The following is a 57,671-nucleotide window of genomic DNA, read 5'->3' as shown; positions in this document are numbered from 1 at the left end:
GGGCACGGCACGCTGGAGCTGCGCGGCGTGGCCGTGAGCCGCGACGGCCGCACCGTCCTCGCCGGGGTGGATCTGACGATCCCCGGCGGCACGTCCGTGGCGGTGGTCGGCCGCTCGGGCGCGGGCAAGTCCACGCTGGCAGCGGTGGCCGGGCGGCTGGCGGAGCCGGACGAGGGGGCCGTCCTGCTGGACGGCGTCCCGCTCGGCGCGGTCCGGCGGGACGAGCTGCGCCGCGAGGTCGGCCACGCCTTCGAGCGCCCCGTCCTCTTCGGCGCCACGCTGGGCGAGGCGCTGGCGGGCGGCGCGCCGTTGCCGGCGGAACGGATCCGGGCGGCGGCCCGCGCGGCGAGCGCGGACGCGTTCGTACGGCTGCTGCCGCAGGGCTACGCGACCCCGCCGCACGCCGCGCCGCTCTCCGGAGGGGAGTTCCAACGTCTGGGCCTGGCAAGGGCGTTCGCGCGGGCCGGACGGCTGCTGGTGCTCGACGACGCGACCTCCAGTCTCGACACCGTGACGGAGCGTCAGGTGGAGCGCGCCCTGGCGCGCGACGTCCGCCGGGGCACCCGGCTGATCGTCGCCCACCGGCTCTCCTCGGCGGCCCGCTGCGACCTGGTGATCTGGCTGGAGGAGGGCCGGGTGCGGGCGACCGGCCCGCACGGGGAGCTGTGGCGCTCCCCCGCGTACCGCGCCCTGTTCGCGTCCGCGGAATCCGCGTCGCCGGCGGCGGCGGACTCGTACGCGCACCGTGCGCCCGCCCCGGCGCGCCCCGTACCGCGCTCCCATGGGCCCGCGCCCGCCCCTGGCCCCACCCCCGCCGAGCGGGCCGACCGGTGAGCGCCGCCGCGAAGACTCCGGGTGCCGGGACGTCCCCCGGCCGGGGGATGCTGCGCCGGAACCTGCCGCCCGCGCGGCGGTTTCTGCGGGGCCGCAGGCGGGTCCTCGTACGGCTCGGCGGGTGGTCGCTGCTGGAGTCCGCGCAGACGTTCCTCGGCGGGTACTGCCTCGCCCAGGCCCTCGACCGCGGATTTCTCGCCGGGCGGACCGGGACCGGTCTGCTCTGGCTCGCCGTCGCCGCCGTGTCGATCCTCGGCGCCGGACCTCCCGTACGCGGCGTCTTCGCCCAACTCGCCGAGCTGACGGAGCCGTTGCGGGACGCGCTCGTACGGCGCGCGGTCCGGCAGGCGCTGCGCCGGGCGGTCACCGACCCGGCCCGCACCGACGACCGCTCGGACACCGGCGCCGTCTCGCGGCTCACCCATCAGACCGAGATCGTCCGTGACAGCTTCGCCGGACTCGTCCTGACCGTAAGGGCGTTCGTCTTCAACGCGGTCGGCGCGCTGATCGGCCTGCTGGCCCTGGCCCCCGAACTGCTCCTCGTCGTGCTGCCCCCGCTCGTCCTGGGCATCGGGCTCTTCCTCGCCACACTGCTTCCAATGGCCTCGGCCCAGCGCGCGTTCCTGGACGCGGACGAGGCCGTGGCCGAAGGTGTGGGCTCGGTGTCCGCCGGCCATCGTGACCTCGTGGCGTGCGGCGCGCAGGCGGACGCGGTGCGGCGCACGGGCCGGCTCTTCGACACCGCGGAGCGGACGTCCCGCGTGCTCGCGCGCTGGGCCGCGCTACGTACGGTGGCGCTCGGCGTCGCCGGCCAACTCCCGGTGCTGCTGCTGCTCGTCACCACCCCGTGGCTGCTGCGGCAGGGGGTGACGACCGGCGCGCTGGCGGGGGCGCTCACGTACCTGCTCCAGGCGCTGCTTCCCGCGCTGCACAGCATGATGACCGCGCTGGGCGCGGCGGGGACCCGGCTGCTGGTGGTGGTGGACCGCTTCCAGGACGCGACGGCCGTTCCCGAGCCGCCGACGCCCCCGGACGCGACGGCCGCCACCGCGGGCCCCGTGCGCCCCGCGCGTTCCCCGCGCCGCCGCCCCGTGCCCGCGGTCGAGGTCCACGCGGTCACTCACGCCTACGGCCCCGACTCACCCCCCGTGCTGGACCGCCTCGACCTCACCGTCCGGCGCGGCGAGCACATCGCCGTCGTGGGCCCGAGCGGCATCGGCAAGTCGACGCTCGCGGGCGTCGTCTCGGGCCTCGTCGCACCCGATCGCGGAGTGGTGCTGCTCGGCGGGGAGCCGGTGGCCGGCAGGTCAGCCCGTGATCTCGCGGACCGCCGTGTGCTGATCCCGCAGCAGGCGTACGTGTTCACCGGGAGTGTCCGTGACAACCTCCGGCACTTGCGGCCGGACGCCACGAGCGCCGAACTGGCCCGTGCGGTAGGAACGTTGGGCGCCGGCCCCCTCGTCCGCCGGCTCGGCGGCCCGGACGCCGTGCTCGATCCCCGGGTCCTGTCCCACGGCGAGCGCCAACTCCTGGCGCTGTGCCGCGCCTACCTCTCCCCCGCGCCGCTCGTCCTCCTCGACGAGGCCACCTGCCATCTGGACCCGGTCGCGGAGGCGCGCGCCGAACACGCCTTCGCCAAGCGGGCGTTCACCGACGGGACGCGCGACCGCGACGGCGCCCTGATCGTCGTGGCCCACCGGCTGTCGTCGGCCCGCCGGGCGGACCGGGTGCTCGTCCTGGACGGCACCGCACCGCGGTTCGGCACCCACGAGGAGCTGCTGGCAGGCTCGGCGCTCTACCGCGACCTGATCGGCCACTGGCAGCAGACGCCGCCGCCCGCGGACCGCTGAACTGCCGCCGTACGAACCTGGTGCCGTGACCGGCAATGTTTGCCGCGCGACGGGGCAGAGCTTGCCGGGAGGGGCACTCTAGGGCGTGTTGCGAAAGTGGCGCCGTCCGCCCGAAGGGCGGGGCCGACGGCGTCCGGTGCGTGCGATCGCAAGGCGGAGGATCGTGGTCGTACTGGACGTACTCGGATGCCTTCGAAAACGCTGTCAACGAAGCGAGGTGCCGTGCCAGGCGTCGTCGGCCAGGCGGGACTTTCGCAACACGCCCTAGAGCCACCCGGCGTCCTGGGAGATGCGTATGGCGTCCATGCGGTTGCGCGCGCCGACCTTGCGTATCGCGGAGGCCAGGTAGTTGCGTATCGTCCCGCTCGACAGATGCAGCGAGGTCGCGATGTCGCTGATCGGCGACCCCTGCGCCGCGAGCGCCAGAACACTCAACTCCCTTGGCGTCAGGGGCAGTTTCGTCGCCTGGAGAAAGTCACAGGCCAGGGAGTCGTCGACATACCGCTCACCGCGCGCCACCCGGTGAATTCCCTCGATCAACCGGCTGGATTCACCGTCCTTGTTGACATATCCCAGCGCCCCCGCCTCGAATGCCTTCATCAGCACTCCCGGCTTTCTGGCCGAGGTCAGCACCAATAACGCCCCCATACCGCCCTGCCCGTTACCGGGTCCGGGTCTTCCCGTGCGCGCCGGGTCATCGAGACAGTCGATATCGGCCACCCATACATGCGGCGATGGACCGTGTGCCTCGTGTTGCGCCGGTCGTCTGGAGGACGCCGACACATCGAGCGTCTCCTCGCAGCGCAATAGCGCCACGAGAGCCGAACGGAACAATCCGACCCTGTGTACCACATGAACATGAATCATTTGTGTCCCCTTCTAGCTGATCGGTCACCGGCCGGTATCACATCCACTGCCCGCCATACAGCCACAGGAACTCGGCGCCGACCGGAGACCGAGGCACTTTCCAGACCGTCGTGAGCCCCAGGCGCGCGCTCGTGCTCCCCAGTACGCCCCCCATATTTCATCCGGGGCACATCTCCCCCCGGAAAAGCTGTCACACCAACTCCACAGAAGGAAAGGAAAAGAGACATCCGGTCAATCGGCGATTGAATCAAGTCGAAATTTCGAGGATGACCAATCCCCACCGGCGAGCCGCATATGCCTGCGGCCTCTGTCCGCTCCACGGGGACGTTTACTCCGACGCGTCCGCCTCGTCGCGTACCCGTAAACCCGCGCGCCAGGCTTCACGATCACGCCCGCCTCTTCGATACTGAGTGCGCCGGCAACCACCCGAGGAGGACCCGTTGAGAATGCTCATCAATGTTCCGGAGACCGTCGTCGCCGACGCGCTGCGCGGGATGGCCGCCGCGCATCCCGAGCTGTCCGTCGATGTGGACAACCGTGTCGTCGTACGCCGGGACGCGCCCGTCGAGGGAAAGGTGGGGCTCGTCTCGGGCGGAGGTTCGGGGCATGAGCCGCTGCACGGGGGGTTCGTGGGACCCGGGATGCTCTCCGCCGCCTGTCCGGGTGAGGTCTTCACCAGCCCCGTGCCCGACCAGATGGTACGGGCGGCCACCGCGGTCGACAGCGGCGCGGGGGTGCTGTTCATCGTGAAGAACTACACCGGGGACGTCCTCAACTTCGACATGGCGGCCGAGCTGGCCGAGGACGAGGGCATCCGGGTCGGCAAGGTGCTGGTCAACGACGACGTCGCCGTGACCGACAGCCTGTTCACGGCGGGCCGGCGCGGTACGGGTGCCACGCTCTTCGTCGAGAAGATCGCCGGCGCCGCCGCCGAGGAGGGCGCGCCGCTGGAGCGGGTCGAGGCGATCGGGCGGCAGGTGAACGAGAGCGCGCGCAGCTTCGGTGTGGCCCTCAGCGCCGTGACGACCCCGGCCAAGGGCAGCCCGACCTTCGACCTGCCGGACGGCGAGCTGGAGCTGGGCATCGGTATCCACGGGGAGCCGGGGCGCGAGCGGCGCGCCATGATGACGTCGCGCGAGATCGCGGACTTCACCGTGGACGCGGTGTTGGCGGACCTGCGCCCGTCGGGCCCGGTGATCGCGCTCGTCAACGGCATGGGGGCGACCCCGCTGCTGGAGCTGTACGGCTTCAACGCCGAGGTGCAGCGGGTGCTTGCCGAGCGGGGCGTCGCGGTGGCCCGTACGCTCGTCGGGAACTATGTGACCTCGCTCGACATGGCCGGGTGTTCGGTGACGCTCTGCCAGGTCGACGAGGATCTGCTGCGGCTGTGGGACGCGCCGGTGCGGACGCCCGCACTGCGCTGGGGCCGCTGACCCTTGGCAGGTACGGCCGACACGTACACCCGACGCTCTTCGAGGAGACCTTGTGTCCGACCAGGATTCCGAGCCGGTGCTCGACGTCGATTTCTTCCGCCGCTGGCTCACGGCGATGGCCGCCTCCGTGGAACGGGAGGCGGACCGTCTCACCGAACTCGACTCGGCGATCGGTGACGCCGACCACGGCAGCAATCTCCAGCGCGGCTTCCGGGCCGTGACCGCGGTGCTGGAGTCGGAGCCGCCGGCCACGCCCGGCGGCGCGCTGATCCTCGCGGGGCGGCAGTTGATCTCCACCGTGGGCGGCGCTTCGGGGCCGCTGTACGGGACGCTGCTGCGGCGTACGGGCAAGGCGCTCGGCGACTCCGCCGAGGTCACGGCCGCGCAGCTGGCCGAGGCCCTGGGCGCCGGGGTCGCCGCCGTGGCGCAGTTGGGCGGCGCGAAGGCCGGGGACAAGACGATGATCGACGCCCTGGAGCCGGCGGTGGCGGCGCTCGGCACGTCGTTCGCGGCGGCGGCGACCGCCGCGAACGAGGGAGCGGTGGCGACCGTGCCGCTCCAGGCCCGCAAGGGGCGGGCCAGCTATCTCGGTGAGCGCAGCATCGGGCATCAGGATCCGGGCGCCACATCGTCCGCGCTGCTGATCGCGGCCCTGGCCGAGACGGCGGGCGCATGAGTACCGACAAGCCGGTCGGCGTCGTGCTCGTGTCGCACAGCCGGGCGGTCGCGGAGGCGGTCGCCGAACTGGCCGTCGGGCTCGCGGGTGGTGGTACGACCGCTCCGGTGGCCGCCGCCGGCGGCACGCCGGACGGCGGGCTCGGCACCAGCTCCGAGCTGATCGCGGCGGCTGCCGGCGAGGTGGACCGGGGCGCGGGCGTCGCGCTCCTGGTCGATCTGGGCAGTGCCGTGCTGACGGTCAAGTCGCTGCTGGCGGAGGGCGACGAACTGCCGCAGGGCGCACGGCTGGTGGACGCGCCCTTCGTGGAAGGCGCGGTCGCGGCCGTGGTCACGGCGTCGGCGGGCGCGGACCTGGACGCGGTGGAGGCGGCGGCCTCGGAGGCCTACGCCTACCGCAAGGTCTGACGCCGGCGGGCGTCGCGGGCCACGCTCTGTGCAACTGGACGGTGTGCCGGCCGGGCCGCCACTGACGTGCTCCCGTCGCGAGACGGGAGCCTCCCATGGCTTCGCCCGCATGGCTGCCTTCCACGCCGCCCGCGCCCGTGCCCGGTCGTCGGCCTGATGGTGGACGGCGGCATCGCGCCCGACGACCGGGGGGCAGCCGTACGGCCACAGCCGCCGAGAACGGTCCACCAGATCCAGCGCGAGGCGGGGAAGGCCGGCGCCGGGGAGTCACCACGATCGGGACTGCGTCTGACGGTCGACGGCTCGTCGACCGCCACCGCCCTGCCGGTGGACCGTCGTCCCGTGCGCCGGTCCACCGGAGCCACGGCGCGAGCTGCACGACGCGCCTACGACGCGCTGCCGCGCGGCCGTCGCCGCCGAGCTCGACGCCGAGTGCGCCGTCGGCCAGGGGACCCGGCTGGGCCGTGTTGGGGAAGTCCCGCCTGCCCCGCGACGCCCGGCACGCGCACTCGCCGCCACGATCCGGCCGGCGGCCGTACTTTTAGGATGCGCTCATGTCCCTCCCCCACGCCATTCTCACCGCCCTCCTCGAAAGACCCTCCTCGGGCCTGGAACTCACCCGCCGCTTCGACCGGTCGATCGGCTACTTCTGGTCGGCGACGCATCAGCAGATCTACCGGGAGCTGGGCCGGCTGGAGGAGTCGGGATACATCCGCGCCCTCGTGTCGGCGCAGCCGGCCCGTGGCCGTAAGAAGGAGTACGAGGTGCTGCCGCCCGGCCGCGCCGCACTGACCGGGTGGGTGGCCGGCCGGGAGGATCCCAGACCCGTCCGGGACCCCCTGTTGCTCAGGATGCGCGCGGCGGCGGTGGTCGGAGCGGACGGGCTCCCCGCCGAGCTGCGCCGTCATCTCGTGCTGCACGAGCGGCAGTTGGCCCACTACTCGGACATCGAGACGCGGGACTTCGCACCGGCGCGGGAGCCGAAGGCGACGGAGGCGGAGGCGGAGGAATCGGCGGAGGCCTGGGAGACGACGGAGGCGGACCGGCTGCGGCATCTGGTGCTGCGTGCCGGAATCGACCTGGAGCGCATGTGGGTCGACTGGCTCACCGAGGCGCTCCGCGAGTCGGACACCGCACCGGCCGGCCCCGACGGCGGGTAGGCCGCGTCCGGCGGTGCGGCCCACGCGCGTGGGCCGGCCGCGCGGGGCGCGTCCGCCGCGGCCGAACGCCGTCCGCGACGTGAGCCGACTCCGACATACTGGACGCTCACGAGCAACTGCCGCACGGAACCGGAGACATGGGCATGGACGACGACCTGAACGGCCGGGCGGCCGGCACCGGGCAGCTGACCCCTCCCTACCGGCACACGGGCCGGCGGGAGCGGCACGCGGTGGTGATCGGCGGCGGCATCGCGGGCCTGCTCGCGGCGCAGGTGCTCGCCGCCCACGCCGACCGGGTGACGATCGTCGAGCGTGACCGGCTCCCGGACGGGGCGAAGCCGCGGTCCGGTGTCCCGCAGGGCAGCCATATCCATGTGCTGCTCGCCGGGGGCCAGTTGGCGCTGGAGACCCTGCTCCCCGGCATTGTCGGCGAGTTGCGGGAGCACGGCGCGCCCGAGGTCGGGATGCCGAGCGACATGGTGCAGTGGCAGTCGGGCACCTGGTACCGCCGCACGCCCGCCACCGCTCATCTGCTCACCGGCTCCCGTCCGCTCCTCGAATGGCTCGTACGCCGGAGGGTGTTGGCGGATCCGCGGATCCGGACCGTGGAGGGTACGGAGGTGGTGGGCCTGCTCGGTGACGCGGTCCGTACGACCGGCGTACTGCTCCGGGATCGCGGAACCGGGGAGAAGGCCGCGGCCCGGGCCACGGCCCGCGCCGGCGTCGTCACCCGCGCGCTGACCGCCGATCTGGTCGTGGACGCCTCCGGCCGCGGGTCCCGCGCGCCCCACTGGCTCGCGGCCGTCGGCGCCGAGCCGCCGCGCGAGGAGACGCTCGACAGCGGACTCTCCTACGCCACCCGCGTCTACCGTCCCGGCGAGGACGACGACACCACCGACACCATCGGCTACTTCGTCGTCCCCGATCCCGCCCAGGTGTGCGGCGCCTTCGCTCTGCCGATGGAGGACGGGCGCTATCTCGTCACCCTCTCGGGGGCGCGCGGGAACGAACCTCCCTCGGACGAGGAGGAGTTCGCCGAGTTCGCCGCGCGACTCCCGCACCCGTTCCTGCACGAGTGGCTGAGGCGGGCCGAACCGGACTCCCCCGTACGGTCGTTCCGCAACATGGGCAACGTCCGCCGCCGGTACGACCGTCCGGGCCGCCGCCCGGCCGGCTTCCTCGCGACCGGGGACGCGCTGTGCACCGTCAACCCGGTCTACGGGCAGGGCATGAGCGTCGCCGCGCTCAACGCCGTCGCGCTGCGCGAGGCGCTGACGGACCGGCGCCGTACGCCCACGACCCGGCGGGTGCAGCGGGCGCTCCTCACCTCCGCACGGCAGGCGTGGGACATCTCGGCCGGTGCGGACAGGAAGATGCCGGGCGCCGTCGGTGACGCGGCGCGGTACAGCCCGGCCGACCGGCCGGCGACCTGGTATCTGGCGCGGGTACATCGGCGGGCGGGCGGAAACGCTGTCGTCGGTACGCCGTTCCGTGCCGCGCTGCACCTCGCCTCGCCGCTGAACGTGCTGTTCGCGCCGCGTGTCGTACGCGCCGTGCTGTTCGATCCCGTACCGCGCACCCCCGCCGAGCCGCCGATGTGGCGAGAGGCCGCCGGTCCCACCCCGGAGACCTGATAACTTCTACATGACTGTAGAAACAAGCTGTCCGCGCCTCTTCCCTCCCGGTACGGGCAGCCCGAGACATACGGAGCACTCATGGCCCTGTGGGATCGCATCAAGGAATCCGCCCAGACGATGCAGACCCAGCTGGACGCGAAGAAGAACGACCTGAAGAGCGGCTCCTTCCGGGACGCGAGCATGGCGATGTGCGCCCTGGTCTCGGCGGCCGACGGTTCCATCGACCCGGCGGAGCGTCAGCGCGTCACACAGCTGATCACGAGTAACGACGTGCTGCGGAACTTCCCGCCCGCCGATCTGCAGAAGCGCTTCGACGACTACCTGAACCAGCTCCTCGCCGACATGGCGCTCGGCAAGGTCAACGTGCTCCAGGAAGTCGCCAAGGCGAAGAAGAAGCCGGACGAGGCGCGTGCCGTCATCCAGATCGGCATCGTCATCGGCGGCGCCGACGGCAACTTCGACGCGCAGGAGCGGGCCGTCGTACGCGAGGCGTGCTTCGCGCTCGACCTCCAGCCGCAGGAGTTCGACGTCTGAGAAGACGTGTCAGGACCGCCGCGGACCGCGTTCACCGGGTCCGCCCGGCGGGCGGGTTCGACCTCGATCGCCGGACGGGCCGCACAGGCGCCCCGTCCGGCGTTCTCGTTCACAGCGGGCCGGCCGCCTTCAGTACGAGGAACAGCGTGACCGTCGCGTTCGCCGAGGAGAGCGCCGATCCGAGCGTCCCGGCCGCCGCCGCCCAGGCCGCCAGGCCCACCGCGGTGAAGACCGGCGGCCAGCTGACCGCCGACGGCGCGGGCTCCAGCAGCGCGGCCACCCGGCGCGGCACCGGTCCCGGCGCGGCGAAGCCGGCCAGCGTCGGGGTGGGCGTACCACGCGAGACGAGAGCCGCCTTGCCGATGGCCCGCGCCACCACCCGCCGCTCGCCCGTCACCCGGGCCGCCTCCTCGTCCGCCCACCGCTCGGCCGAGTAGGCCACGGCCGAACGCAACGGCATCAGCAGCGGGTTGGCCCGCGCGGCGAAGCGGACGGCGAGCAGATAGCGGTGGTGGTGCCCGGCGAGATGCGCCCGTTCATGGGCGACGAGTGCCGCACGTTCGCCGGCGTCCAGACACGCGAGCATGGCCGTGGAGACGACGATCCGGCCCCCGGCGATCCCGGCGCCGCCCGCGCCGTGCCGCTGGCCCGGCAGGGCGTACGCGTACGCGGCCTCGTCGGTCAGTACGGCCAGTTCGCCGCCCGGCACCCCGGCCAGCGCGTGTTCGGCCCGGCGTCGCACACGGCGGTGCCGGCGGGCCGAGGTCGACCAGGACACGGCCACGGCGAGCAGCGCGACGACGGCGCCCTTGCCCGCGGCCTCCTCGTACGGCGCGGTGGTACGGGCCTCCTGGTCGGCCCAGGCGTCGGGCAGTGGATGGCCGGGCAGCTGCACCGTACCGACGACCACCAGCAGCCCGAGGCACACCGTGCTGCACACGGCCAGGACGGCGGCCAGCGCCGACAACAGCCTTGTGGCGACCCGGGGATGGAGATGCCGCTCGGCCAGGCGCGCGATCGGCAGCGCGGTCAGCGGCAGCAGTAAGGGCAGCAGGACGAACACTCCCATCCGGTCAGTCCTCCGTCCCGTCCTCGGGAAGGCCGAGGAGGTCGCGCAGCAGCCGCTCGTCGTCCGGCGAGAGCGTGGTGACGAACCGGGCCAGTACGGCCTCGCGGTCCGACTCCGCGTCCAGTACGCGGCGCATCCGCAGGGCGGCGAGCCCCGCCTCGTCCGAGGTCGCGCACCACTCGAAGAACCGGCCCACCCGCTCGCGGGTGACCGCCCGTTTGGCCTGGAGCCTGGTCAGGATGGTCATGACCGTCGTGTACGCCAGATCCCCGCCGAGCCGGTCGAGCACCCAGCCCGCGTTGACCGGCCCGGGCGCCTGCCGCAGCACGGCGAGCACCTGGGCCTCCAGCTCGCCCTGGCCGCGCCGCCGCGGTCGCTCGTCCACGCCGTCCACGCCGTCCGCGCCCGCCTGTTCCCTCACACCCGTCTCCCTCCGCGCACCGTGCGGCCGGGGGCCATCCGGCGCAGCCCCGGCGTGGCTGCTCCACCGCTCCGCACGCACTTCTACAGTGTTGTAGATTTTGATTACGGTCACCAGCTCAACTCAGGAGGAGCAGCGTGGGAGTTTCCCTGTCCAAAGGCGGCAATGTCTCGCTCACCAAGGAGGCGCCGGGGCTGACAGCCGTCCTGGTCGGTCTCGGGTGGGACGTCCGCACGACGACCGGTACCGACTACGACCTGGACGCCAGCGCCCTGCTGGTCAACGAGGCCGGGAAGGTCGGCACCGACCAGAACTTCGTGTTCTACAACAACCTCAAGAGCCCCGACGGTTCGGTCGAGCACACCGGCGACAACCTCACCGGTGAGGGCGAGGGGGACGACGAGGTCGTCAAGGTGAACCTGGCGGCCGTTCCCGCCGAGATCACCAAGATCGTCTTCCCGGTGTCGATCCACGACGCCGAGAGCCGTGGCCACAGCTTCGGCCAGGTCCGCAACGCCTTCATCCGGGTGGTGAACCAGGACGGCGGCGCCGAGCTGGCGCGCTACGACCTCAGTGAGGACGCGGCGACCGAGACGGCCATGGTCTTCGGCGAGCTGTACCGCAACGGCGCCGAGTGGAAGTTCCGCGCCGTCGGCCAGGGTTACGCGAGTGGCCTGTCGGGCATCGCCGCCGACTTCGGTGTCGGCGTCTGAGCCGTGACGGCCCGCCCCTGACGGCGGACGAAGGGGCGCGGGGCGCGTGATGCGCGCTCCGCGCCCCTTCGGCGCGTCCGGGCTTCGGCCGGCCCCGGCCGCCGGCCGCTCAGCCGTGCGAGTGGGCCGTGTCGGTCGGGCCCGGAGCGGCGGTCGCCTCCGTGGCCGGCGCCTCGGTGCCGGACCCCTCGGTGCCCGGCCCCTCCGCGAGGGACTTCTCGGCGGCCGGCGGCGTCTTCGGCGGAGACTTCCGTGTGAGGCGCCGGGCCAGCGGTTCGGTCCAACGGGCGGCCAGCGGCCCGAGGATGACCAGGATCAGCACGTACGCGGTGGCCAGTGGCCCGATACGGGGCTCCACACCGACGGCCAGCCCCGCGATGACGATGGAGAACTCCCCGCGTGCGACGAGGGTGCCGCCCGTCCGCCAGCGGCCCGCCGTTTTGACGCCCGCTCTGCGTGCCGCGTACCAGCCCGTGGCGATCTTCGTCAGCATGGTGACGACGGCCAGGATCAGGGCGGGCACGAGCACCGGTGGAATGGCGGCGGGATCGGTGTTCAGACCGAAGAAGACGAAGAACACGGCGGCGAAGAGGTCGCGCAGCGGCGCGAGCAGGTTGTGGGCGCCCTCGGCCACTTCCCCGGACAGCGCGATGCCGACGAGGAACGCGCCGACGGCGGCCGAGACCTGGAGTTCCTGGGCGACGCCCGCGACCAGCACGGTGAGCCCGAGGACGACCAGCAGCAGCATCTCCGGGTTGTCGGAGGAGACCGCGCGGCTGATCAGCCGGCCGTGGCGCAGCGCGACGTACAGCACAAGGCCCACACTACCGAGCGAGATGAGCAGGGTGAGGCTGCCGCCCGCGAGGCTCAGTCCGGCCAACAGCGCGGTGAGCAGCGGCAGATAGACGGCCATGGCGAGGTCTTCGATGACCAGGACGCCGAGGATGACGGGGGTTTCGCGGTTGCCGAGCCTGCCGAGGTCGCCAAGTACCTTGGCGATGACGCCGGACGACGAGATCCAGGTGACGCCGGCGAGCGCGACGGCGGCGACGGGACCCCAGCCGAGCAGGAGCGCGGCGACGGCGCCGGGAGTGGCGTTCAGTACGAAGTCGACGATGCCGGAGGGGTACTGCGTCTTGAGGTTGGTGACGAGTTCGGAGGCGCTGTACTCGAGCCCGAGCAGCAGCAGGAGCAGGATGACACCGATCTCGGCGCCCGTGGCGATGAACTCCTCACTGGCGGCCATGGGGATGAGGCCGCCGTGGCCGAAGGCGAGTCCCGCCAGCAGATAGAGCGGGATGGGCGAGAAGCCCACCCGCCCCGCGAGCCGGCCGAGCAGGCCCAGGCCGAGGATGACGGCCCCGAGTTCGATGAGCAGCGCGGTCGTGTCGTGCACGGGCGATTATCCTCCGGTGATCAATTCGGCGACGGCGTCCACGCCTTCCCTGGTGCCGACGACGACGAGCGTGTCCCCCAGTGCGAAGCGGAAGTCCGGGGTGGGAGAGGGGACGGCGTCGGTGCGGCGCAGGACGGCGACGATGGACGCGCCGGTGCGGGCACGGGCCTGGGTGGAGCCGAGCGTGCGTCCTGCGAAGGGGGAGCGTTTGGTGATCGGGATGTGCTCGGTGACGAGGTCGATCTCCAGGTGCTGGTGCAGGTGTCCGACCGGGTCCGGCATCAGGAGTTTGGACAGGGCCGTCGCCTCGTACGGCGCCAGCGGGGTGGAGTCCTTGCAGTTGTCGTCGTCCTCGGGGTCGTGGAAGCCGACGATGCGGCGCCCGTCCTGGTGCACGACGACCGAGATATGACGGCCCGAGTCGGTGTTCAGGTCGTAGCGGGTACCGACCCCGGGCAGGGCGGTTTTGCTGACGTGAGCGGTGTGCTCCATAGGAAGGCGCTCCATGCGGGCATGCGGGCATGCGTTGGCGTGTGCGGGCGCGAGGCCCCTGGCGGGGGAATTCTCCACCATGCGGCGCGGCGGGGCCCGTCAGTCGCCGACGGCCGGCCGCGGCCCTAGGGCGTGTTGCGAAAGTCCCGCCTGGCCGACGACGCCTGGCACGCGCACTCGCCGCGTTGTCGGAATCATCCAAGTACGTCCAGTACGAGAACGATCCTCCGCCTTGCGATCGCACGCACCAGACGCCGTCGGCCCCGCCCTTCGGGCGGACGGCGCTACTTTCGCGACACGCCCTAAGGCGGTACGGGTGCGCTCGTCCATGAGCCGCCCCTCCACCTCGACCACCGATCGGCAATGAGCAGCCCAACGCTCAACCGAGCGGGGCCAACTCGCGATCCATTTTAACGTAAAATAAAATGGGCCTTTTACGGTTGTTGGTGGTGGTACAGACACGTCTACGCCCTCCGTACGGAGGGCGTACAGAGGGCGTTACGGAGGCCGGGCGGCCCCGTCAGGACGGCGGCGCGGTGCCGCGCCGAATGTGCTCCCGGTTCGGGTCGAAGAGATACCCGGCCGCCCCGGCGACCACGAGCCCGCCCGCGAGTAGGAGCCCGTGTCCCAGCACGATGCCCACCCCGAGCAGACCGAGCCCGACGGCGAGCGTCAGCCACGCGGCGCGGCGCCGGTACTCCCGGGGGCGGCAGGGCAGGCCCTGTTCGAACGCGGCGGCGAAACGGGGATCGTCGTGCCGCAGCCGGTCGGCGAGATCGTCGAGAAGGCGGTCTTCGTCGGGGGCGTGCATGGGACCTCCTCCCCAGGTCGACGCGGAGTCTCGTACGGCACCGCGTGGCGTCCTGGCCATCGGGGTCGAGGGCTCCACGTGGAGCGTGGTGTGCGGGACGAAGCCGGCCCGGCACGTCCGTGTCCACGATCACCCGCCGCACAGGACCGGAGCCATCGGTGCGGGCACCCATATCCGGGGGTGTGGGACATGTATCCGGGGGTGGTGGGACACCCGGATCGCCCGGGAGTGGCGGGGGCGGGACGTCGCAATGGCTCGTCCGGCGGCGCGTACGGGCGATAGTGGGGAGGTCCACCCCGAGGAGGCCGTACTCCGTGTCCCTGTTCTGGCGCATCTTCCTGCTCAACGCCGCCGTGCTGTTCGCGGCGACCGCGCTGCTGCTGCTCGGCCCCGTCACGGTGTCCACGCCGGTCCTGCTCACCGAGGCTGCGGTCATGGCCGCCGGTCTGGTCGCGATGCTGATCGCCAACGCCGCGCTGCTACGGATCGGGCTCGGGCCCCTGCAACGACTCACCCGCGCGATGACCACCACCGATCTGCTGCGGCCGGGCCCCCGGCCGATCGTGTCGGGGCACGGCGAGATCGCCGAACTGATCCGGACGTTCAACACGATGCTCGACCGGCTGGAGACCGAACGCGCGGCCAGCAGCGCGCTCGCGCTCTCCGCGCAGGAGGCCGAACGCCGCAGGATCGCCCAGGAGTTGCACGACGAGATCGGCCAGACCCTGACCGCCGTGCTGCTCGAACTGCGGCGCGTCGCCGACCGGGCGCCCGAGCCGCTGCGGGACGAACTGCTCCAGGTGCAGGAGACCACCAGGGACAGCCTGGACGAGATCCGCCGGATCGCCCGCAGGCTGCGCCCGGGCGTGCTGGAGGAACTGGGGCTGATCAGCGCGCTCAAGGCGCTGGCGAACGAGACCACCACCCACACCGGACTGACCGTCAGGCGCAGCTTCGACAGCGACCTCCCCGCGCTGGACCAGGAGGTCGAACTGGTCCTCTACCGGGTCGCCCAGGAAGGGCTCACCAACATCATCCGGCACGCCCGCGCCCAGCGGGTCGACCTGGCACTGCACCACGGCGCGCTCGGACTCGAACTGCTGGTCAGGGACGACGGGCACGGCATCGGTACGGCCGCGGAGGGCGCGGGCATCCGGGGCATGCGCGAGCGCGCGCTGCTGATCGGCGCCGAGGTGTCGGTGGGCGACGCGACGGGCGGCGGTACGGAGGTACGGCTGCACGTCCCCGCCGGGCACATCGGAGCGGCCACGCGCGCCGGACCGGCCGCGCATCTGACGAACGGGAGCCACGGACAGCCATGACCCATCTCACTTCCGGACCCGGACCCCGCTCCGGTCCCGACTCCGGACGCGCCGTTGAGCCCGCGCGGACGCGCATCCTGCTCGCCGACGACCACGCCCTCGTACGGCGCGGAGTGCGGCTGATCCTCGACGGCGAGCCGGACCTGACCGTTGTCGCGGAGGCGGGGGACGGCGCCGAGGCCATCGAGCTGGCCCGCGAGCACCGCCCCGACCTGGCCATCCTCGATATCGCGATGCCCAGGATGACCGGCCTCCAGGCGGCCCGCGAACTGTCCAGGCTGCTGCCGGACACCCGCATCCTGATCCTGACGATGTACGACAACGAGCAATATTTCTTCGAGGCGTTGAAGTCCGGCGCGAGCGGCTACGTACTCAAGTCGGTCGCGGACCGCGACCTGTTGGAGGCGTGCCGGGCGGCGATGCGCGACGAACCGTTTCTCTATCCCGGTGCCGTCACCGCCCTCATCCGCAACTACCTGGACCAGGTGCGCCGGGGCGAGAGCGTCCCGGACAAGGCGGTGACCGCGCGGGAGGAGGAGATCCTGAAACTCGTCGCCGAGGGCCACTCGTCGAAGAAGATCGCCGACCTGCTCGTCATCAGCGCCAAGACGGTCGAGCGCCACCGAGCCAATCTGCTCCAGAAGTTGGGGCTCAAGGACCGGGTGGAACTGACCCGGTACGCGATCAGGGCCGGCCTCATCGAGCCCTGACCGGCGTACGGTTGGACTTCCGGCGCCGTCCGCCGGGCAGGGTCACACTCACCCACCGCACGACGAGAGCGGAATGAGGCGACGCCATGTCCCCGCACACCGTCTGGGAGTTCACGGACGATCGCGAACAACTGGCCGTCGCACCCCGCGCCCCGGTCCGGGTGGTCGCCTACATACAGGCGGGCGCGACCCTGTGGGACCACGGCCTGCGGCCCATGGGCGTCTTCGGGTCCCACCACGACGGTGACTCCCCCGACCCCGCGAAGGCCGGCGGGCTGCCGCTCGCCGACACCCGGTACTTCGGCGCGGGTGGGTCGCTCGACCCGGACGCCGTCCTCGCCGCCGAACCGGACCTGCTGGTCGCCGTCAGCTACGGCGGCGGCCAGATCTACGGCATCGATCCGGAGGCGGCCAAGCATCTGGCGCAGCGGCTGCCCGTGGTCGTCGTCGAGGTGGGCAAGGACCGTCCGCTGGACGGGATCAGGGACCGGTTCGGCGCGCTCGCCCGCTCGCTCGGCGGGCCGCGCGAACCCGACACGCAGGACCTGGAGTGGGCGGAGGCCCGGCTCCGTACGCTCACCGCGCGGCCCGGCGCGGCCCGGGTGCTGGCCCTGTCGGCGGCCGGGCCCGGCACCGTACATCTCGCGCGGCCCGGCACCTGGCCCGACCTGCGGGCGCTGACGGCGCTCGGCGTCGATCTGCTCGACCCCGGCCGGGGGGCGGGCGGCAACTGGCTGACCACCGACTGGGCACAGGCACTCGCGCTCGATCCGGACGTCGTGCTCGGCGACGCACGGGCGAACGCGGCCACGCCCGCCGCGCTGGGCGGCGACGGCCACTGGCGCGCGCTCCAGGGGCGGGTGCGTACCGTCGCGTGGAATCCGGAGGCGCCGTGCAGCCACCGGGGCCACGCGCGCTTCGTGCACGCGGTGGCCGGGGCGCTGTAGGCGGGCGCCTCACGGCCGTACAGGCGGCGTGTACGGGCGTGTCGCGGCGCCTCGCGGCCGTGTAGGCGGCGTGTCGGTGGCGTGTCGGTGGCGTGTCGGTGGCGGCTGCGACCGTTCCGGCATGACACGTCACTCAGACACAACCGCCGGGCACCCCGCCGCTCCGGGCCTGCCGGTACGGACCGTCGAGGTCTCGGCGGTACAGCGGCTCTCGCCGCACATGGTCCGCGTCACCTTCGGCGGTCCGGCACTGGCCGATTTCTCGTACGACGCCCCCGACCAGCAGGTGAAGCTCTACTTCCCCAAGCCGGGCCAGACCGCTCCCCGGCTCCCCGCGCCCGGCGCCGACGGGGACGTGATGCGCTGGTACGGCGCGTTCCAGGCCATCCCGGAGGACGAGCGGCCCTGGATGCGCGGCTACACGATCCGCGCGTACGACCCGGCGCGGGGCACCATCGACATCGACTTCGTCCTGCACGACGGTGCGCGCGGGAACGGGAACGGGAACGGAAGCGAGGGCGGGGCTGCGGACGAGGGTCCCGCGACCCGGTGGGCGCGGTCGGCCGGGCCCGGGGATGTGCTCGGCATGTTCGGCCCGTCCGCGTACTTCGCGGAGCCCGTACCGCTCGGGACCACCGACTGGATGCTGCTGGCCGGTGACGAGTCGGCGCTGCCGGCGATCGGCACGATCATCGAGGCGCTGCCCGCCGGGACGCGTGCGGTGGCGTACGTGGAGGTGTGGGACGCCGCCGAGGAGCAGCGGTTCGCGTCGGCGGGGGACGTGACGGTGCACTGGCTGCACCGCCGTGCCGCGGCGGCGGGTGACGGCCCGCCGCTGGTGGCGGCGGTGCGCGCGGCGGAGTTCCCCACGGGGTCGGTGTTCGCCTGGCTGGGCGGCGAGGCGGGCGCGGTACGGGCGCTGCGCCGTCATCTGGTCGGCGAACGCGGGCTCGACAAGCGTGCGGTCCAGTTCTCGGGCTACTGGCGCGGCGGTCTCACGCAGGACGACGCGCCGACGCGGGCGGATCTCGCGGAGGCGCGGGAGCGGTCGGCCGACCGCTCCTGAGCAGGGCCAGGGGCGTCAGATGAGGGCGGCGGCCTCCTTCACGGAGAGGCCGCCGCCCTCTCCGTACGCGCGTGCCCAGGTCGCGTCGTCGAGCGCGGCCCGCACCTCGGCCTCGGCCCGGCGGCCGATCTCCCGCTCGTAACCGGCCGGGTAGGGGTGGAAGAGAAACTTCTCGGCGAGCCCGGCGTGCCGTCCGTACGCCCCCAACAGCCGTGCTCCGTCGGCCGCTTCGCCGGTACCGGTCTTCGCCCAGGCGGCACAGAGGAACTGACTGACGATCAGCTGGGGCGCCACGAGGTGGGCCAGGCTGTTCAACAGACGTACAGCAGCGCGCAGATGGCCCAGCGCCGGCCCGTACGCGGTGTCGAGGCAGTCGAGCCAGCCGTGCAGCCCCTCGGCCAGGCCCAGTTGGAGGACATGCTCGCGAAAGCCCGGTTCCTCTTCCAGGGTGGTGAGCTGGTCCCGCGCGAGGGTGGTGCGGCCGGTCCTGCCGTAGCGGCCGGCGAGCAGCAGTCGGGCCGTGCCGCCGGTGCGTCCCGCGTGTCCTCGGGACTCCTCGACCGCTTCTCGCAGCAGCCGTTCGGCGTCCTCCTGGGCCGCCGGACCGGTGGCGGCCTCCAGCCGTACGGAGGCCAACCGCGCCTTGAACAGCGAGGCTTGGGTGGCCATGGCGATCCGCGCGCAGCTCTCCATGGCCCGCTCGAAGTCCGCCGCGGCCTCCTCGTACCGGCCCCGCCGCTCGTACGACTCGCCCCGGGCGGACAGGGATTCGGCGAGGATCACCAGATCGCCGGCCTGTTCGAACAGTGACACCGCCTCGTCGGCGTCGCGCGCCGCCCGGCCCTCGTTGTCGGGGCCGGTACCGAGCAGTTTCCCGCGCAGTGTCAGCGCGAGACCGAGGTCCCAGCCCCGGCCGGGCCGTTCGCGGCAGGCGTCCACCAGGGCGTCCAGTGTCTCGCCCATGCTCCGCCACTCGCCGACCAGCAGCCCGGCGAAGAACCACATGACGCCGGGCTGGCGGCAGACCTGGGGCAGGTCCCGGCGGTAGGCGGCGACAATCCGGGTGAGGTGGTCGCGGGTGGCGGCGCTTCCCCCGACGTTCCCGTCCCCGACGTTCCCGCCCGCGCCGTTCCCGCCCGTGACACTCCCGCCCACGACGCTCCCGTCCGCTTCCGCGCCGGCGGCGAAACTCACCAGCCGCACACCGCGCCTGGCCTCCCACACCTGGTCGTCGGACCAGGGCGGCGGGAGGTCGACGCACGGGTCGGCGAGCGGTACGGCGGGACGGACGGGCGGCGCGAACGGGTCGGGACCCAGGGCCGCGACGGCGGTGGACCAGTCGCGGGCGTCGCGCTGATGGCCGCGCAACTGCCAGAACCAGCTCATGGAGAGCACGAGACACAGCGCGTCCTGTTCGCGCGGCTGCCCGTCCGCGCCGTGGAGCGCGGTGCGCAGCGCGGCCCGTACGTTGTCGTGCTCGCGCTCGAACTGCCCCAGCCGGTAGGCCTGTCGGGGGCCGCGCAGCTCGGGTTCGCCGACACGTACCAGTTCGCGGTAGGCGCGCAGATGCCGCAGCTCGACGGCTGCCCGCTCACCCGACTCGTCCAGTCGCCCGGCCGCGTACTCGGCGACGGTCTCCAGCAGCCGGTAGCGCATACCGTCCGGGCCGCCTGGCACGGCCACGACGAGCGACTTGTCGACAAGAGAGGCGAGTGCGTCGAAGACCGGCAGGTCACCACCGGCGCAGACCTCCTCGGCCTCGCCCGGCGCGCAGCCGCCCGCGAAGACGGAGAGCCTGCGCAGCACGGCCCGTTCGGTCTCCGTCAGCAACTCCCACGACCAGTCCACGACGGCGCGCAGGGTCTGCTGCCTCGGCAGCACGGTCCGGCTGCCGCTGCCCGCGCCGAGCAGCCGGAAGCGGTCGTCCAGCCGGTCGGCGAGCTGGCGCGGGGCGAGCAACCGCAGTCTGGCGGCGGCCAGTTCGACGGCGAGCGGCAGACCGTCGAGCCGGCGGCAGATCTCCTCGCAGGCCGGGGTGTCGTCGTCCGTACGGAAGCCGGGCCGGGCCGCCGCGCCGCGTTCACCGAGCAGCCGCAGCGCCGCGGTCCGCGCCAGCGGTCCGACTCCGTACAGGAACTCGCCGCGCACGCCCAGCGGTTCGCGGCTGGTGGCCAGGACGGTCACGTGGGGGCAGCGGGTGAGAAGGGTCTCGGCGAGTTCGGCCGCGGCGCCGATCACCTGCTCGCAGTTGTCGAGAACGATCAGCAGGCGGCGGGGGCGGCAGTGTTCGACGAGCCCCGCGAGCGGTCCGGTCGCGGCGCCGGGCCGCCCGTGCACCGCCGTTTCACGTGCCCCGAGCGCGGTCAGTACGGCCTCGGGCACGGCGCCCGGCTCTCGTACGGAGGCGAGTTCCGCGACCCACACCCCGTCCGGCCAGCCACCACTGGCACCGGCCGCGCGCTCGGCCGCCTCGAAGGCCAGCCGGGTCTTCCCGGCGCCTCCGGGCCCGGTGAGCGTCGTCAGCCGATGCGCACCCAACTCCCCTACGAGCAAGGCCAGTTCTTCCTCTCGCCCGACGAAGGAGGTGAGCCGGGCGGGCAGATTGCCGGGGAGCACGGACCGCCCGGCACCGGCCTCGACGCCCTGCGCGACGCCGCCCCGGCCGGCCGCCGCCTCGGGAGAGCGCCGTACCCCGGTCCCGCCCCCGAAGCGCCCCGCGCCACCCGCGCCACCCGCGTCGGCCTCGTCCGTCTCGTCGTCCGCCAGCAGTCGCGCGTGCAGGGCCCGCAGCTCCTTGTCCGGGCCGGTGCCTAGGCGGTCCGCCAGCAAGGCGCGTACCTCGTCGTACGCCCGGAGGGCTTCGGCGCGCCGTCCCGCCGAGCGCAGGGCCCCGATCCGGGCCGCCTGCAACGGCTCGTCCAGTGGTGACTCGGCCACCAGCGCGGCGAGTCCGGGCAGGGCGCGCTCGGGGTGGCCGAGGCCGATGTCGGCCATCAGGCGGGCGCGGCGGGCCTCGGTGCGGCGCTGCCACGCGCGTACGGCCGGCGGTTCGGTGTCCCCGCCCGGCAGATCCGCGAGGGCGGGACCGCGCCACAGCGACAGGGCCTCGTCCAGCAGGGCCGCCGCACGGGCGGCGTCCCCGCCGTCGAGCGCCGACGCCCCTTCCGCCGCGAGCCGTTCGAAGCGGAACAGGTCGATGTCGTCACGCGCCACCACCAGCCGGTAGCCGCCGGGTGCCGACGCGATCGCGGCGCCACCCAGTGCCCTGCGCAGCCGCCCGATCAGGGCCTGGAGCGCGGCCGGCTCGTCGGCGGGCGGCTGCCGCGCGTCGTCCCACACCCGCGCAGTCAGTTGGCCGGCCGGGACCGTACGGCCGCCCGCGGCGGCGAGCGCGGTCAGCAGCGCGCGCACCTTCGACCCGCTGATCGGCACCTCCGCGCCGTCCGGCCCAAAGGCCTGGGTGGCGCCGAGCACGTGGTAGCGGTAGCGGTGGGTCACCGTCCCATTGTCCCCGCTGCTCAGGCGGCCCGGGCCCCTGTCGTCGAAGTCCCGCCCGGCCCGCGGGCGGACGGCGCTACTTCGAAGGCAGGGCCTGGGTTCGCGGTGGCGTGAACTCGCACCACACGGCCTTGCCGTCGCCGCGCGGCTCCACCCCCCAGCGCGTCGCCACCGCGTCGACCAGCAGCAGTCCGCGCCCCGACGTCGCGGACTCGCCCGGCGGGCGCCGGCGCGGCCAGGCGCTGGAGCGGTCCTTCACCCAGAGCCGTACCCGCCGCACCGGTTCGGGCACGACCTCCAGCGTGAGGACGGCGCCCGACTCGGTGTGCAGCAGCACGTTCACCAGCAGCTCTCCGGCGGCCAGTTGCACATCGTCCACGAGGGCCGCCATGTTCCAGTCCTCCAGCGCCTGGCGCAGCACGGCGCGGGTCTCGGTCAGGCCCTCCGCGTCGGCCTGGTGGATGTACTGGTGGACGCGGGGCGCCTGGCGGGTGCCGGGGTCGGGTGCCCGGTGCAGGACGAGGAGCGCGACGTCGTCGCGCGTCCCCCAGCGCTGCCACAGCCGGTCGGCGAGATGGTCGGCGAGCGCGCCCGCCCGGCCGGGCCCGGTGCGTACGACGTGGGCGAGCTCCGCCATGCCGTCCGCGATGTCGAGTCCGGACTCCTCCACGAGACCGTCCGTGCACAGCCGGGCGGGCCGCGGTTCTTCAGGGTCGAGCGCGAGTGGCGCGACGGCGACCGGGTGACACTGCGGCTGCCGCAGCACACCACCGTGAGGACGTGGGACGACAACCACGGCTCCGTCAGCGTGGACCACGGACCGCTCGCGTACTCCCTGAAGATCGGCGAGCGGTACGAACGGTTCGCGGGCACCGAGGACTTCCCCGAACTCTCGGTGCACCCCACCACCCCGTGGAACGTCGGCCTCGCGCCGGACCCGCTCAGAGGGCTGCGGTTCACGGCCGACCGCGGACCGCTGGCCGCGAACCCCTTCACCCACGAGGGCTCGCCGGTCCGGATCACCACATCGGCCCGCCGCATCGCGGAATGGGTGGCCGACGAGCAGCGTGTCGTCGCTCCCCTCCAGGACAGTCCGGCCCGCAGCACGGCGCCGCCCGAACCGGTGACGCTCATCCCGATGGGCGCGGCCCGGTTGCGGATCACCGCCTTCCCGACCGCGTCGCCCGGCGGGCGGGCCTGGACGGCGGAGCCGCCGTACCGCCGGGTACGGAACAAGCACAGCGGCAAGGTGCTCGGCGTGGACGGGATGTCCCTGGCCGCGGGCGGGTCGTGCAGTTCGACAACACGGGGACGGCCGACCACGCCTGGCAACTGGCCCCGGCGGGCGGCGGCTGGTTCCTGATCCGCAACGGCAACAGCGGGAAGACCATCGGGGCCGAGGGCAGGTCGACGGCGAACAGCGCGCGCATCGTGCAGTTCGAGGACGACGGAAGCGGCGACCATCTCTGGCAGCTGGTCGACCGGGGCGAGGGCTGGTCGCTGATACTCAACCGGCACAGCGGGAAGGTGCTGGGCGTGGACGGGATGTCGACGGCCAACAGCGCGCAGGTGGTGCAGTTCGAGGACAACGGTACGGACGACCATCTCTGGCAGCTGGTCTGACCCACCCGCCGTGCCCTGGTGACCGCCGACGCCCCAACTCGTCGGCGGTCACTTGTTGTTCACGGCGGAACCCGTGACGGTCCATCTGTTCACAACTCTTGACGTGTACGAAACACCGGAGCAGCATCAGCCGTGCACTCGGAGAGCGCTCTCTGAAGGATTCCCGGAGGGCTCTTCGCAGGTTCCCCCCACCGTTCACGACCCAGGAGAGATGCCCGTGCACGCTCCCCCCCATCGACTCTCCGGCGCTCCGCGGCGCCTCGCCGCCGTCCCGCCGCGGACTGGCCGCGACGCTCGCCGCCACCCTGGCCGCGACCCTGCTGGCCTTCGTCCCGAGCAGCCCCGCGCACGCCGACCCGATCGAGGGCGGCGGCGATCTCGGCCCCAACGTGATCGTGTTCGACCCTTCGACGCCCAATATCCAGGGCAAGCTCGACGAGGTCTTCAAGCAGCAGGAGTCGCCCCAATTCGGTTCCGGCCGCTACCAGTTCCTCTTCAAGCCGGGGACGCACAACGGCTTGAACGCCCAACTCGGCTTCTACACCTCGGTGTCGGATCTCGGGCTGTCGCCCGACGACGTGAACATCAACGGTGACGTGACCGTGGACGCCGGCTGGTTCAACGGCAACGCCACCCAGAACTTCTGGCGTTCGGCCGAGAACCTGTCGCTCAACCCGGTGAACGGGACGAACCGCTGGGCCGTCTCACGGGCCGCCCCGTTCCGCCGTATGCACGTCAAGAGCGGGCTGAACCCGGCTCCCGACGGATACGGCTGGGCCAGCGGCGGCTACATCGCCGACAGCAAGATCGACGGCACCGTGGGACCGTACTCCCAGCAGCAGTGGTACACCCGCGACAGCTCGGTCGGCGGCTGGCAGAACGCCGTGTGGAACATGACGTTCTCGGGTGTGGAGGGCGCGCCCGCGCAGAGCTTCCCCGACCCGCCGTACACCACGCTGGAGACCACCCCGGCCTCCCGCGAGAAGCCGTTCCTCCACCTGGACGGCGACACCTACAAGGTGTTCGTGCCCGAGAAGCGCACGAACGCGCGTGGGGTGACCTGGGACAGCGGCGCGCCCGCAGGCCCGTCGATCGACCTGGACCAGTTCTACGTGGTCAAGCCGGGCGCGACGGCGCAGACCATCAACGCCGCGCTCGACCAGGGCCTCAACCTGCTGTTCACGCCCGGCGTTCACCACGTGGACGAGACAATCGAAGTCGACCGGGCGAACACGGTCGTCCTGGGGCTCGGTCTCGCCACGGTCGTCCCCGACAACGGGGTGACGGCGATGAAGGTCGCCGACGTGGACGGGGTGAAGCTGGCCGGCTTCCTGATCGACGCCGGTCCCGTCAACTCCGAGACGCTGCTGGAGGTCGGCCCCGAGGGATCGTCCGCCGACCACGCGGCCAATCCGACCACGGTCATCGTCCGCCGACCACGCGGCCAATCCGACTACGGTCCAGGACGTCTTCATCCGGATCGGCGGTGCCGGCCCCGGCAAGGCGACCACCAGCATGGTCGTCAACAGCGACGACACGATCATCGACCACACCTGGGTGTGGCGGGCGGACCACGGTGAGGGGGTCGGCTGGGAGACCAACAGGGCCGACTTCGGTGTACGGGTGAACGGCGACGACGTCCTGGCCACCGGCCTGTTCGTCGAACACTTCAACAAATACGACGTCGAGTGGTACGGCGAACGCGGCCGGACGATCTTCTTCCAGAACGAGAAGGCGTACGACGCGCCCAACCGGGCGGCGATCCAGAACGGCGACACCAAGGGCTACGCCGCCTACCGGGTCGACGATTCGGTCGAACAGCACGAGGGCTGGGGGATGGGCAGTTACTGCTACTACAACGTCGATCCCACGATCCAGCGGCACAACGGTTTCCAGGCACCGGTCAGACCGGGCGTCAAGTTCCACCATCTGCTGGTCGTCTCGCTCGGCGGGGCGGGTCAGTACGAGCGGGTGATCAACGACACCGGCGAACCCACGTCCGGGACGTCGACCATCCCCTCGGTGGTGGTTCAGTTCCCCTGACGCGGCAGTCGTTCCGAGGCGCCGTACCCGGAACAGACGCCGCAGGCAGGGCCCGGCCTCGTCATGCGTCATGAGGCCGGGCCCTGCCCTGGGCGGGTGCCCTCCGCGGTCGCTACCGGGTCAGCGCCTGCCGCCACGCAGCTTGCCGAACAGGCGGCGGGCCTGCTCGCGCTTCCGCGGGTCCGACGAGGCCGCGCGTACCTGACCGATCACGCGCCGCCCCTGCGGACTACGGGTGAATGCCTTGATGCGGTCGATGATTCCGGGCATGCCGTCTCCTGCGCTTCGATGACACCGACGGCCCCGCTGAAGGGCCTCGGACTACGTCTACCCTCCTAACGCTTCGAGACTCCCATGACGTTCCCATTACTTCCCCTTTACCTTCAGGGTGCCCTCGAAGCGGCCCGGACGGGGCCTGGCTGCCCCGCATGCGCTCCCCCGATGGCGACCCCGCGCGACCCCCCACAGACTGACGTGATGTCAGGGAAGCGAAGTGCGGGACTCCTCCTGTACCGGGTCACGGACGCGGGCGCCGAAGTGCTCATCGGGCACATGGGCGGCCCGTTCTGGGCGGGGCGCACCAGGGCCGCGTGGTCGATCCCCAAGGGTGAGTACGGCCCCGACGAGACGCCCGAGGACGCGGCCGACCGGGAGTTCGAGGAGGAGGTGGGGCACCCTCCGCCGGCCGGGCGCCGGGAGCCGCTGGGCGAGACGCGCCAGTCGGGCGGCAAGACCGTCACCGTGTGGGCCGTCGAGGCGGACTTCGATCCCGCCCTCGCCGTACCAGGCACGTTCACCATGGAGTGGCCGCGCGGGTCGGGGGTGGAGCGGGAGTTCCCGGAGCTCGACCGGCTCGGCTGGTTTCCCCTGGAGGACGCCGTGGAGCTGCTGGTGACGGGGCAGCGGATCTTCCTCGGCCGGCTGGCTCTGGCCATGGAGAGCCGTGCGGGCGACGAGGGCGTCTTCGGGACGTAGCGCCACCGTGCCCGGGGCGGGGCAGGGGTCGGGCGGGGCAGGGGTCGGGCGGGGCGGGAACAGGGGCGGGAAGTCCAGAAGTCCAGCAGCTGTGAAGTCCGTCCGGAAAGGGAATCGCCTCCGTGCACCACCGATCGCACCTCTACGCCGCCGTCGGCGCGGTACTGCTAGCCGCTTCGGCGCTGCCCGCCACCGCGCTCGACACGACGCATCTGCCGCCACCGCCGGCGCCCCGCGCCGGGGCGCCCGGCCCGCCGGCCGCCGCTGGTTCGTTCCGGCTGGAGGGCCCGGTCACCGCGGCCGCCCTTCGGGCGAAGGTGCGGGGCTGCGCACGCGTCTCGAAGGGCCTGTACCGGACCGACCAGGGCAAGTCCGCCGACATCCCGGTGTGCGGCAAGAAGGGCGCGGTGTTCTGGAAGGCCGACCTGGACATCGACTGCGACGGCCAGGTCACCGCGCGCTGCAACAAGAAGACCGACCGCTGGTTCCAGGGGGACACGGCCTTCCACCAGTCCGACGGCAAGCCGCTGAACGCGGAGAGGCTGCCGTTCGTCGTGGTGCCCGGGCCGAGCCGGATCTGGGACTACACCACGTCCGGCATCCGGGGCGGCGGTGTCGCGGCGGTGATCTACCAGGACCGGGTGGAGTACGCGGTGGTGGGCGACACCGGACCGGTCGGGCTCGTCGGGGAGGCGTCGTACGCCGCCGCGCGCTCGCTCGGGATCGATCCCCATCCCGCGCGGGGCGGCGTCCCTTCGGGGGTGACGTACATCCTGTTCAAGAACTCCAAGGTCAAGCCGATCGAGAGCCGGACCTCTGCGGTGCGGCTGGGCAGCGAGCTGGCCAGGAAGTTCCTCCGGGAGAACTGAGCCGAACCGGGAGGCGGAAAAGGCGCGTCCTCGGTACGGAGGCGGAGTCGGCGTCGCCTCCGTACCGAGGACGCGGTGACGCGCGTCGTCCTACACGATCCCCTCGGAGATCTCCGACTGCTCGCGGGCACTTCCGTACGACTGCGGAGTGCTGTACGAGCCCCGCGCCGCGTACCACCAGGCCGTGGCCAGGGCCAGTACGACGGCCAGCGCGATCACGGCGTAGTTCATGGTGTCCGCGGTGACCGGGCTCTTCTGCGGCAGGCAGAAGAGCACGGTGACGACCGCGACCCATACGACGGCGATCCAGCCGATCGGCTTGCTCCAGCGGCCCAGCGTCCAGGGACCGGGCTGGAAGCGGTCGCCGGCCCGCAGCTTCAGATAGATCGGGATCGCGTAGGCGGGCGTGATGCCGATGACGTTGATCGCCGTCACGGCGCCGTACGCGGTCGGCGAGTACAGCGACGGCACGGCGAGCAGGCACGCGAAGCCGACCGACAGCCACACGGCGGGCACCGGGGTCTGCGTACGGCTGCTGACGCGCCGCCACAGGGCCGACCCGGGCAGGGCGTTGTCCCGGCTGAAGGCGAACACCATGCGGCTGGCGGCGGCCACCTCCGCGTTGCCGCAGAAGAGTTGCGCCATGATCACGACAAGCAGAAGTGCGCTGGCGCCGTTGGTTCCCAGGACGTCGATGAAGATCTGCGCGGGTGGCACGGCGGCGCCGCTGGTGGCCGCGTAGTCCTGGATGGCGAAGGTCAGACCGGCGAGGAGGGCGAAGCCTGCGATCCAGGAGACCCAGATGGCGCGCACGATGCCGCGTGCGGCGGAGACGGACGCGTTGGAGGTCTCCTCGGAGAGATGGGCCGACGCGTCGTAGCCGGAGAAGGTGTACTGGGCGAGCAGCAGACCGATCGCGGCCACATAGATCGGGTTCTCCCAGCCGGTCCCGTTGACGAATTCCGTGAAGACGAATTCGGGCGACTGGTGGTTCTTGGGGACGACCGCGAGAATGCCGACGATCAGCGCGACACCGCCGAGGTGCCACCAGACGCTGATCGAGTTGAGAACGCTGACGAGGCGGACGCCGAACAGGTTCAGCGTCGCGTGCAGCAGCAGGATGCACATGAAGATGACCATGGTCCAGCCCGGCGTGGGGTCGAATCCCCACTGGAGGTTGAGGAACGCGCCGGTGAACAGGGCCGCGCCGTAGTCGATTCCGGCGATCGCGCCCAGCAGTCCGAGCAGGTTCAGCCAGCCGGTGTACCAGCCCCACTTGCGTCCGCCGAGCCGGTCGGCCATGTAGTAGAGGGCGCCCGATGTGGGATACGCGCTGGTCACCTCCGCCAGCGCCATGCCTATACAGAGCACGAAGACACCGACACCCACCCAGCCCCAGAGCATCACGGCGGGACCGCCGGTGATGAGCCCGAAGCCGTACAGGGTCATACATCCCGAGAGGATCGAGATCACCGAGAAGCTGATGGCGAAATTGCCGAAACCGCCCATCCTGCGGGCGAGTACCGGCTGATAGCCGAGTTCCCTCAGCCGTTCTTCTTCATCCTGCTGCGGAACAGAGTCCGGCTTCGACCAGACCGGTGGGGAAACGGACATGGAAGTACCTCCGGGTACGGAGAAATAGAGGAGAGACGGGGGAACGTACGGTGGGCCCATGGCCTTTCAAGGCGGAACGGGCCGGGAAGGCGCCGATTGTGGGAGCCGGACAGAATCTAGGTGTCCGACTTCCGCTCACGACCGGCGGAGAGGCAACGGGCGCGGGCGCGGGCGAACACCTCCTCGACCTGTGCGGTGTCGTCGGGACTGCGGGCCCGATGGGCCCACGGCAAAGGGGTGTAGTACGGCCCCAGAGCCTCGAACACCCTTGCGGCATCGGCCAGTTGGAGCGAACCCCACAGGGCGTGCGCCAGATAGTTGAGGTCCAGCAGCGAGGTCTCGGCGGGCACGGACCGGTCGAACCAGATACGCAGGGCCCGCAGCGCGTCCCTGGTGGCGTCCTCGGTGACCCAGTGCAGGTCCAGCGCCTTCTCGTTGCCGCCCTCCCTGCGGTACCGCTCGACCCGCACGAAGAGCGGAAGCGCCTGGAGCGCCGACCCCTCGGACGCGGACGAGGCCGCCCACTGCACGAAGTTGACCGCCTCCGACAGCGAGCCGTCGGACCTGCGGGCGTACACGAACTGGAGCATCCGGTGGTACGCCTCACGGTTGCCCGGATCGCGCTTGTCGGCCTCGGCGAGCAGGGCCCACGGGCCGGGGAAGAGCATCGGCCCCGGCGGCGCCAGCCGGTTCTCCTCCATCCGCTGCCTGCCGTCGAGTTGGGCGAGTGCGAGCAGACAGACCCAGGGGACGGGGTCGGCCGGCACCAGCCGCGCGGTGGCGCCGCACGCCTCCCACGCCCGCCGCCACAGATCAGTCGTCCGCGAATGGCCCTCGCGGTGCGCGCGCAGGGCGCGCTCCACCGTCACCCGCGTCTGCATAACGGCGGCGTCGGCGCTGCCGGGCTCCTCGGTCAGCCAGGTGTGCACGGTGTCCGAGCCCGCGGCGACGGCGGCGAGCACCTGCGTGCGCCGGGTCCACAGCGCCCAGCCCCGCGTGCCGGCGAGTACATCACGCATCGACAGCCAGCGGCCGGTCCGCAACTCCTGTACGGCCGCGCGGAGTTCACTGTCATGGCCTGCTGGGTGATAGAGCGGACGAAAGCGATCACTCACCGACTGTCCGCCCGATTCTCGCGCAACTCCGCCTCATTCCGGTGTAGTTCACATCCCGGCACCCGAGAATCACACTACTCAGTGACACCCCGCTGTCACTCGGCGATCAGTGTAGAGGGAGGTGCGACGACCTTGGAACACTTTGCTGACCTTAGGCAACCCTGAGTGCGTGTCGTGACCTTGACGTCGCACGCGAGCTGCACCACCCTTGCGCCCAGTGATCAAAGGATCACCGGCCTCCGAACCGAAGAACGTGACATGCCGCCTGCTCAGCACTCCCCCGGCACCGCCGTGGACCCGGCCTCGCGGCCGGTGCTCGCCGTCGATCAGGGCACCTCCGCCACCAAGGCCCTGGTGATCTGCCCGGAACGCGGGGTGATCGGCAGCGGTTCGGCACCGGCGCCGCCCCGCTACGGCGCCGGCGGACTGGTTGAGGCCGACCCCGCCCTGCTGCTCTCCTCGGTCGTCGACGCGGGACGCCGGGCGCTCGCCGACGCCGGCGAACCCGTCGCGGCGGTCGGGCTGGCCAACCAGGGTGAGACCGTCCTCGCCTGGGACCCGGACACCGGCGCGCCGCTGACCGACGCGGTCGTGTGGCAGGACCGGCGGGCCGCGTCGGTGTGCGCCGAACTCGCCCCGCACGCACAGATGTTGAGGGAGCTGACCGGGCTTCCGCTGGAACCGTACTTCGCCGCGCCCAAGATGGCGTGGATCCGGCGGAACCTCACCCGCGAAGGCGTCGTCACGACCTCCGACTCCTGGCTCGTCCACCAGCTGACCGGCGCGTTCGTCACCGACGCGGCGACCGCCGGGCGCACCCAACTGCTGGACCTCGACACCGCCGAGTGGTCCCCCGCCGCCCTGGACGTCTTCGGGATGGGCGACGAGCGGCTGCCCCAAGTCGTGGACGCGGCAGGGCGGTTCGGTGTCACGACGGCCTTCGGCGACCCGATTCCGCTGACGGGGCTGCTGGTCGACCAGCAGGCCGCGCTGCTCGCCCAGAACGTGACCGAGCCGGGGACGGCCAAGTGCACCTACGGCACCGGGGCGTTCCTCCTCGCGCAGACCGGCGCGCGTCCGCTGCGCAGCGGGACCGGCCTGGTCGGCTGTGTCGCCTGGCGGCTCGACGGCCGCGCCAGCTACTGCCTCGACGGGCAGGTGTACACGGCGGCGTCCGCCGTGCGGTGGCTGAGCGATCTCGGCGTGATCTCCGGTGCCGGGGACCTCGACCGGGTGGGCTCGTCCGTCACCGACAGCGGGGGCGTCACCTTCGTACCGTCGCTCGCCGGACTCGCCGCGCCGTGGTGGCGCGGCGACGCGAAGGGGTCGCTGACCGGGCTCAGCCTGGAGACCGGCCCCGGACATCTGGTGCGGGCGCTGTGCGAGGGCATCGCGGCGCAGGTCGTCGCTCTGGCGGACGCCGTGGCCGAGGACATCGGCACGCCCCTGTCGGCGCTGCGCGTCGACGGCGGACTGACCGGATCGCGCCTGCTGATGCAGACCCAGGCGGATCTGCTCCAACTGCCCGTGGAAGTCTCCCCGTTGCCCGACGCCACCGCGCTGGGGGTGGGCGCCGTCGCGCGGCTCGGTCTCGACCCCGGTATGACGGTGGAGCGGGCCGCGCCCCGGTGGCGGCCCAAGAAGGTCTTCGAGCCGATGATCGGGGCGGCCGAGGCGGCCGACCGGCTGGGCGTCTTCCGTACGGAGGTGGCGTCGCTCGTCGGCCGTACGCCACTGCCCGGACAGACCGGCGCGGGCGCAGGGGCGGCATGAGCGTCACCGTCTCGGGGCCGCTGCCCGACGAGATGTACGACGTGGTGGTCGTCGGCGCCGGCGTGGTCGGCGCGGCGATCGCCCGCGAACTGGCCCGGTACCCGCTGCGCACCGCCCTGGTCGAGGCGTCCGGCGATGTCGGCGACGGCACGTCGAAGGCCAACACGGCCATCCTGCACACCGGTTTCGACGCGGTGCCCGGCTCGCTCGAAGCCCGGCTCGTGCGCGAGGGCCGGGACAGGCTCGCCGTGTACGCGGAGGAGTGCGGCATCCCGGTCGAGCCGATCGGCGCCCTGCTCGTCGCCTGGGACGACGAACAGCTCGCCACCCTGCCGGCGCTCGCCCGCAAGGCGGCGCGCAACGGATACCGGCGTACCCGGACGGTCTGCGCCGACGAGCTGCGCCGACGCGAACCGCATCTGGGACCGGGCGCGGTGGCCGCGCTCGAAGTCCCCGACGAGAGCGTCATCTGCCCGTGGACGACGACGCTCGCCTACGCGACCCAGGCGGTACGCAACGGGGTCGACCTGCATCTCAACTGCCCCGTACGCGACGTGACCGGTTGCTCCCCGGACGCGCCCCATCTGCTCACCACCGGACGCGGGCCGCTGCGCACCCGGTGGCTGGTCAACGCGGCGGGCCTGTACGCCGACGCGTTCGACCGGCTGCTCGGCCACACCGACTTCTCGGTGACGCCACGGCGCGGTCAGCTCATCGTCTTCGACAAGTTCGCGCGTGGGCTGGTCCGGCACATCCTGCTGCCGGTGCCCACGGCGCTCGGCAAGGGAGTGCTGGTGTCGCCGACCGTGTACGGCAACGTGATGCTCGGTCCGACCGCCGAGGATCTGGACGACAAGCGCGCCACCGGTTCCACGGCCGAGGGAATCGCGTTTCTCAGGGAGAAGGGGCGCCGGATCATGCCGGACCTCCTCGAAGAGGAGGTGACCGCCGTGTACGCCGGGCTGCGCGCGGCCACCGAACACGACGACTACCTGATCCGCTCGTACCCGGAACAGCGGTACGTCACGGTGGGCGGGATCCGGTCGACCGGGCTGAGCGCGTCGATGGCGATCGCCGCGTATGTCGTGGAGCTGCTGGCGGAGGCCGGTGCCGAACCGGGCACGGCGGCGGAGCTCGTACCGGTGACGATGCCGAACCTCGGTGAGACGTACCCCCGTCCGTACGAACGTGCCGAACTGATCGCGGCCGATCCCGCGTACGGGGCGCTCGTGTGCCACTGCGAGCGGGTCTCGCGCGGCGAGATCCGTGACGCGCTCGCGGGTGACATCCCGCCGTCCTCGCCCGAGGGGCTGCGCCGGCGCACCCGCGCGCTGGGCGGCCGGTGTCAGGGGTTCTACTGCGGGGCGACGGTGCGCGCCCTGTTCGACACGCCGACGCCCGGCGCACCGACGGCCGGTGCGTCACCGCCCGGCGGCCCGACGCCCGGCACGGAGGCCGCACGGTGAACAGCGAACCGCCCTCACCCGCGCCCGGCCGGCGCGAGCGCGCCGTCGACGTCCTCGTGGTCGGCGCGGGCCCGGCCGGTCTGGCGCTGGCCTCGCGACTGGCCGGAACCGGCACCGCGAACGGCACCGTGGACGTCGAGGTCGTCGACCGGGAGGACGAGCCCGGCGGTGTCCCCCGCCACTGCCTCCACCCCGGATTCGGTCTGCGGGATCTGCGGCGGCCGATGACCGGCCCGGCGTACGCGCTCCACTGGACGGACGCGGCACTCCGGGCGGGAGCGACCGTGCGTACGGGCGTCACGGTCACCGGGTGGAGCGACGTGGTGGGGCCGGCGACCGGCGCCGGACCGCTCACCGTCGATGTCACGAGCCCGGCGGGCCTGGAGCGGATCACTGCGCGCGCCGTCGTGCTGGCCACCGGCGCGCGGGAAAGCCCCCGCAGCGCGCGGCTGGTGCCGGGCACCCGGCCCGCCGGGGTGTTCACGACCGGTGAGCTTCAGCGGACGGTGGCGCCGCGGCGGCGTCCGGTCGGCAGGCGCGCCGTCGTGGTGGGCGCCGAGTCCGTCAGCTACTCCGCCGTACGGACGCTGCGGCAGGCCGGTGTCGATGTGGTGGCCATGGTCACGGAACTGCCCTACCACCAGGTCTCCCCCGCCACGGCCGGCGACGCCCGGCTCCGGCACGGTGTCCCGCTGCTCGTCGGTGCCCGCGTCGGTGAACTGCTCGGCCGGGAACGGCTCTCGGGGGTGGTGGTGCGGCACCGGGACGGCCGGAGCGCGACCGTCGCCTGCGACACGGTGGTCTTCACCGGCGACTGGATCCCGGATCACGAACTGGTCCGCAGGGGCGGAATCACCCTCGACCGCGCCACCCGGGGCCCGGCCGTCGACGGCTCGTTCCGCACGGACCGGGCCGGGGTCTTCGGTATCGGGAATCTGCTGCACGCGGTCGAACCCGCGAGTACGGCCGCACGAGAGGGGCTGCTGGCCGCCGGGCCCGTACTGCGCCATCTGCGGGACGGTGCCCGGCCGGCCGCGTGGGTGCCGGTCCAGGTCGACGCGCCGCTGCTGTGGATCGCGCCCAACCGGATCGACCCGGCGGATCCGCGCGTCGCAACGGGTGGCTTCACCCTCCGTACGGAGGACCGGCTCGGCCCGCTGTCGTCGCTGGTCGTCAGCCGGGGCGGGCGGGTGCTGCACCGGCAGCGGCTCGTACGGGGCGCGGTGCCGAACCGGACGCTGCGGCTGTCCGCCGCCTGGACGGCGAAGGTGCGGGCCGAAACGCGAACGGTGGAGGTGCGGGCGGCGGCGCGGGGCGCGGAGGCGACCCCGGACGACACACCCGTGCGGATCTCCGTGGAGCGGTGACCGGCCCCCGGAGAAGGGGGCGGCCCCACCGGCAGGGGGTGGACCGGTGGGGCCGTGGGAACTCTGCGGCTGGGGGGAGCCGCAGGCTCGGGTCGAAGAGGCATGTGCCCCTTGTCCCGGGAAATACTCCCTCAGACATCACTTCTTCTCTCCCTTGGGCACGAACATCTTGATGTCGGTCAGGCTCGCGCTGCCTTCGTACACCTTCGCGGACGGGTGAACTCCAGGGCCGTGTCGTGCAGTCCCTCGGAAGAGCCGCCGGTGTCCTTCGGTCCGCCGAAGGACAGATTCTCGGCGCGCAGCGCGGTCGATCCGTTGGTGACGACGCCGCCGACGTCGAGTCGTCCGGCGAGGGTGAAGGCGCGCTGGATGCCGCGGGTGAAGACGGCCGCCTGGAAGCCGTACGAGGAGAAGTTGGCCATCCGTACGGCGTCGAGCGGGTCGGTGAAGCGGGCCACGGGTGCGACGGGGCCGAAGATCTCGTCGGCGAACGCGGGGCTGTCCTCGGCGACCGAGACGAGGACGGTGGGGTCGTAGAAGGCGCCCCGGCGCGCACCGCCGGCCACCTTGCGCGCCGTCGGCGACGAGCGCGGCGACCACCGACTCGACGCGTTCGGCGGCCTGTTCACTGATCAGCGGCCCGACATCGTTGACATCGACCAATCGGCACCCGACGCGCAGCTTGGCAGCTCCGGCCAGGAGCGCGTCCACGAAGCTGTCGTGCACGCCGTCCTGGACGTAGACGCGTTTGACGGCGCAGCAGATCTGGCCGTTGCCGCGCGGCGAGCCGGCCGAGGCCGACGGCGTCGGCGGAGCTGATCCTGCGCCACTGGCGATCACATAATCATAGGTTCATGGACTTCATCACCTTCCAATCAAACCGTCAATCACCACACACGGCTCCGAATCAACTACTTTCAGCCCATCTCGCCACACACCCCGCACACGCCCGGACCAGGCCGTTGTAAACACACAGCGCGATCAACACGACACGCGGAGCCACCAAAACCGGTCACGGAGTGGGCCAAGCACCCCCGGCGTGAGCAAGACTCACGTCCGTTGTCCGAGACATCAACCCAGGGAGTGTTCGAAATGCGGAGCATCGCAAGGGCTGCGGCCTGTGGAGCCGTACTGGCGCTCAGCAGTCTGTCCTTCGCCGGAACGGCCGGGGGCGCACCGATCACAGGCGCACCGGCCACAGGCGCAGCCATCGGAGGCGTGCCGGCGCCGGCCGACACCGGAGCCACCAGATCCACCGGAGAGAAGAGCCTGTACGCGCCGTCCGCGCTGGTCCTGACCGTCACGGACGGTGCCGACCACAAGACCGGTACGGTACAGCGCGCGGTCACGCTCAGTTGCGCGCCCAGCCCGTCGGGCAGCCACCCCGACGCGGTCGCCGCCTGCTCCGAACTCAAGCGGAACGGCGCCAAGTTCGACGCCATCACCACCTCCGCGACGAACCGCGTCTGCACGAAGGAGTGGGAGCCGGTCACGGTGACGGCCGACGGCGTATGGGAGGGGCAGCGCGTCAACTACGCGCACACCTTCTCCAATTCGTGCGCCATGGACGGGGGAAGAGGCGCGGTCTTCACCTTCTGAGGCGGGTTCGGCGACCGGAGGCCGGTGACCTGAGGCGGCCGGGGCGGAGGGATTCTCCTTCCGCCCCGGCCGTCCGGCGTCCGGGCGCTCCGCGACACCGCCCGCGCCTTCACACCCCCGGCCTCCGGAAGTGAGGACGACTGGCGGAATTCGGACAGGATGCCCCAATACTGGCCACGTTCGGCATCGAACTCGGCTTCTTCGCAACGGACTTGAGCGGTTCTCACGATCCCGCCGCCGCCTCGCGGACGCTTTCCCCCCAGGTCCGGAGGACGGCAGGACACCTTCCGCCTGACGGGCCGTCATATGTGACTTTCCGTGCTGAGACCATTACATCTTCGCCACGTATTGTTACCCCTGTGACAGAAAAACACTCGTGGGGCAGTGGAGGAGAATCATGCGACCGTTCGCGCTGAACTACGCTTTTCCGGCTCCGAACTCACCGGTCGTCGGACCTTTCATCTACGACTCCACACTCCAGCTGAACGTCCTGCCGGACGGACGTCCCGCCATAGCCGACCGTGCGCTGTTGCTCGCCGCCGGGTCCACGACCTCGACGGCCGGCTCCAAGACGCACTTCGACGACTGACACCCCTGGTTACCCGATGACTGTGCTGATCCTGACCGCCGAGCAGGACGTCACCGCCGACCTGGTCGTGGCCGAGCTGCACGGGCGCGGCACGCCGCTGGTGCGCTTCGACCCCGCCGATCTGCCGGGCGAGGCGTCGATGTCCGCCGAGTACGTCAGCGGCGACTTCCGCGGCCATCTGTCCGCGGGCGGACGCCTGTTGAGCATGGACGGGCTGCGCTCGATATGGGTACGCCGTCCGGGCGCGAGCGCGGCGCACGCGCCCAGCCCCTCGCCCTGGCTCACCGCCGAGTCCGCGCACGCCTTCTTCGGCATGCTGTACTCCACGACGGCACGCTGGATGAACCACCCGCAGGCGGCGGCGCAGGCGCGCCTCAAGCCCTGGCAGTTGCGGGTCGCGCACCAGAGCGGATTCGCCGTACCACCCACCCTCGTCACCACGTTCCCGCGCATCGCCCGGCTGTTCGCCGCCGAGCACCGGGACATCGTGGTGAAGTCGATCACCGGCCCGCCACCCGGCGACCCCCCGGTCTCGCTGCCGACCACCCGGGTGGATCCGGGCACCGACTTCGAGTCGGTGACCGCCGGACCCACACTGCTCCAGCGCTACATACCCAAGCGGGCCGACATCCGGCTGACCTGCGTCGGGCACCAGCTGTTCGCCGCGCGGAAGGTCGCGACACCCGGCCAGGTGGACGGCCGTTACGGCGAGACCGGCCACGGCTGGGAGCCGGTCGAGGTGCCCGACCGCATCACCCGCGCCGTGTACGGATACCTGCGCGTCGCCCATCTCGCCTACGGGGCCTTCGACTTCGCCGAGGACGCCGACGGCACGTGGTGGTTTCTCGAATGCAACCAGGGTGGCCAGTTCGGCTTCGTGGAGCTGGAGACCCGCCAGCCGATCGCCGAGGCGGTGGCCGGCTGGCTCACTTCACCGCCACCGCTTTAGGCCGCGTTTCAGAAGTAGCGGGGGCGGTCCAGGGCGCCGGGTCGGCGGAGGCTCCCCCGTCGACCCGCCGACCCGCCGTCGGCCGTAGAGTTGCCGATGCGATGCGACTGCGAAGATCCAGGCGTGGCGCGGCCCTCGCGGGCCTCCTCGGCGAGACCGTTCGACCGGTTACCCGTGATATTCGTCGCGCCCGGAATTGGACCGCGACAGTGCGAATCCTTGCCCTTCTTGTTCTTCAACGACCCATCGAATAGCCGTGGTTGGCGATCTCTTGTTTCCCGCACACGGGCTGTGCAATGGTGAACGCGCTCGGCCGACGGCAATGCCAGGAGTCACCGCTCCCTCCGCCGCTCCCCCGCCGTGCTCCGCTCATGGACCGCTTTCCTGGAGGCACCCCCCACCCAGAAGGTACGCACCAACCGGACCACCCCCTTTCAGTCGGCCGGACATCACTGCCGCCACACACGCGTCAAAGGGACTGGACACCCCCCACTCAGTGCCCTGGAAGGCAGGACCTCTGTGCAGGATCCCCATACGTCCAGAACCACCCCGCCCCCTCCGGCCGGCCGGCCGGGGTCCCGCTCCGAAGGCTCGGACGCGGAGCTTGTCGCCGCGCTGAGGACCGGCGACAGCGACGAGGAGGACCACGCCACCGCGCTGTTGCTCGCCCGGCACTGGCAGGCTCTCCTCGACTACGCCGAGATCCGCTCCCCCTCGGCGAACGCCGCCGCGACGCTCGCCACGGCGGCCTTCGGCAAGGTCCTCGACACCCTGCGCCGCTCCGGTCCCGGCACGGCTCTGCGGCCGCAATTCCTTGTGACCGCGCGTTACACGGCCAACGTGTGGGCGGCCGAGGGACAACGGACCGGCACGGTCCGGGAGCACCACGCGCAGCCCCCGGGCGGCCCCGAGGAGACGGAACCCCCGGAGAATCGACGGCTGGCCTTCCACGCCTTCCAGGCAATGCCCGCCGCCGCGCGTTGCCTGCTCTGGCACACGGAGGTCGAGGCGGAGCCCATAACCGTACCGGCCGGTCTGCTCGGCATTGATCCGGAAAGCGCGCTCGCCGAGCTGGAACACGCGCATGAGCTCTTCCGGTCCGGCTGTGTACGCGCGCATATCCAGCTCGCGGCGGACAAGGAATGCCGCCACTACAACCGCCTGCTGGACGTGTCGCTGCGGCGCGGCGGTGCTCTGCTCCCGGACATCCAGGAGCACCTGGCGCTCTGCGCGCACTGCGGGTACGCCGCCGAGCAGTTCGTCCACGTCCAGGGCCGTCCGGCCGTGCTGCTCGCCGAGGCGCTTCTCGGCCCGCACGCCAGGGGCTACCTCGACTCCCGGCCGGGCCGGCGCGGCGGCACGCGCGGCGCGGGAGGCCCCGGCGGCGGCCGCGGCGGCCGGCACTCGCTGGGCGGACGCCCACGTGTGCTGCCGCGCGTCACGGTGGTGGGCAAACGCGTGCTGACCACGCGTGGCAGACCGAGAACGGTCCTGCTCGGCGGGCTCGGGCTGGTGACCGTCGGCCTGCTCGCCGTGACCGTCTCCAGCCTCACCACGGGTGACAGCGGCGGCGAGGCGATGGGGCCGACCGTGCCGATCGGCACGGGGACCGCCACGGCCTCCCCCGACCCGGGCTCGCAGGGCGTCTCCGGCCCCGGCCACCGGCCGCCGGACTCGGCCGACGGCACCCTGCGCACGGCGCTGCGCAGCGCCGACGCCGATCTCTGCCTGGACCTGCGGAACACCCGCCCCACGGCCGGCTCCGAGGCGACGCTGGCGATCTGCTCGTCGTCCGCGCCGACCCAGCGGTGGCTGTACGAGGAGGACGGGCTGCTGCGGAACGGCGCCGACCAGGAACTGTGCCTCAACTCCCGTACGGTCGACGGCTCCCTCGTCCTGGCGCCGTGCACCGAGCCGTCCGCCGAGAACGCCGCCGACGTGCGCTACGACCTGACGGTCCAGGGGCATGTGATCCCCCGGTGGAACGATTCGCTGGCCGTCGTCGCGACAACTCCCACGGCGGGTACGTCCGTCGTGTCGAAGATCCGCGACGAGTCCACACTGCAGAACTGGTCGACCGACACCGCGCCGGACAGCCCGAAGTCCCTGCCGGTCGTGGGCGGCCGGACGACGGCCCCGCCGGCCGAACCGACGTCCGCGCGCCGGAGCACGATCGGGTCGGCGGAGCGGGACGGCGAGCGCCGCGCCGATGGACATGACGAGCGCGGGACGTCCGAGCCCGACGACAACGATGTCCCTTACCGCGACGAGGACTTCGACGACGGCGACGGCGACGGCGACGGCGACGGCGACTCAGACTCCGACGACGACCGGTTCGAAGGCTGACGGGGCCGGGGCGAGCGGCGTCGCGACCCGGGGATTGTCGGTCATGTGGTCACGTGACGCCGGTGCCGTGTGCCACCAGCAGTCCCACGTCCAGCGCCGCCACGGCCACCGCCCCGGCGAAAGGCGCCTTCACCCAGCGGCGGCCGAGCAGCAGGCCCGCGACCGCGATCGACCCGGCGGCCAGCGGTACGAGCACGGCCCCCGCACCGGTTCGGCCCGGCGGCCCCAGCGTCAGCGCCACCGATGCCGCGACCAGCGGGACGGGCAGCAGCAACCGGGTTCCGGTGGCGCCGAGTCGGTGCGGCAGCCCTCGTACACCGGTGGCCAGGTCGCCCCGGATGTCGGGCAGGACATCCGCGAGGTGCGCCCCGACGCCGAGCAGCGCGCCGGCGGTGACGGCCCACCAGGCCGGCCGTGGGCCGCCCGGCAGACTCAGCGAGACGAGCGCCGGCAGGCTCGCGAATCCGATCGCGTACGGCAGCCAGGACAGCGCCGTGGCCTTGAGCCGCAGGTTGTACGCCCAGGCGGCGGCCACCGCGATCAGATGCGCCGTGCCGGCGAGCGCGCCGCAGGCCAGCGAGAGCGGCACGCAGAGCGCGAGCGCGCCGAACGCCGCGCTCCACACCGTCCCTTCGCCGACCGTCCCGGCGGCGACGGGCTTGTCGCGGCGGCCGGTGGCGGTGTCGCGCCGGGCGTCGTATGCGTCGTTGCACCACCCCACGGAGAGCTGACCGGTCAGCACGGCGGCGGTGAGCAGCAGGCAACGGCCCGCGCCGTGGCCCGCCGTGACGGCGAGCGCGAGGGTGAGGGCGGTGACGGCGACCACCGGACCCGGATGGCAGGAGAGGGCCAGGGCATGTCCGAGCACCCGCGCTCTCCGTGCGCGGCTTGGGGTGCGGGTGGTGCGGGTCGGAGCTGTCCCGGTGCCGGTCCTGGCCTCGCGCGCATTCGTTCCCGGGTCCACGTGGGCGTTCACGCGCCGATGGTAGGCGCGCCGGGCGCCGTCGACGCGGCAGCCGGACGGGCGACTTACGGTGTCTCATCCCTCGCTGTGGCTGTTGGGAGGGTTATGACATCACCAGGCTGGAATCGATGAGCCGAATCGCGGCCGTGCACGGCGTCCTGGCCCCGTACCGCCACACCCAGTCCGAGATCACCGACATGGTGGCGCGCACCTGTCTGCCGGCCGGGTCCGACCGGGGCGTGCTGGACCGGCTGCACGCGAGCGCGCGGGTCCGCTCGCGCCACATGGCCCTGCCACTGGACGACTACGTCAAGATCGACGGGTTCGGGGCCGCCAACGACGTCTTCATCGAGGTCGCGGGGGATCTGGGCGCCGACGCGGTCCGCGGGGCGCTGCGTACGGCGGGGCTCCGGCCCCAGGACGTGGATCTGCTGCTGTTCACCTCCGTCACCGGCGTGGCCGCCCCCTCCGTGGACGCGCGTCTCGTCGGGCGGCTGGGGCTGCGTCCCGATGTGAAGCGGCTGCCGGTCTTCGGTCTCGGCTGTGTCGCGGGCGCGGCGGGCGTCGCGCGGCTCCACGACTATCTGCGCGGCTGGCCCGAGCAGGTGGCCGTACTGCTGTCGGTCGAACTGTGCTCGCTCACCTTCCAGCGCGACGACGCGTCGATGGCGAATCTGGTGGCGACGGGGCTGTTCGGCGACGGGGCGGCGGCGGTCGTGGCGGTGGGCGAGCGTTTTCCGGCGGCCGGTCCCGCGGCCGTCGCCAGGGCCGGTCCCTCGGTCGTCGCCACACGCAGCCGGATGTACCCGGACACCGGCCATGTGATGGGCTGGTCCGTCACGGGGTCCGGTTTCCGGGTCGTCCTCGATCCGTCGGTGCCCGACGTCGTCCGCCGCTTTCTGGCCGACGACGTACGCGACTTCCTCGCCGGGCACGGCCTGACACCCGACGACATCACGGCGTGGGTCTGCCATCCGGGCGGGCCCAAGGTCCTGGAGGCCGTGGGCGAGTCGCTGGACCTGCCCGAGGGTGCCCTCGACGTCACCTGGCGCTCGCTGTCCGAGGTGGGGAACCTGTCGTCGTCATCGGTCCTGCACGTGCTGCGCGACACTCTCGCCCGGCGCGCCCCGGAGCCGGGCAGTCCAGGCCTGATGATCGCGATGGGCCCCGGTTTCTGCTGCGAACTCGTCCTGCTTCGCTGGTGAGTTGGAGAACTCATGTGGTGGTACACGGCATTGGTGCTGGCGGTCGCCGGCGAGCGGATCGCCGAACTCGTCGTCGCCCGGCGCAACGCCCGCTGGAGTCTGGCGCGCGGCGGTACGGAGGCCGGGCGCGGGCACTACCCGGCGATGGTCGTCCTGCACACCGGTCTGCTGGCCGGCGCGCTCGCCGAAACGGCCCTGGCCGGAAGGCCGTTCGTGCCCGCGTTCGGCTGGCCGATGGTGGGGGTCGTCGTCGCGGCGCAGGTGCTGCGCTGGTGGTGTGTCCGGACGCTGGGGCCCCGCTGGAACACACGGGTGATCGTCGTGCCCGGCCTGCCTCTGGTGTCCGGCGGCCCCTACCGTCTGCTGCGCCATCCGAACTACGCCGCCGTCGTCGCGGAGGGTCTGGCGCTGCCGCTGGTGCACGGGGCGTGGGTGACGGCCGTCGCCTTCACGGGGCTCAACGCCGTCTTGATGGCGGTCCGGATACGGTGCGAGAACGCGGCGCTCACCCTCGCGCCGGCCGGCACGCCCGCGTCGGCGCCCGCGTCGGCGCCTACATCTACGTCTGCGCCCGCGTGATCGACGTACTGATCGCCGGGGGTGGCCCCGCCGGTCTGGCCGCCGGGATCCACGCCGCGCTGGCGGGGCTGCGGGCCGTGGTGGTGGAGCCGCGTACCGCCCCCGTGGACAAGGCGTGCGGGGAAGGTGTCATGCCGGGCGGCGTGGCCGCGCTGCGCGCGATGGGCGTCGAGGTGTCGGGACGCGAACTGCGCGGCATCCGCTACCGGGACGGTGTGCGCGACGCCGAGGCGCGCTTCCGGGACGGTGCGGGTCTCGGCGTGCGCCGTACGGAACTGCACGCCGCGCTGCGGCGACGGGCGGACGCCCTCGGCGTGGAGACGGTCCGGGGCAAGGTCGGCGAGGTGCGACAGAGCGCCGACCGGGTCGTCGCCGGGGGCTGGACCGCGCGGTGGCTGATCGCCGCCGACGGGCTGCACTCGCCGATCCGCCGGGGCCTCGGTCTGGAGCTGCCGGACCGCGCGCCATCGCGCTACGGGCTGCGGCGGCACTTCCACGTCGCGCCGTGGTCGGACTTCGTGGAGGTCCACTGGTCGCGGCACGGCGAGGCGTATGTGACGCCGGTCGGGGACGGTCTCGTGGGCGTGGCCGTGCTGAGCCGCGAGCGGCGCGGTTACGGCGAACACCTCGCCCGGTTCCCGGAGTTGGCGCCGCTGCTGCGCGAACGCCCGGCGAGCGGTGTACGCGGCGCGGGGCCGCTGCGCCAGCGGGTGAGCGGGCCGCTGGCCGGCCGGGTGCTGCTCGTCGGCGACGCGGCCGGTTATGTGGACGCGCTGACCGGGGAGGGGGTCGCCCTGGCCCTGTCGACGGCCGGGGCGGCGGTGCGCGCGCTGGCCGAGGAACGTCCGCAGACGTATCCGGCGGCCTGGTCGAAGCTGACGAGACGTCATCGGCTGCTCACCGAGGGCCTGTTGCGCGTCACCCGCAGCCCGCGCGCAGCCCGTCTGATCGTGCCCGCCGCCGCCCGGCTGCCGGCCGTCTTCGCGGCGGCGGTCCACGCGCTCCAGTGACACGGGGCGGGTTCGGCCCGCTGGGCGGTCGTCCTCCTCAGGCGCCCGCACCCCGGTCGAACCAGGTGGGCTCGTCCGCGAGCGACTGCTTGATACGGAACTGGGCGAACTCCCGCAGCTCGGGCAGCGCGTCCACGGAGAACCAGCCGACCTCCAGGGACTCGTCGTCGTTGACCCTGGCCTCCCCGCCCGTCGCACGGCAGCGCACCGTGATGTCCAGGTACTGGCACTGGTCCCCGTTGGGGTACGTGACGGGCTTCGGCAGCGCCTGGACGAGCACGATCCGCTCCGCCGTACAGCGCACGGCCGTCTCCTCGTACACCTCGCGCTCCGCCGTCACCGCGGGCTGCTCCCCCGGCTCCGCGATCCCGCCGATGACCGACCAGTTGCCGGTGTCGGCCCGCCTGCCGAGCAACACACGCCCGTCGTCGTCGAAGACGACAGCGCTGACCCCCGGCAGCAGCAGCAACTGGTGCCCTGCGGTGGCACGGATCTCTCGGATGAAGTCTGGCGTTCCCATGTCACGACCCTATGGCAGGCGAACGTACCCCCGGTCCGGTGGTTCCGGTGGTCCGTTCGCCCGTGGTCGGCGCCCGTGCTCGGCGTCCGCGCGCCCGGTCTCAGCTCGCGTCGTCGGAGGCGGGGCGCCGGCGGGCGCGTACGGCCCGTGCACCCACCCAGCCGAGACCGCCGAGGGCGACCGCGACCAGCACCGCCTCGGGCAGCGTGCCCATCGTGGTGGCGGGCGTCTTCGACGAGCGCAGCGGCATCTCACGGACGAGCGCGTCCGGGGTGAACATCTTCGTCTCGTCGACGACCTTGCCGTCGGGCATGATCATCGCGCTGACGCCGCTGGTGACGGGGACGACGACGGCCCGGCTGTGCTCGACGGCCCGCACCCGGGACATCGCCAGTTGCTGGTAGGTCATCTCGCTGCGCCCGAAGGTGGCGTTGTTGCTCGGCACGGTGATCAGCTGCGCCCCGTGGGTGACGGTGTCGCGCACCGCCCAGTCGAACGCCGCCTCGTAGCAGGTGGCGAGACCGACCTTGGTACCCGCGAGATCGAACACGCCGACCTTGTTTCCCGGGCCGAAGTCGCGTCTCACCCGGTCGACGTCGGAGCTGAAGATCCGTACGAAGGAACGCATCGGGATGTACTCGCCGAACGGCTGCACATGGCGCTTGTCGTACGTCGCGACGGGGCCACGCTCGGGATCCCACTGGATCAGGGAATTGCGCAGCTTGCCGGTGTCGGGCGAGAGCACCGAGCCGATCACCGTCGGCACGCCGATCGCCTTGACCGCGTCGTCGATGACGAGACGCGCGTCACCGTTGCGGTACGGGTCGATGTCCGAGGAGTTCTCCGGCCACAGGACGAAGTCCGGCTTCGGCTCCTTGCCCGCCTTGACGTCGGCGGCGAGCTGTTCGGTGCGTTCGGCGTGGTTGTCGAGTACCTGGCGGCGCTGGGCGTTGAAGTCGAGACCCAGGCGCGGCACGTTGCCCTGGATGGCGGCGACGGTCGCGGTGCCGTCCTCGGCGGAGTCGTCCACGAGGGGCAGCGCGGCGAGGGCGCCCGCGACGGGGACGAGCACGGACAGCGCGGCGACGGCCACGGCGGCACGCGGCACCGGCCGCGTCACGTGGTCGGGACGGAGGACGGGGTCAGCACGGCGGGCGAGGACCAGGCGGACCACCTCGTAGAGGCCGAAGCCGCACAGCACGACGGCGAAGCCCAGCACCGGCGTGCCGCCCACCGCGGCGAGCGGCAGGAACATGCCGTCCGCCTGGCCGAAGGCGATCTTGCCCCACGGGAAGCCGCCGAACGGCACACGGGCGCGGGCGGCCTCGCCCAGGATCCATACGGCGGCGGCGAACACCGGCCACGCGGGCAGCCGGGACACGGCGGCGATCCCCACCCCGACGGCGCCGATGAACAGCGCGGACACGGCGGCCAGCGCGACCCAGGGCAGCGGGCCGACCTCTTCGCCCGTCCACTTCAGGAGCGGCAGCAGGAATCCGAGCCCGGCGAGGAAGCCGAGTCCGAACCCGGCACGCGGGCGCCGCCCACGCAGGGTCCAGCCGAGCAGCGCGAATCCGGGCAGCGCCAGCCACCACAGCGGGCGGGGCGGGAAGCTCGCGAAGAGCAGCAGTCCGGACAGCGCGGCGGCGCCGGGCCGTACGAACCGGCGCGGCCATCGCCTGCCGCGGGGCGCGGGGGCGGGCTCGGCTGGTTCGACGGGGGTGATGGTGGTGCTCACCTGGCGGAGTCTACGGTGACGCAGGCCGAAGGCGGCAGTCCGGCCGGGGTACGCAGGCTCTGGCGGAGCTCCGGCGGACAACGCCGCCACACTTCCTGCCGCACCGTTGCCCGTACACACCTTGCCCGGAGGACGCGGTGGAACGCGTACGGGCGTAGGGGCGTAGGGGCGTAGGGGCGTACGGGAGAATCCGCCGCTGACCGCCGGGGCCGGGCGGTCAGACCTCGGCCGCCCCGAAGCCCGGTTCGGCGAGGCCCACCTTCCCGGTGGCCGCCGCGCGGAGCCGGTCGCGGATGACCCGGACCGCCGCCTCCGCGTCGTCGACCGTCACCGTGAACGTCCTGCCGTCGCCCAGGCTCAGCACGACGCCCTCGCCGCGCCGTACGACCACGGCCGTGCCCTGCTCGGGTCGCCAGCGGTAGCCCCAGCCGCCCCACTGGCGGGGTGTGACACTCGGTTCGAAGTCCGCGCCGGTCACCTGGGCGAGCGGGATGCGGCGGCGCGGCAGCCCGATGTGCCCGCAGCGCACGTCCAGGTGCTCGTGATCGACCTTGACGGCCACGTGCACGAAGGCCAGCGTGCCGAAGAGGATCAGCAGGCCGGCGGCCACGCAGCCGACCACCGACGCGGTCAGCGCGATGACGCCGGTGGCCCAGGAGGATTCGATCGCCAGCTCGATGCCGAGGGCGAGACAGGCCGCGCCCACCACCGCGAACAGCCACTGAATGCGGTTGGTCGCTCGACCGGTCCAGATTTCGGGGAGGGGCACTGTGCCAGGCCCCCCGCGCCGGGGGTGCTCCGTCATGGTTGCAGCGTACTCAGGATCCGCCCGGTGGGCACCGCCGTGACCGGATCCGCGGTCGTGTACCCGGCGGATTGTCCTCGCCCCGCACCGCCCCTGGACCGCCCCCGGACCGCCCCACACCGCCGCGCGCCGCCCCGCCCCCCGCACCGGAGATTCGGCGCGGCCTAATGCGCGTGGGTGACGGCGGCGAGCAGCCGGCCCTCCGCGTAGGTCAGGGCCGCGTCGGTCAGCGGGGCGGGGTGCCCGTTCAGGAGCACGGTGAGGTCGCCGGGCCCGGCGGTGGCCGAGGGCGCCGGTATGTCCCCGAGGCGGCGCAGCGCCTGGACGGCGACGGCCTCGGCCGAGCCGTGGAGCGTCACCTCCGGCAGACCGGGCCGGCTCAGGGCCGCCCGGATGCGTTCGCCGAGCAGTTCGTAATGGGTGCAGCCCAGGACGACGGTCCTTACTTCGCGCGGTGTGCGGCTCGCCGCCGCCGCGACGGCCCGGCCGATGCCCTCCTCGTCTGCGTGCTCCACCGCGTCGGCAAGACCGGGGCACGGCACCTCGGTGACGTCGACGGAGGCGGCGAAGGTACGGATGAGGTCGCGCTGGTAGGGGCTGCCCGTGGTCGCCGGGGTGGCCCAGATCGCGATGGGCCCGCCCCCGGCCGCCGCCGGCTTGATCGCGGGGACGGTGCCGATGACGGGAAGACCGGGCTCCAGGTCGGCGCGCAGCGCGGACAAGGCGTGCACGGAGGCGGTGTTGCAGGCGACGATCAGCGCGTCGGGCCGGTGCGCCGCGGCGGCGCGGGCCACCGTGAGGGCGCGCCCGACGATGTCCTCCGGGGTACGCGGTCCCCACGGCATGCTGCCGGGGTCGGAGGAGAGTACGAGATCGGCGTCCGGCCGGAGGCGACGCATTGCGGCGGCTGCGGCAAGCAGCCCGAGCCCGGAGTCCATCAGCGCGATCTTCACCCGGTCACCATAGACGACGGGCCTTGCGGTCCCGCCGATCTGGGGCAGACTGCGGCGAATGAGCGCCATTGCCTGGATCGCCGCGGTCTCGCTGGCCGCCTGGGGCTTTCTGTTGCTGGGTCAGGGATTCTTCTGGCGTACCGATCAGCGGCTGCCGCCGCGTACGGCTCCGCCGGTGTGGCCGTCGGTCGCGGTGGTCGTGCCCGCGCGTGACGAGGCGGAGATGCTGCCGGTGAGCCTGCCGTCGCTGCTGGCGCAGGACTATCCGGGGCGGGCGGAGATCTTCCTCGTGGACGATTCCAGTGCCGACGGTACGGGTGCCCTGGCCAGGGAGTTGGCCGACCGGCTCGGTGGGCTGCCGCTGACGGTCGTTTCACCGCCCGAGCCGGCGCCCGGCTGGACGGGGAAGCTGTGGGCGCTGCGTCACGGCATCGAACTGGCGCGGGTGGGGCGGCCCGACTATCTCCTCCTTACGGATGCCGACATCGCGCATGAGCCGGACAGTCTTCGCGAGTTGGTCGCCGCCGCGCGGTCGAACGGTCTCGACCTGGTCTCCCAGATGGCCCGGCTGCGGGTGGCGAGCGCGTGGGAGCGGCTGATCGTGCCCGCCTTCGTCTACTTCTTCGCCCAGTTGTATCCGTTCCGCCGGGTCAACAAGCCGGGGGCGGGTACGGCTGCGGCGGCCGGCGGCTGCGTACTGCTGCGGACGGAGGTCGCCGAGCGGGCGCGGATCCCGGACTCGATCCGGCAGGCCGTGATCGACGACGTGTCGCTGGCCCGTGCGGTACAGCGCGCCGGGGGCCGGATCTGGCTCGGGCTGGCGGAACGGGTGGACAGTGTGCGCCCGTATCCGAGGCTGACCGATCTGTGGCGGATGGTGGCGCGGAGCGCGTACGCCCAGCTCCTGCACAGTCCGTTGCTGCTCGTCGGCACGGTGGCCGGTCTCGCTGTCATCTATCTGGCGCCGCCCGCGGCGGTGTACGCGGGTCTGGCGGGCGGTGACACGCCGGCCGGTCTGCTGGGCGGCGCCGCGTGGGCGGTGATGGCCGGGACGTACGTACCGGTGCTGCGGTACTACCGGCAGTCGCTGTGGCTCGCTCCCCTGCTGCCCTTCACCGCCCTGCTCTATCTGCTGATGACCGTCGACTCTGCTGTGCGGCACTACCGGGGCCGCGGTGCGGCCTGGAAGGGGCGTACGTACGCCCGTCCGGAGGCCGCACCGGAGCGTTGAGGCCGTTGAGGCGGAGCGCCGGCACGGCGGGGGGTCACTTCCGGCCGGGGGTCCAGTTCATGCCCCAGCCGTAGGTGTAGTCGATGGTGCGCTGCGGGCTGACTCCGCGTTCCGGTACGAGAAAACGCGCTTCGCGCTGGACCACCAGATCGGAGCCGGTATTGGTGATCAATGCGAGCGCGCAGACGGTCGAGGGAACCGTGCACTCGCCGAGCGAGAAGTCGATCGCCGCGCCGTTCTTCGGCTGGAGTGTGACGGTCGCGTCGAGATCGGCGAAGCTGCGCGCGCCTTCGTAGATCGTCACGAAGATAACGACGCGGCGCAGTTGGTTCTTGTGGTCGAGGTTGATGCTGAGATTCTCGCCGTTGGCCGAACCGCCGGTGCGGTCGTCGCCGTCGAGATGGATGAACGGCGGCTGGTGAAGCGCCCCGAAGGCATTGCCGAGTGCCTGGACGACGCCTTTGCGGCCGTCGGTCAGTTCGTAGAGCGCGCAGAGGTCGAGGTCGAGATCGCCGTGCATGGCGACGGCCCGGCCCAGCTTGGCGCCCCAGCCCTTGAACTGCTTGCGCACCTGCCAGCTGAGATTGACGCGCATCTCACCGGAGTTGCCGCCCTGCTTGGACAGCGAGACGGACGGCGCGTCCTTGGTCAGCGTGACCTTGCTGAGCCGTACGGGAGCGGCGGCGGCCGGCGCGGGAGGTGCGGGCGGGGTGGGGGCCGCGACGGGGGCCGGCGGCGCGGGGGTCGTGGGTGCCGCCGCCTGCTGCGGCTCGTCGACGCTGATGCCGAAGTCCGTTGCCAGGCCTTCGAGTCCGCTGCTGTACCCCTGGCCGACCGAGCGGAACTTCCAGGCGCCCTGGCGCCGGTAGAGCTCGCCGAGCACGAACGCCGTCTCGACGGTCGCGTCCTGGCTGTCGTAGCGCGCGATCTCGGCGCCTGACGCCGCGTCAAGAACGCGGACGTACAGGCCGGGCACCTGGCCGAAGTTGCCGCCGTCCGCCGAGGCGGCGACGACGATCCGCTCGATGTCGGCCTCCACGCGGGCCAGATCGACGGTCAGGGTGTCCGTCACCGTGCCGGGACCTGTGCCTTTTCCGTCGTAGCGGACCGCTCCCGACGCGTGCGCCGGCTGGTTGTAGAAAACGAAGTCCGCGTCCGAGCGGACCTTTCCCTCCTTCAGCAGAAGGGCCGAGGCGTCGGTGTCCGGCGTCCCGGGCGCCGAACGCCATCCCAATTCGACACGCACACTCGGTGCCGACACCGGAACATTGGCTCCTTTAAGCATGGACATGCTCGCCCCCATCGAGAGTCGGGTGACCGAAAGTTTTCGTCGCGCCAAACCTAATCGCTGAAACAGTCATCGCACCCCCGAGGACCCGTCGGTAACCCCTCCGGAGCTTGCCCTTTACACGATCAGTACGCTGCCGGACGACCGATTTTCCCAAGTTCGCTCGCATTGGGGATCCGAAGTCGCCCACAGCTCCGGAAACAACCCCCTGATCGGACTCCCCAACCGGCACATCTTGGGCTTAACTTATGTTCCATGACCTCCCCCCGCGCCACCTACGGCGGCGGTTACTACACCGCGCCGTCGTTCCCGGACACCCCGATCTACGACTCCCTGGTCGCGGAGCGGGGCACGCCTCAGATCGCCCCGATCCGAGTGCCTTCCGCCTACGACACCGGCAGCAGCTACCAGAGCAACAGCTATCTGCCGGCGCTGCCTTCGGCGCTTCCCGCTCTTCCGGCGGCTCCTTCGCAGCCCACGCCGTCCTACGGCGGCTACCAGCCACAGCCGGCGCAGCATCCCGTGCCGTTGCAGCACGCCCCGGCGCCCTACATTCCGCAGCAGGCGGCGACGCCCCGCGGCTATCAGGGCGCTCAGCCCTACCCGCCCCAGCAGCAGCAACAGCAGCCGCGTCCTCAGCAGCCCCGCCCGCCGCAGCAGCAGCGCCCGGGTTCGGCGACGGGGTACGAGGCGATGCGCCCCGCGGCGCCGCGCCCGGCGCCCGCGCCCGCGCAGTACGACGACCCGTACAACCGCCCCTATCAGAGCCGGGGTTACTGACACCGGACCGACCGGGACCGAGCAGCGGCGGGAGCGACGGGGAGAGTCACGACGGGCGGAGGCAGCCGACGGGGGGAGCCGGGGCTGCCGCCGGGGTCGTGGGTTGACGCGTCGCTCGCCGACACGCGGGCGCGCGGGCGGGCCGGATCCAGGTCGCATCCGTCGCACTGTCGCATCCTTCTCCTCCTTCGACACGCTCAACTCCCTGGTGGCGCCGGGGCGATCACGTCTGCGGGCGGCATCAGGTGCCCGCGAACACCACCACGGTGCGGGTGGGATCCGTGGTGCGCGTGTTCGCCGAGGCACGGACCCGGATCCGACCCGTCGAACGGTGGGGTGATTTCGCTCTCCCTTCCGCCCCTTTGTGCGTGAGTCGGCCCCTACGGGGCTATGACGGACAGGGGAACGGACGGCGGACGGAAGGGGCGCGGCACGGTGCGAGCGGTCGTGGGGCTCCGGCGCTGGCGGCACAACCCGCTGCGGCGAACGACTGATCTCGTCGAGGCGTGGGTCGCGCTCGGTGCCCTGCTCCTGATGCTCCTCGCCGTACCGGCGGTCGGCTGGCTCTCGGGCACGCGGACCGACGACGCGTTCCGGCGGACGATCCACGCCCAGCACGAGGAGCGGCACCGCACACAGGCCACGGTGGTCCGTTTCGCCACGGCGCCCGCCCGTGTCATGTACGACCCCGAGGCGTCGACCGAGCGTGAGACCGGTCGGCCGGTGATCGCCAAGTGGACGGCGCCGGACGGGAGTCGGCACACCGAGCGGGTCCGCGCGGCGCCGGCGGCCGTCCGGGCCGGCGACACCTTCCCGGTCTGGACCGACGGCGGCGGACAGCTCGCCAGGCGTCCGGCGGACCTCACGACCGCCCGTACGCACGCGGTGCTGGCGGGCCTCGGGGTGGCCGCGGTCGCCGCCGGTCTGGTCGAGGCGGCCAGACGGCTGGCGGTGTGGAACCTCCGCCAACGCCGGTACGCGCGGCTCGACCTGGCCTGGGCCGAGGCCGGTCCCGACTGGGGCCGTACGGGCGCGGGCAGCTGAGCCGGAGATCCGGGCGGACGCTTCCGCGGACCACCGGAACCGCTCTTGGGTCAACTCACCGGGGTCACGCGCGCTACGGTGGTGCGACCCGGTCCTCTGTCGCGGCCGGGGCTTCCTTGAGCCGACCCCGCAGCGGGTCCGGTCGGCACAGCACACGCAGGCGCACGAGGTGGGGACAGAACAACACCATGGCACAGGGCACCGTCCAGGTGACGCACACCGGCACCTCGCGTTGGCGCCGCCGTACCGGCGAGTACGCCTCTCTCGCCGCGGCTCTGGAGGCCGCGAGCGACGGCGACATACTCACCGTCGCGCCGGGCACCTACCGGGAGAATCTCCTCGTCACGCGCGCCGTCACGCTGCGCGGGCCCGAGGGCTCGTCGGGTTCGGTGCGGATCGCGCCGCCGGACGGCGTGCCGCTGACGGTGCGCGCGTCGGCGACCGTCCACGACCTGCATGTGGAGGGCCAGGACACGACCGCGCCCGCGCTGCTCGTGGAGGACGGCACCCCTGAGCTGACGGATCTGCGGATCGTCACCCGCTCGGCCGCCGGCATAGAGGTGCGCGGTGCCGCGCGTCCCACCGTCCGCCGCTGCACCGTCGACAACCCGGCCGGGGTCGGGGTAGCCGTACTCGACGGCGGCGGCGGTGTCTTCGAGGACTGCGAGGTGGTCGCGGCCGGGCAGTCGGGCGTCTCCGTGCGCGGCGGGGCGCACCCCCGGCTCGAACGCTGCCGGATCCACCACGCGTCGGGCGGCGGCCTGACCGTCACCGGCGAGGGCAGCGGTCTGGAGGCCGTCGGCTGCGAGGTGTACGAGATCAAGGGCACCGGAGTGCAGATCGCCTCCCGCGCGGCCGCCCATCTCACCGACTCCAGCGTCCACCGCACATCGGCCGACGGCATCACGCTCGACACGGACGCCGTACTGACGCTCTCCGACTGCGACATCCACGACATCCCGGAGAACGCGGTCGATCTGCGCTCCCGCTCCGTACTGACGCTGACCCGCTCCACGGTGCGGCGGTTCGGCCGCAACGGGCTGTCGGTCTGGGACCCGGGCACCCGGGTGGACGCCAACCAGTGCGAGATCCACGACAGTACGGGCGACTACCCGGCGGTCTGGGTGAGCGACGGGGCGACCGTCGTCCTCGACTCCTGCCGGGTGCACGACGTACCGGACGCGCTGTTCGTCCTCGACCGCGGCTCCCGCGCCGACGTCGTGGACAGCGACCTCTCCCAGGTGCGCAACACGGCCGTGTCGGTGAGCGACGGCGCGACGGCGCAGCTCGACGACTGCCGGATCAGGGAGGCGTCCACCGGCGCCTGGTTCCGGGACCACGGCAGCGGCGGCACGCTCAACTCCTGCACCATCGACGGCGTGCAGACCGGTGTCATCGTCACCAAGGGCGCCGACCCCACCATCGAACGCTGCACGATCACCTCACCCGCCGAGGCCGGTTTCTACGTCTCCGCCGAGGGCCGCGGCACCTTCCACGACTGCCGGGTGACGGGCAGCGGCGGTTACGGCTTCCATGTGATGGACGGCTGCCGTACGACGCTGACGCGCTGCCGCACCGAGCGCTGCGCACGCGGCGGATACGAGTTCCCGGACGGCGGCCCGGCGGGCGCCGAGGGCAACGGGGCGGGTCCGACCGTGGAGGACTGCACGAGCGACGAGAGCGGTGTGCTGGCCGCGGCGCCGCAGCCGCCGGCCGTACTGACGGCGACGCAGACGACGGGGCTGCTGGGCGCGGTCCCGGCGCAGGGCGCGGCGCCGGCGCCGGCGCCGGTGCCGGCCGAGCCGGTACGCGAATCGGGCACGGTGCTGGGTGAACTCGACACCCTGGTGGGCCTGGAGAGCGTCAAGCGCGAGGTCCGCGCCCTGACCAACATGATCGAGGTCGGCAGGCGCAGGCAGCGGGCCGGTCTCAAGGCCGCCTCCGCCCGCCGCCATCTGGTCTTCACCGGCTCCCCCGGCACCGGCAAGACGACGGTGGCCCGGCTGTACGGCGAGATCCTGGCCTCGCTCGGGGTGCTGGAGCGCGGCCATCTCGTGGAGGTCTCGCGGGTGGACCTGGTGGGTGAGCACATCGGCTCCACCGCGATCCGCACGCAGGAGGCCTTCGACCGGGCCCGTGGCGGCGTGCTGTTCATCGACGAGGCGTACGCGCTGTCGCCCGAGGACTCGGGGCGCGACTTCGGGCGTGAGGCGATCGACACGCTGGTGAAGCTGATGGAGGACCACCGCGAGGCGGTGGTGGTGATCGTCGCCGGGTACACGGTGGAGATGGAGCGCTTCCTGGCCGTCAACCCCGGTGTGGCGTCCCGTTTCTCACGCACCATCACCTTCAGCGACTACGACGCGGACGAACTGCTGCGGATCGTGGAGCAGCAGGCCGAGGAGCACGAGTACCGGCTGGGCGCGGGCACCCCCGAGGCGCTGCTGAAGTACTTCGCGGTGCTGCCCAAGGGTCCCGCCTTCGGCAACGGCCGTACCGCGCGCCAGACGTTCGAGTCGATGGTGGAGCAACACGCCAGCAGGGTCGCCCAGTTGCCGGAGACCAGCACGGACGACCTGACGCTCCTCTACGCGGACGATCTGCCCGAACTGCCGTGAGCGCGCTGCTCCGTGGTGGTGCCGTCGCGCTGTCCCGGCAGCGCGGGCGGCAGCCGGTCGAGCAGTGCCGCGCGTTCCACGGCGAAGGCGGGATCGGCCTGGTACTCGGAGTGGCCGAGGATCGGTTCGGGCAGCGGGTGGCGCTCGGTGCGGCCGTACGCGAGGGGGTCCTTGAGCGGCCCGTGGTCCACGGCCGGCTCGCCGCCGTCGGCGCCGAGGCGGACCGGGCCGCCGATCGGGTCGGTGGCCCGCCACAGGTTGCGCCAGCAGTGCACCTCTCTGCCCAGGTCGCGCAGTGGCGGCGCGCCGAAGTAGGCGGGGAACCAGCGGCCGTACAGCCGCTCCAGCGGTGAGCCGTACGTCAGCAGCGCCACCCGGTGCCGGGTGCCCTCCCGCAGCTGCCAGACGGCCGCCGCGGCCAGCACACTGCCCTGCGAATGGCCGGAGATGACGAGGCGTCCGCCGGTGCGCGCGGTCCAGGAGGCCATCCGCCAGGTGAGATCGGGTACGGCGCGTTCCGCGTAGCACGGCGGCGCGAAGGGGTGCGAGGCGCGCGGCCAGAACGTGCCGACGTCCCAGAGGATGCCGATGGTGCGCCGGGCGGACGGGTCGCGGTAGGCGCGCCGGCCCCAGGTCACGAACAGTATGAAGCCGAGGCCGATCAGCCAGGAGCCGAGCGCCTGCGTGGTGTCGGCGACCGACTGGACCGGCGCGGGGGCGCCCTCGGCGGCCCGGCCCGGTACGTCCCCGCTCAGCCAGGCCCCGAGGACGGCGCCGGTGCCGAGCAGGAGGGTGGCACCGGAGACGAGTCCGACCAACCAGGGTGCCGCGTCGGTGAGTTCGGCGCGGGCGCGGGCGCCGGCGATCCGGCGGGTACGGACGGAGTCCGGGGTCACCCGCTCCTCGCGCGAGCCGTACTCCGCCTCCACGACGGGCGCGAGGCGGCGGCCGGTACGCACGGTGCGTACGGCGAGGACGACGACCGGGACCAGCAGCAGCACGAGCAGGACGGGGATGACGGCCGCCTGCCAGCTCAGCAGCACGGGCGGCCCGATGATCGAGCCCTCGCCCATGCCCGGTGTGCCCGACCCGTCGAGCCAGTCGCCGACGCGCTGGGCCACGCCGCCGGTCATCACCCCGGCCAGGGCACAGGCCAGCATGGCGACGGCCGGACCGCCGAGGCCGTGCAGGGCGATCCTGGCGTGCGGGGCGCGGCGGTGCAGCACGAGGGCCGTGGCGGCGAGCGCGACGACGAGGACGCCCTGGGCGAGGACGAGCACCGGGAAGGTGACGGCGCCGGGGAGGGTGCCGGAGGAGTTCCAGCCGGGGCGGGACCAGGCGGCGTACACCACCGCGGTACCGAGCAGGGCGAGGGAGGCGGCGGGCAGCCGGGTGATGACCGCCTGGTCGAGCGTGCCGTCGCGCCGGCGCTCGCTGCGGCCCCTGCTGCACACCACCCAGAGCACAACGAGCCCGCCGGCGACGAGAGTTGACTGGAGCAGCCAGCCGGCGCCGTCGCGTACGGCGCTCGCCGCGCCGCGGTCGTAGCGGGCGGTGGCGCCGGTGACCGCGCCCGCGACGGTGAGGAATCCGGCGGCGGTGTGCGCGGCGCGCAGCCGGGCGACGAGCCGGCGGCCGTACCAGAAGCCGGGCCTGGCGAGTGCGGGCCGGACGGTGGGCGGGCCGTGGGCGGGGCTCACGGGGGCTGTTCCGGCGGTGGCCGCGGCCGGGGTCTCGGCCGGTCCCTCGTAGGCGTCGGTGTCGTCGTGGACGTCGGTGTCCTCGTGGATGTCGGTGTTGTCGGTGGCCTTCGCGGGCACCGGGTCCGACTCCTCCGGCAGGCTGCCGCCCGCGGCGGCGTCGGTCGGCGGGCGCTGGGCCTCGTACGCGCTCCAGGTCCGGTTGGACAGATACCACAGCAGGCCCACCAGCGCCGCCGGTACGAGGGCGGCCAGCGCGAGGCGGCGGCCGGGCTGCGCCCACCAGCCGTCCCGCGTGGCGGACAGGAAGCCGAGCCAGTCCCGGTCGTCCGCGCATCCGGCGGCGCCCGCGCACTGCCAGGCCACCAGGTCGAGCGCCACCTCGCAGGCGGCGGCGGTCAGCAGCACGGTGAGCGTGAGGGCCAGCAGCCGTACCAGCACCCCGTAGAGCCGCTGGGTCCTGGCGAGCCCGTTGGTCGCCGGGCGCATCCAGTGCGCGAGGTTGACGACCATGAAGGGAAGCAGCAGCAGCCACAGGGCGCGGGCGCCGTTGCCGGAAGTGAGGTTGGACCAGCAGTACGCCTCGGGCACCGGTCCGTCCGCGTACCGCTCGGGGTGGGACTCGGCCTCCTCGTCGTCGGGACGCCGGTAGATGGCCGCCGTCTCGTCGCCCGTGATCCGGACCGTGTACGGATCGGCGAGCATCTCCTGAGGGGTGGCGCCGCCGACACCGTGGACCAGCAGTTCGAGCGCGGCGCCGCCGCCGCTGCGGACGGGGGGCTCAGGGGACACGTCGATGACTCGCTCTCCGGGTGGGATCTCGCAGGCGGTGACCGCCCTCAGCGACTCTCCCCGGACAGGGGCGGGCCGACACCTGCGTAAGGGACCCAACGCCGTGGGAGGATGAGGAACCTTTTGATCAGCTGTGTACGGCGGCCCGCGCACGATGCCGACGTGGAAGGACAGGCCCCGGTGGTGAGCGACAACCAGAACCTCCTCGCGGAACAGCGCCGCGCCCTGATCCTCGACGAGGTGCGCAGGCGCGGCGGTATCCGGGTCAACGAG

General features: G+C 72.6%; 48 protein-coding genes and 4 pseudogenes (2 of these 52 only partly in view). 32 read left to right on the top strand and 20 right to left on the bottom strand.

Features of this window, described 5'->3' with window-relative positions:
* Both OG700_RS36000 and OG700_RS35995 read left to right on the top strand, forming a co-directional pair.
* Positions 1-834, top strand: partial view of an ABC transporter ATP-binding protein gene (locus OG700_RS36000; protein WP_405621032.1) — the 3' end only. Its footprint begins 1,005 nt before the window's first position; 834 of the gene's 1,839 nt are visible here — the last part of the coding sequence; the start codon falls outside the window, past its left edge; the stop codon is at positions 832-834.
* 47 nt (positions 835-881) lie between these two features.
* Positions 882-2,684: an ATP-binding cassette domain-containing protein gene (locus OG700_RS35995; protein ID WP_405622224.1), complete on the top strand. Its 1,803-nt coding sequence runs from the start codon at positions 882-884 to the stop codon at positions 2,682-2,684.
* Between the two features lie 264 nt (positions 2,685-2,948).
* On the opposite strand, the gene OG700_RS35990 is transcribed toward OG700_RS35995, so the two are convergent.
* On the bottom strand, positions 2,949-3,404 hold the full coding sequence (locus tag OG700_RS35990; protein WP_405621030.1) for a DNA-binding response regulator: 456 nt from the start codon (positions 3,402-3,404) through the stop codon (positions 2,949-2,951).
* Positions 3,405-3,991: 587 nt separating this feature from the next.
* Here OG700_RS35990 and dhaK point away from each other — a divergent pair.
* From dhaK to OG700_RS35960, 6 genes are all read left to right on the top strand, one after another.
* On the top strand, positions 3,992-4,984 hold the full coding sequence (gene dhaK, locus OG700_RS35985) for a dihydroxyacetone kinase subunit DhaK (RefSeq protein WP_405621028.1): 993 nt from the start codon (positions 3,992-3,994) through the stop codon (positions 4,982-4,984).
* Positions 4,985-5,060: 76 nt separating this feature from the next.
* Entirely contained in the window at positions 5,061-5,660 is a 600-nt protein-coding gene (gene dhaL / locus OG700_RS35980) for a dihydroxyacetone kinase subunit DhaL (RefSeq protein ID WP_405622222.1), read from the top strand.
* On the top strand, positions 5,657-6,067 hold the full coding sequence (locus OG700_RS35975) for a PTS-dependent dihydroxyacetone kinase phosphotransferase subunit DhaM (protein WP_405621026.1): 411 nt from the start codon (positions 5,657-5,659) through the stop codon (positions 6,065-6,067). Before dhaL ends, OG700_RS35975 begins: the two co-directional genes overlap by 4 nt.
* A gap of 554 nt (positions 6,068-6,621) precedes the next feature.
* A complete protein-coding gene (locus OG700_RS35970; protein WP_405621024.1) occupies positions 6,622-7,227 on the top strand; it encodes a PadR family transcriptional regulator in 606 nt (201 codons plus the stop codon).
* Positions 7,228-7,370: 143 nt separating this feature from the next.
* Entirely contained in the window at positions 7,371-8,861 is a 1,491-nt protein-coding gene (locus tag OG700_RS35965) for an NAD(P)/FAD-dependent oxidoreductase (RefSeq protein ID WP_405621022.1), read from the top strand.
* Positions 8,862-8,942: 81 nt separating this feature from the next.
* Positions 8,943-9,398 (top strand): tellurite resistance TerB family protein, encoded by a 456-nt coding sequence (locus tag OG700_RS35960; RefSeq protein ID WP_405621020.1) that lies wholly within the window; start codon positions 8,943-8,945, stop codon positions 9,396-9,398.
* Between the two features lie 109 nt (positions 9,399-9,507).
* On the opposite strand, the gene OG700_RS35955 is transcribed toward OG700_RS35960, so the two are convergent.
* Entirely contained in the window at positions 9,508-10,467 is a 960-nt protein-coding gene (locus tag OG700_RS35955) for a M56 family metallopeptidase (protein ID WP_405621018.1), read from the bottom strand.
* A 4-nt stretch (positions 10,468-10,471) separates the two neighbouring features.
* The gene (locus OG700_RS35950) at positions 10,472-10,888 is read right to left on the bottom strand and encodes a BlaI/MecI/CopY family transcriptional regulator (protein ID WP_405621016.1); all 417 of its coding nucleotides are present in this window, start codon (positions 10,886-10,888) and stop codon (positions 10,472-10,474) included.
* A gap of 137 nt (positions 10,889-11,025) precedes the next feature.
* On the opposite strand from OG700_RS35950, the gene OG700_RS35945 reads away from it, so the two are divergent.
* Positions 11,026-11,601, top strand: a complete 576-nt coding sequence (locus OG700_RS35945; RefSeq protein ID WP_382563974.1) for a TerD family protein — start codon at positions 11,026-11,028, stop codon at positions 11,599-11,601.
* Positions 11,602-11,710: 109 nt separating this feature from the next.
* Here OG700_RS35945 and OG700_RS35940 read toward each other — a convergent pair whose 3' ends face one another.
* The 3 genes from OG700_RS35940 to OG700_RS35930 form a co-directional block, all read right to left on the bottom strand.
* The gene (locus tag OG700_RS35940) at positions 11,711-12,997 is read right to left on the bottom strand and encodes a cation:proton antiporter (protein ID WP_405621014.1); all 1,287 of its coding nucleotides are present in this window, start codon (positions 12,995-12,997) and stop codon (positions 11,711-11,713) included.
* A gap of 6 nt (positions 12,998-13,003) precedes the next feature.
* Positions 13,004-13,489, bottom strand: coding sequence for a cation:proton antiporter regulatory subunit (locus OG700_RS35935; protein ID WP_242571235.1), 486 nt, complete (start codon positions 13,487-13,489; stop codon positions 13,004-13,006).
* A gap of 520 nt (positions 13,490-14,009) precedes the next feature.
* Positions 14,010-14,300: a DUF3040 domain-containing protein gene (locus OG700_RS35930; RefSeq protein WP_405621012.1), complete on the bottom strand. Its 291-nt coding sequence runs from the start codon at positions 14,298-14,300 to the stop codon at positions 14,010-14,012.
* Positions 14,301-14,614: 314 nt separating this feature from the next.
* Between OG700_RS35930 and OG700_RS35925 the strand changes: the two genes are divergently transcribed.
* The 4 genes from OG700_RS35925 to OG700_RS35910 all read left to right on the top strand — a co-directional run bounded on the left by OG700_RS35925 (position 14,615) and on the right by OG700_RS35910 (position 18,345).
* Positions 14,615-15,622, top strand: a complete 1,008-nt coding sequence (locus OG700_RS35925; protein WP_405621010.1) for a HAMP domain-containing sensor histidine kinase — start codon at positions 14,615-14,617, stop codon at positions 15,620-15,622.
* Positions 15,619-16,332, top strand: a complete 714-nt coding sequence (locus OG700_RS35920) for a response regulator (RefSeq protein ID WP_405621008.1) — start codon at positions 15,619-15,621, stop codon at positions 16,330-16,332. The genes OG700_RS35925 and OG700_RS35920 overlap by 4 nt, the downstream gene beginning before the upstream one ends.
* Before the next feature lie 86 nt (positions 16,333-16,418).
* On the top strand, positions 16,419-17,279 hold the full coding sequence (locus OG700_RS35915) for an ABC transporter substrate-binding protein (RefSeq protein WP_405621006.1): 861 nt from the start codon (positions 16,419-16,421) through the stop codon (positions 17,277-17,279).
* Between the two features lie 121 nt (positions 17,280-17,400).
* Positions 17,401-18,345, top strand: coding sequence for a siderophore-interacting protein (locus OG700_RS35910; RefSeq protein ID WP_405621004.1), 945 nt, complete (start codon positions 17,401-17,403; stop codon positions 18,343-18,345).
* Between the two features lie 15 nt (positions 18,346-18,360).
* On the opposite strand, the gene OG700_RS35905 is transcribed toward OG700_RS35910, so the two are convergent.
* Together OG700_RS35905 and OG700_RS35900 are read right to left on the bottom strand one after the other, a co-directional pair.
* Entirely contained in the window at positions 18,361-21,843 is a 3,483-nt protein-coding gene (locus OG700_RS35905; protein WP_405621002.1) for an AfsR/SARP family transcriptional regulator, read from the bottom strand.
* Between the two features lie 76 nt (positions 21,844-21,919).
* A pseudogene (locus OG700_RS35900) lies at positions 21,920-22,531 on the bottom strand (ATP-binding protein); the annotation flags it as partial.
* Between OG700_RS35900 and OG700_RS35895 the strand changes: the two are divergent.
* Positions 22,532-23,466: pseudogene (locus OG700_RS35895) on the top strand (RICIN domain-containing protein); the annotation flags it as partial.
* A gap of 233 nt (positions 23,467-23,699) precedes the next feature.
* Positions 23,700-25,509: pseudogene (locus OG700_RS35890) on the top strand (coagulation factor 5/8 type domain-containing protein).
* Between the two features lie 120 nt (positions 25,510-25,629).
* On the opposite strand, the gene OG700_RS35885 reads toward OG700_RS35890, so the two are convergent.
* Positions 25,630-25,779, bottom strand: a complete 150-nt coding sequence (locus OG700_RS35885) for a hypothetical protein (RefSeq protein ID WP_405621000.1) — start codon at positions 25,777-25,779, stop codon at positions 25,630-25,632.
* Positions 25,780-25,986: 207 nt separating this feature from the next.
* On the opposite strand from OG700_RS35885, the gene OG700_RS35880 reads away from it, so the two are divergent.
* Both OG700_RS35880 and OG700_RS35875 read left to right on the top strand, forming a co-directional pair.
* Positions 25,987-26,484, top strand: coding sequence for an NUDIX domain-containing protein (locus OG700_RS35880; protein WP_405620998.1), 498 nt, complete (start codon positions 25,987-25,989; stop codon positions 26,482-26,484).
* Positions 26,485-26,606: 122 nt separating this feature from the next.
* Positions 26,607-27,353 (top strand): glycoside hydrolase family 75 protein, encoded by a 747-nt coding sequence (locus OG700_RS35875; protein ID WP_405620996.1) that lies wholly within the window; start codon positions 26,607-26,609, stop codon positions 27,351-27,353.
* Between the two features lie 90 nt (positions 27,354-27,443).
* On the opposite strand, the gene OG700_RS35870 is transcribed toward OG700_RS35875, so the two are convergent.
* Positions 27,444-28,967, bottom strand: coding sequence for an amino acid permease (locus OG700_RS35870; RefSeq protein ID WP_405620994.1), 1,524 nt, complete (start codon positions 28,965-28,967; stop codon positions 27,444-27,446).
* Positions 28,968-29,083: 116 nt separating this feature from the next.
* The gene (locus OG700_RS35865; protein WP_405622220.1) at positions 29,084-30,010 is read right to left on the bottom strand and encodes a hypothetical protein; all 927 of its coding nucleotides are present in this window, start codon (positions 30,008-30,010) and stop codon (positions 29,084-29,086) included.
* 330 nt (positions 30,011-30,340) lie between these two features.
* Here OG700_RS35865 and OG700_RS35860 point away from each other — a divergent pair, with 330 nt between their 5' ends.
* Genes OG700_RS35860 through OG700_RS35850 form a run of 3 tightly spaced genes read left to right on the top strand, consistent with a single transcriptional unit; the run spans position 30,341 to position 34,688 of the window.
* On the top strand, positions 30,341-31,855 hold the full coding sequence (locus OG700_RS35860) for an FGGY family carbohydrate kinase (RefSeq protein ID WP_405620992.1): 1,515 nt from the start codon (positions 30,341-30,343) through the stop codon (positions 31,853-31,855).
* Positions 31,852-33,321, top strand: a complete 1,470-nt coding sequence (locus OG700_RS35855; protein WP_405620990.1) for an NAD(P)/FAD-dependent oxidoreductase — start codon at positions 31,852-31,854, stop codon at positions 33,319-33,321. Before OG700_RS35860 ends, OG700_RS35855 begins: the two co-directional genes overlap by 4 nt.
* Positions 33,318-34,688: an NAD(P)/FAD-dependent oxidoreductase gene (locus tag OG700_RS35850; protein WP_405620988.1), complete on the top strand. Its 1,371-nt coding sequence runs from the start codon at positions 33,318-33,320 to the stop codon at positions 34,686-34,688. The genes OG700_RS35855 and OG700_RS35850 overlap by 4 nt, the downstream gene beginning before the upstream one ends.
* Before the next feature lie 179 nt (positions 34,689-34,867).
* Here OG700_RS35850 and OG700_RS35845 read toward each other — a convergent pair whose 3' ends face one another.
* Together OG700_RS35845 and OG700_RS35840 are read right to left on the bottom strand one after the other, a co-directional pair.
* Entirely contained in the window at positions 34,868-35,254 is a 387-nt protein-coding gene (locus OG700_RS35845; RefSeq protein ID WP_405620986.1) for an aldehyde dehydrogenase family protein, read from the bottom strand.
* A gap of 69 nt (positions 35,255-35,323) precedes the next feature.
* Positions 35,324-35,528 (bottom strand): annotated as a pseudogene (locus OG700_RS35840) (aldehyde dehydrogenase family protein); the annotation flags it as partial.
* 252 nt (positions 35,529-35,780) lie between these two features.
* Between OG700_RS35840 and OG700_RS35835 the strand changes: the two are divergent.
* The 4 genes from OG700_RS35835 to OG700_RS35820 all read left to right on the top strand — a co-directional run bounded on the left by OG700_RS35835 (position 35,781) and on the right by OG700_RS35820 (position 40,171).
* The gene (locus OG700_RS35835) at positions 35,781-36,287 is read left to right on the top strand and encodes a subtilase-type protease inhibitor (protein ID WP_405620984.1); all 507 of its coding nucleotides are present in this window, start codon (positions 35,781-35,783) and stop codon (positions 36,285-36,287) included.
* Between the two features lie 397 nt (positions 36,288-36,684).
* Positions 36,685-36,876, top strand: coding sequence for a putative ATP-grasp-modified RiPP (gene tgmA / locus OG700_RS35830; protein ID WP_405620982.1), 192 nt, complete (start codon positions 36,685-36,687; stop codon positions 36,874-36,876).
* Between the two features lie 16 nt (positions 36,877-36,892).
* Positions 36,893-37,825 (top strand): ATP-grasp ribosomal peptide maturase, encoded by a 933-nt coding sequence (tgmB, locus tag OG700_RS35825; protein ID WP_405620980.1) that lies wholly within the window; start codon positions 36,893-36,895, stop codon positions 37,823-37,825.
* Positions 37,826-38,344: 519 nt separating this feature from the next.
* Positions 38,345-40,171, top strand: coding sequence for an RICIN domain-containing protein (locus tag OG700_RS35820; protein WP_405620978.1), 1,827 nt, complete (start codon positions 38,345-38,347; stop codon positions 40,169-40,171).
* 49 nt (positions 40,172-40,220) lie between these two features.
* Here OG700_RS35820 and OG700_RS35815 read toward each other — a convergent pair whose 3' ends face one another.
* Positions 40,221-41,039, bottom strand: a complete 819-nt coding sequence (locus OG700_RS35815) for a UbiA family prenyltransferase (RefSeq protein WP_405620976.1) — start codon at positions 41,037-41,039, stop codon at positions 40,221-40,223.
* 224 nt (positions 41,040-41,263) lie between these two features.
* Here OG700_RS35815 and OG700_RS35810 point away from each other — a divergent pair, with 224 nt between their 5' ends.
* Genes OG700_RS35810 through OG700_RS35800 form a run of 3 tightly spaced genes read left to right on the top strand, consistent with a single transcriptional unit; the run spans position 41,264 to position 43,929 of the window.
* Positions 41,264-42,340, top strand: a complete 1,077-nt coding sequence (locus tag OG700_RS35810; protein ID WP_405620974.1) for a type III polyketide synthase — start codon at positions 41,264-41,266, stop codon at positions 42,338-42,340.
* A gap of 12 nt (positions 42,341-42,352) precedes the next feature.
* Positions 42,353-42,919 (top strand): isoprenylcysteine carboxyl methyltransferase family protein, encoded by a 567-nt coding sequence (locus tag OG700_RS35805; protein WP_405620972.1) that lies wholly within the window; start codon positions 42,353-42,355, stop codon positions 42,917-42,919.
* Complete coding sequence (locus OG700_RS35800) at positions 42,916-43,929, top strand: NAD(P)/FAD-dependent oxidoreductase (RefSeq protein WP_405620970.1); 1,014 nt, start codon at positions 42,916-42,918, stop codon at positions 43,927-43,929. Before OG700_RS35805 ends, OG700_RS35800 begins: the two co-directional genes overlap by 4 nt.
* Positions 43,930-43,966: 37 nt before the next feature.
* Here OG700_RS35800 and OG700_RS35795 read toward each other — a convergent pair whose 3' ends face one another.
* From OG700_RS35795 to OG700_RS35780, 4 genes are all read right to left on the bottom strand, one after another.
* The gene (locus OG700_RS35795; RefSeq protein ID WP_405620968.1) at positions 43,967-44,449 is read right to left on the bottom strand and encodes an NUDIX hydrolase; all 483 of its coding nucleotides are present in this window, start codon (positions 44,447-44,449) and stop codon (positions 43,967-43,969) included.
* 100 nt (positions 44,450-44,549) lie between these two features.
* Complete coding sequence (gene lnt, locus OG700_RS35790; protein ID WP_405620966.1) at positions 44,550-46,187, bottom strand: apolipoprotein N-acyltransferase; 1,638 nt, start codon at positions 46,185-46,187, stop codon at positions 44,550-44,552.
* 217 nt (positions 46,188-46,404) lie between these two features.
* Positions 46,405-46,992, bottom strand: coding sequence for a hypothetical protein (locus OG700_RS35785; RefSeq protein ID WP_405620964.1), 588 nt, complete (start codon positions 46,990-46,992; stop codon positions 46,405-46,407).
* A gap of 164 nt (positions 46,993-47,156) precedes the next feature.
* The gene (locus OG700_RS35780; protein WP_405620962.1) at positions 47,157-47,945 is read right to left on the bottom strand and encodes a glutamate racemase; all 789 of its coding nucleotides are present in this window, start codon (positions 47,943-47,945) and stop codon (positions 47,157-47,159) included.
* A gap of 58 nt (positions 47,946-48,003) precedes the next feature.
* On the opposite strand from OG700_RS35780, the gene OG700_RS35775 reads away from it, so the two are divergent.
* Complete coding sequence (locus OG700_RS35775) at positions 48,004-49,176, top strand: glycosyltransferase (RefSeq protein WP_405620960.1); 1,173 nt, start codon at positions 48,004-48,006, stop codon at positions 49,174-49,176.
* Between the two features lie 34 nt (positions 49,177-49,210).
* Here the strand turns inward: OG700_RS35775 and OG700_RS35770 are convergent, their stop codons facing one another.
* Positions 49,211-50,479 carry a TerD family protein gene (locus OG700_RS35770; RefSeq protein ID WP_405620958.1) on the bottom strand — a complete coding sequence of 423 codons (1,269 nt, stop codon included), beginning with the start codon at positions 50,477-50,479 and terminating at the stop codon, positions 49,211-49,213.
* Positions 50,480-50,719: 240 nt separating this feature from the next.
* On the opposite strand from OG700_RS35770, the gene OG700_RS35765 reads away from it, so the two are divergent.
* From OG700_RS35765 to OG700_RS35755, 3 genes are all read left to right on the top strand, one after another.
* Positions 50,720-51,244, top strand: a complete 525-nt coding sequence (locus tag OG700_RS35765; RefSeq protein ID WP_405620956.1) for a DUF6643 family protein — start codon at positions 50,720-50,722, stop codon at positions 51,242-51,244.
* A 390-nt stretch (positions 51,245-51,634) separates the two neighbouring features.
* Positions 51,635-52,288: a hypothetical protein gene (locus OG700_RS35760; RefSeq protein ID WP_405620954.1), complete on the top strand. Its 654-nt coding sequence runs from the start codon at positions 51,635-51,637 to the stop codon at positions 52,286-52,288.
* A gap of 188 nt (positions 52,289-52,476) precedes the next feature.
* Positions 52,477-54,906, top strand: coding sequence for a right-handed parallel beta-helix repeat-containing protein (locus tag OG700_RS35755; RefSeq protein ID WP_405620952.1), 2,430 nt, complete (start codon positions 52,477-52,479; stop codon positions 54,904-54,906).
* Here OG700_RS35755 and OG700_RS35750 read toward each other — a convergent pair.
* Positions 54,876-57,398 (bottom strand): hypothetical protein, encoded by a 2,523-nt coding sequence (locus tag OG700_RS35750; RefSeq protein WP_405620950.1) that lies wholly within the window; start codon positions 57,396-57,398, stop codon positions 54,876-54,878. The two genes, OG700_RS35755 and OG700_RS35750, sit on opposite strands and share 31 nt — an antisense overlap.
* Before the next feature lie 183 nt (positions 57,399-57,581).
* Here OG700_RS35750 and OG700_RS35745 point away from each other — a divergent pair, with 183 nt between their 5' ends.
* Positions 57,582-57,671: the beginning of a DeoR/GlpR family DNA-binding transcription regulator gene (locus OG700_RS35745; RefSeq protein ID WP_405622218.1), read on the top strand. Its footprint extends 741 nt past the window's final position; the window shows 90 of its 831 coding nt (coding positions 1-90); the start codon lies at positions 57,582-57,584; its stop codon lies beyond the right edge, outside the window.

The sequence above is a fragment of the Streptomyces sp. NBC_01508 genome (assembly GCF_045040315.1).
Lineage (GTDB): Bacteria > Actinomycetota > Actinomycetes > Streptomycetales > Streptomycetaceae > Streptomyces.
The sequence above is the reverse complement of the archived record's forward strand: the minus strand, read 5'-3'. Positions and strand labels throughout refer to the sequence as shown.

Bases quoted from the DNA above. Each gene is read 5' to 3' on its own strand.
- OG700_RS35965 (WP_405621022.1), top strand. From the start codon at position 7,371: ATGGACGACGACCTGAACGGCCGGGCGGCCGGCACCGGGCAGCTGACC.
- OG700_RS35920 (WP_405621008.1), top strand. From the start codon at position 15,619: ATGACCCATCTCACTTCCGGACCCGGACCCCGCTCCGGTCCCGACTCC.
- OG700_RS35935 (WP_242571235.1), bottom strand. From the start codon at position 13,489: ATGGAGCACACCGCTCACGTCAGCAAAACCGCCCTGCCCGGGGTCGGT.
- OG700_RS35760 (WP_405620954.1), top strand. From the start codon at position 51,635: ATGACGGACAGGGGAACGGACGGCGGACGGAAGGGGCGCGGCACGGTG.
- OG700_RS35805 (WP_405620972.1), top strand. From the start codon at position 42,353: ATGTGGTGGTACACGGCATTGGTGCTGGCGGTCGCCGGCGAGCGGATC.
- OG700_RS35955 (WP_405621018.1), bottom strand. From the start codon at position 10,467: ATGGGAGTGTTCGTCCTGCTGCCCTTACTGCTGCCGCTGACCGCGCTG.
- OG700_RS35930 (WP_405621012.1), bottom strand. From the start codon at position 14,300: ATGCACGCCCCCGACGAAGACCGCCTTCTCGACGATCTCGCCGACCGG.
- OG700_RS35835 (WP_405620984.1), top strand. From the start codon at position 35,781: ATGCGGAGCATCGCAAGGGCTGCGGCCTGTGGAGCCGTACTGGCGCTC.
- tgmA (WP_405620982.1), top strand. From the start codon at position 36,685: ATGCGACCGTTCGCGCTGAACTACGCTTTTCCGGCTCCGAACTCACCG.
- OG700_RS35770 (WP_405620958.1), bottom strand. From the start codon at position 50,479: ATGGGGGCGAGCATGTCCATGCTTAAAGGAGCCAATGTTCCGGTGTCG.
- OG700_RS35870 (WP_405620994.1), bottom strand. From the start codon at position 28,967: ATGTCCGTTTCCCCACCGGTCTGGTCGAAGCCGGACTCTGTTCCGCAG.
- OG700_RS35765 (WP_405620956.1), top strand. From the start codon at position 50,720: ATGACCTCCCCCCGCGCCACCTACGGCGGCGGTTACTACACCGCGCCG.
- OG700_RS35855 (WP_405620990.1), top strand. From the start codon at position 31,852: ATGAGCGTCACCGTCTCGGGGCCGCTGCCCGACGAGATGTACGACGTG.
- OG700_RS35810 (WP_405620974.1), top strand. From the start codon at position 41,264: ATGAGCCGAATCGCGGCCGTGCACGGCGTCCTGGCCCCGTACCGCCAC.
- OG700_RS35785 (WP_405620964.1), bottom strand. From the start codon at position 46,992: ATGACGGAGCACCCCCGGCGCGGGGGGCCTGGCACAGTGCCCCTCCCC.
- OG700_RS35995 (WP_405622224.1), top strand. From the start codon at position 882: ATGCTGCGCCGGAACCTGCCGCCCGCGCGGCGGTTTCTGCGGGGCCGC.
- OG700_RS35880 (WP_405620998.1), top strand. From the start codon at position 25,987: ATGTCAGGGAAGCGAAGTGCGGGACTCCTCCTGTACCGGGTCACGGAC.
- OG700_RS35975 (WP_405621026.1), top strand. From the start codon at position 5,657: ATGAGTACCGACAAGCCGGTCGGCGTCGTGCTCGTGTCGCACAGCCGG.
- OG700_RS35755 (WP_405620952.1), top strand. From the start codon at position 52,477: ATGGCACAGGGCACCGTCCAGGTGACGCACACCGGCACCTCGCGTTGG.
- OG700_RS35915 (WP_405621006.1), top strand. From the start codon at position 16,419: ATGTCCCCGCACACCGTCTGGGAGTTCACGGACGATCGCGAACAACTG.
- OG700_RS35775 (WP_405620960.1), top strand. From the start codon at position 48,004: ATGAGCGCCATTGCCTGGATCGCCGCGGTCTCGCTGGCCGCCTGGGGC.
- OG700_RS35970 (WP_405621024.1), top strand. From the start codon at position 6,622: ATGTCCCTCCCCCACGCCATTCTCACCGCCCTCCTCGAAAGACCCTCC.
- OG700_RS35860 (WP_405620992.1), top strand. From the start codon at position 30,341: ATGCCGCCTGCTCAGCACTCCCCCGGCACCGCCGTGGACCCGGCCTCG.
- OG700_RS35910 (WP_405621004.1), top strand. From the start codon at position 17,401: ATGACACGTCACTCAGACACAACCGCCGGGCACCCCGCCGCTCCGGGC.
- tgmB (WP_405620980.1), top strand. From the start codon at position 36,893: ATGACTGTGCTGATCCTGACCGCCGAGCAGGACGTCACCGCCGACCTG.
- OG700_RS35795 (WP_405620968.1), bottom strand. From the start codon at position 44,449: ATGGGAACGCCAGACTTCATCCGAGAGATCCGTGCCACCGCAGGGCAC.
- OG700_RS35960 (WP_405621020.1), top strand. From the start codon at position 8,943: ATGGCCCTGTGGGATCGCATCAAGGAATCCGCCCAGACGATGCAGACC.
- OG700_RS35885 (WP_405621000.1), bottom strand. From the start codon at position 25,779: ATGCCCGGAATCATCGACCGCATCAAGGCATTCACCCGTAGTCCGCAG.